The sequence below is a fragment of the Mesorhizobium sp. M0140 genome, from assembly GCF_040322475.1.
Taxonomy (GTDB): Bacteria; Pseudomonadota; Alphaproteobacteria; order Rhizobiales; family Rhizobiaceae; genus Mesorhizobium.
Genome location: NZ_JAMYTM010000015.1, coordinates 1 through 53,010, shown reverse-complemented (window position 1 = coordinate 53,010; position 53,010 = coordinate 1). Strand labels below are relative to the sequence as shown.

65 protein-coding genes (1 of these 65 only partly in view) are annotated in these 53,010 nt (G+C 63.4%); 39 read left to right on the top strand and 26 right to left on the bottom strand.

Features of this window, described 5'->3' with window-relative positions; translation table 11 throughout:
* From msrA to NKJ37_RS16880, 3 genes are all read left to right on the top strand, one after another.
* On the top strand, window positions 1-16 hold the 3' portion of the coding sequence (msrA, locus tag NKJ37_RS16890; protein WP_352722317.1) for a peptide-methionine (S)-S-oxide reductase MsrA. Its footprint begins 650 nt before the window's first position; 16 of the gene's 666 nt are visible here — the last part of the coding sequence; its start codon lies beyond the left edge, outside the window; it ends in the stop codon at window positions 14-16.
* Window positions 17-224: 208 nt separating this feature from the next.
* Window positions 225-1,214 (top strand): BMP family lipoprotein, encoded by a 990-nt coding sequence (locus NKJ37_RS16885; protein WP_352774416.1) that lies wholly within the window; start codon window positions 225-227, stop codon window positions 1,212-1,214.
* 115 nt (window positions 1,215-1,329) lie between these two features.
* Window positions 1,330-1,791 (top strand): GNAT family N-acetyltransferase, encoded by a 462-nt coding sequence (locus NKJ37_RS16880; RefSeq protein WP_352760607.1) that lies wholly within the window; start codon window positions 1,330-1,332, stop codon window positions 1,789-1,791.
* Here the strand turns inward: NKJ37_RS16880 and NKJ37_RS16875 are convergent.
* Both NKJ37_RS16875 and NKJ37_RS16870 read right to left on the bottom strand, forming a co-directional pair.
* A complete protein-coding gene (locus NKJ37_RS16875; protein WP_352728355.1) occupies window positions 1,786-2,193 on the bottom strand; it encodes a hypothetical protein in 408 nt (135 codons plus the stop codon). The genes NKJ37_RS16880 and NKJ37_RS16875 overlap by 6 nt on opposite strands.
* A gap of 22 nt (window positions 2,194-2,215) precedes the next feature.
* Window positions 2,216-2,422, bottom strand: coding sequence for a SlyX family protein (locus NKJ37_RS16870; protein ID WP_206517192.1), 207 nt, complete (start codon window positions 2,420-2,422; stop codon window positions 2,216-2,218).
* Window positions 2,423-2,651: 229 nt separating this feature from the next.
* On the opposite strand from NKJ37_RS16870, the gene NKJ37_RS16865 reads away from it, so the two are divergent.
* Genes NKJ37_RS16865 through deoA form a run of 6 tightly spaced genes read left to right on the top strand, consistent with a single transcriptional unit; the run spans window position 2,652 to window position 8,901 of the window.
* Complete coding sequence (locus tag NKJ37_RS16865) at window positions 2,652-4,184, top strand: ABC transporter ATP-binding protein (RefSeq protein ID WP_352774414.1); 1,533 nt, start codon at window positions 2,652-2,654, stop codon at window positions 4,182-4,184.
* Window positions 4,181-5,320 (top strand): ABC transporter permease, encoded by a 1,140-nt coding sequence (locus NKJ37_RS16860; protein WP_352774413.1) that lies wholly within the window; start codon window positions 4,181-4,183, stop codon window positions 5,318-5,320. The genes NKJ37_RS16865 and NKJ37_RS16860 overlap by 4 nt, the downstream gene beginning before the upstream one ends.
* Window position 5,321: 1 nt before the next feature.
* Window positions 5,322-6,293 carry an ABC transporter permease gene (locus tag NKJ37_RS16855; RefSeq protein ID WP_352774411.1) on the top strand — a complete coding sequence of 324 codons (972 nt, stop codon included), beginning with the start codon at window positions 5,322-5,324 and terminating at the stop codon, window positions 6,291-6,293.
* Between the two features lie 56 nt (window positions 6,294-6,349).
* On the top strand, window positions 6,350-6,742 hold the full coding sequence (gene cdd / locus NKJ37_RS16850; protein ID WP_023812575.1) for a cytidine deaminase: 393 nt from the start codon (window positions 6,350-6,352) through the stop codon (window positions 6,740-6,742).
* A 30-nt stretch (window positions 6,743-6,772) separates the two neighbouring features.
* Complete coding sequence (locus NKJ37_RS16845; protein WP_127259901.1) at window positions 6,773-7,582, top strand: purine-nucleoside phosphorylase; 810 nt, start codon at window positions 6,773-6,775, stop codon at window positions 7,580-7,582.
* Window positions 7,582-8,901: a thymidine phosphorylase gene (gene deoA, locus NKJ37_RS16840; RefSeq protein ID WP_352774409.1), complete on the top strand. Its 1,320-nt coding sequence runs from the start codon at window positions 7,582-7,584 to the stop codon at window positions 8,899-8,901. Before NKJ37_RS16845 ends, deoA begins: the two co-directional genes overlap by 1 nt.
* An 83-nt stretch (window positions 8,902-8,984) precedes the next feature.
* On the opposite strand, the gene NKJ37_RS16835 is transcribed toward deoA, so the two are convergent.
* The 3 genes from NKJ37_RS16835 to NKJ37_RS16825 all read right to left on the bottom strand — a co-directional run bounded on the left by NKJ37_RS16835 (window position 8,985) and on the right by NKJ37_RS16825 (window position 11,523).
* A complete protein-coding gene (locus NKJ37_RS16835) occupies window positions 8,985-9,548 on the bottom strand; it encodes a TIGR02281 family clan AA aspartic protease (RefSeq protein ID WP_352774407.1) in 564 nt (187 codons plus the stop codon).
* A gap of 224 nt (window positions 9,549-9,772) precedes the next feature.
* A complete protein-coding gene (gene upp, locus NKJ37_RS16830) occupies window positions 9,773-10,402 on the bottom strand; it encodes a uracil phosphoribosyltransferase (RefSeq protein ID WP_023812571.1) in 630 nt (209 codons plus the stop codon).
* 146 nt (window positions 10,403-10,548) lie between these two features.
* Entirely contained in the window at window positions 10,549-11,523 is a 975-nt protein-coding gene (locus NKJ37_RS16825) for an adenosine deaminase (RefSeq protein WP_352774405.1), read from the bottom strand.
* A gap of 134 nt (window positions 11,524-11,657) precedes the next feature.
* Between NKJ37_RS16825 and ubiE the strand changes: the two genes are divergently transcribed.
* From ubiE to coaBC, 5 genes are all read left to right on the top strand, one after another.
* Entirely contained in the window at window positions 11,658-12,434 is a 777-nt protein-coding gene (gene ubiE, locus NKJ37_RS16820) for a bifunctional demethylmenaquinone methyltransferase/2-methoxy-6-polyprenyl-1,4-benzoquinol methylase UbiE (RefSeq protein WP_352774404.1), read from the top strand.
* 70 nt (window positions 12,435-12,504) lie between these two features.
* Window positions 12,505-14,079: a 2-polyprenylphenol 6-hydroxylase gene (gene ubiB / locus NKJ37_RS16815; RefSeq protein ID WP_352722324.1), complete on the top strand. Its 1,575-nt coding sequence runs from the start codon at window positions 12,505-12,507 to the stop codon at window positions 14,077-14,079.
* A 76-nt stretch (window positions 14,080-14,155) separates the two neighbouring features.
* Window positions 14,156-14,416: a FitA-like ribbon-helix-helix domain-containing protein gene (locus NKJ37_RS16810; protein WP_023812567.1), complete on the top strand. Its 261-nt coding sequence runs from the start codon at window positions 14,156-14,158 to the stop codon at window positions 14,414-14,416.
* The gene (locus NKJ37_RS16805) at window positions 14,413-14,820 is read left to right on the top strand and encodes a type II toxin-antitoxin system VapC family toxin (RefSeq protein WP_127290735.1); all 408 of its coding nucleotides are present in this window, start codon (window positions 14,413-14,415) and stop codon (window positions 14,818-14,820) included. The genes NKJ37_RS16810 and NKJ37_RS16805 overlap by 4 nt, the downstream gene beginning before the upstream one ends.
* Window positions 14,821-14,845: 25 nt before the next feature.
* Window positions 14,846-16,078 (top strand): bifunctional phosphopantothenoylcysteine decarboxylase/phosphopantothenate--cysteine ligase CoaBC, encoded by a 1,233-nt coding sequence (coaBC, locus tag NKJ37_RS16800; RefSeq protein WP_128303195.1) that lies wholly within the window; start codon window positions 14,846-14,848, stop codon window positions 16,076-16,078.
* Window positions 16,079-16,163: 85 nt separating this feature from the next.
* Here coaBC and NKJ37_RS16795 read toward each other — a convergent pair whose 3' ends face one another.
* The 3 genes from NKJ37_RS16795 to NKJ37_RS16785 form a co-directional block, all read right to left on the bottom strand.
* Window positions 16,164-16,742, bottom strand: coding sequence for an invasion associated locus B family protein (locus NKJ37_RS16795; protein ID WP_128303196.1), 579 nt, complete (start codon window positions 16,740-16,742; stop codon window positions 16,164-16,166).
* 35 nt (window positions 16,743-16,777) lie between these two features.
* Window positions 16,778-16,939 carry a hypothetical protein gene (locus NKJ37_RS16790; RefSeq protein ID WP_352774401.1) on the bottom strand — a complete coding sequence of 54 codons (162 nt, stop codon included), beginning with the start codon at window positions 16,937-16,939 and terminating at the stop codon, window positions 16,778-16,780.
* A 164-nt stretch (window positions 16,940-17,103) separates the two neighbouring features.
* On the bottom strand, window positions 17,104-17,412 hold the full coding sequence (locus NKJ37_RS16785) for a hypothetical protein (RefSeq protein WP_164892879.1): 309 nt from the start codon (window positions 17,410-17,412) through the stop codon (window positions 17,104-17,106).
* 130 nt (window positions 17,413-17,542) lie between these two features.
* Here NKJ37_RS16785 and NKJ37_RS16780 point away from each other — a divergent pair, with 130 nt between their 5' ends.
* Window positions 17,543-18,019, top strand: a complete 477-nt coding sequence (locus NKJ37_RS16780) for an NUDIX hydrolase (protein WP_352774399.1) — start codon at window positions 17,543-17,545, stop codon at window positions 18,017-18,019.
* A gap of 4 nt (window positions 18,020-18,023) precedes the next feature.
* Here NKJ37_RS16780 and NKJ37_RS16775 read toward each other — a convergent pair whose 3' ends face one another.
* From NKJ37_RS16775 to NKJ37_RS16755, 5 genes are all read right to left on the bottom strand, one after another.
* Window positions 18,024-18,875, bottom strand: a complete 852-nt coding sequence (locus tag NKJ37_RS16775; RefSeq protein WP_352610207.1) for a citryl-CoA lyase — start codon at window positions 18,873-18,875, stop codon at window positions 18,024-18,026.
* On the bottom strand, window positions 18,872-20,056 hold the full coding sequence (locus tag NKJ37_RS16770) for a CaiB/BaiF CoA transferase family protein (RefSeq protein ID WP_352774398.1): 1,185 nt from the start codon (window positions 20,054-20,056) through the stop codon (window positions 18,872-18,874). The genes NKJ37_RS16775 and NKJ37_RS16770 overlap by 4 nt, the downstream gene beginning before the upstream one ends.
* Window positions 20,057-20,071: 15 nt before the next feature.
* Window positions 20,072-21,595, bottom strand: coding sequence for a tripartite tricarboxylate transporter permease (locus NKJ37_RS16765; RefSeq protein ID WP_023812558.1), 1,524 nt, complete (start codon window positions 21,593-21,595; stop codon window positions 20,072-20,074).
* 4 nt (window positions 21,596-21,599) lie between these two features.
* Complete coding sequence (locus NKJ37_RS16760) at window positions 21,600-22,136, bottom strand: tripartite tricarboxylate transporter TctB family protein (RefSeq protein ID WP_127290747.1); 537 nt, start codon at window positions 22,134-22,136, stop codon at window positions 21,600-21,602.
* A gap of 122 nt (window positions 22,137-22,258) precedes the next feature.
* Window positions 22,259-23,233, bottom strand: coding sequence for a Bug family tripartite tricarboxylate transporter substrate binding protein (locus tag NKJ37_RS16755; protein WP_128303197.1), 975 nt, complete (start codon window positions 23,231-23,233; stop codon window positions 22,259-22,261).
* Between the two features lie 182 nt (window positions 23,234-23,415).
* Between NKJ37_RS16755 and NKJ37_RS16750 the strand changes: the two genes are divergently transcribed.
* A complete protein-coding gene (locus tag NKJ37_RS16750) occupies window positions 23,416-24,186 on the top strand; it encodes an IclR family transcriptional regulator (protein ID WP_352554948.1) in 771 nt (256 codons plus the stop codon).
* 141 nt (window positions 24,187-24,327) lie between these two features.
* On the opposite strand, the gene NKJ37_RS16745 is transcribed toward NKJ37_RS16750, so the two are convergent.
* On the bottom strand, window positions 24,328-24,861 hold the full coding sequence (locus tag NKJ37_RS16745) for a GNAT family N-acetyltransferase (RefSeq protein ID WP_352440876.1): 534 nt from the start codon (window positions 24,859-24,861) through the stop codon (window positions 24,328-24,330).
* Between the two features lie 201 nt (window positions 24,862-25,062).
* Here NKJ37_RS16745 and NKJ37_RS16740 point away from each other — a divergent pair, with 201 nt between their 5' ends.
* The 4 genes from NKJ37_RS16740 (at window position 25,063) to NKJ37_RS16725 (ending at window position 28,704) form a co-directional block, all read left to right on the top strand.
* A complete protein-coding gene (locus NKJ37_RS16740) occupies window positions 25,063-25,518 on the top strand; it encodes a DUF2214 family protein (protein WP_352440874.1) in 456 nt (151 codons plus the stop codon).
* 138 nt (window positions 25,519-25,656) lie between these two features.
* A complete protein-coding gene (locus NKJ37_RS16735) occupies window positions 25,657-26,634 on the top strand; it encodes a tripartite tricarboxylate transporter substrate-binding protein (RefSeq protein ID WP_352440873.1) in 978 nt (325 codons plus the stop codon).
* A gap of 77 nt (window positions 26,635-26,711) precedes the next feature.
* Entirely contained in the window at window positions 26,712-27,185 is a 474-nt protein-coding gene (locus NKJ37_RS16730; RefSeq protein ID WP_352774395.1) for a tripartite tricarboxylate transporter TctB family protein, read from the top strand.
* A 10-nt stretch (window positions 27,186-27,195) separates the two neighbouring features.
* Window positions 27,196-28,704, top strand: coding sequence for a tripartite tricarboxylate transporter permease (locus NKJ37_RS16725; RefSeq protein WP_023812550.1), 1,509 nt, complete (start codon window positions 27,196-27,198; stop codon window positions 28,702-28,704).
* 1 nt (window position 28,705) lies between these two features.
* Here the strand turns inward: NKJ37_RS16725 and nth are convergent, their stop codons facing one another.
* Complete coding sequence (nth, locus tag NKJ37_RS16720) at window positions 28,706-29,530, bottom strand: endonuclease III (protein WP_128303201.1); 825 nt, start codon at window positions 29,528-29,530, stop codon at window positions 28,706-28,708.
* A gap of 22 nt (window positions 29,531-29,552) precedes the next feature.
* Here nth and NKJ37_RS16715 point away from each other — a divergent pair, with 22 nt between their 5' ends.
* From NKJ37_RS16715 to NKJ37_RS16675, 9 genes are all read left to right on the top strand, one after another.
* The gene (locus NKJ37_RS16715; RefSeq protein WP_352774393.1) at window positions 29,553-30,047 is read left to right on the top strand and encodes a DUF2244 domain-containing protein; all 495 of its coding nucleotides are present in this window, start codon (window positions 29,553-29,555) and stop codon (window positions 30,045-30,047) included.
* A 124-nt stretch (window positions 30,048-30,171) separates the two neighbouring features.
* Entirely contained in the window at window positions 30,172-31,047 is an 876-nt protein-coding gene (locus tag NKJ37_RS16710; RefSeq protein ID WP_352774391.1) for a methylated-DNA--[protein]-cysteine S-methyltransferase, read from the top strand.
* Between the two features lie 221 nt (window positions 31,048-31,268).
* Window positions 31,269-31,739, top strand: coding sequence for a hypothetical protein (locus NKJ37_RS16705; protein ID WP_352774389.1), 471 nt, complete (start codon window positions 31,269-31,271; stop codon window positions 31,737-31,739).
* Between the two features lie 20 nt (window positions 31,740-31,759).
* Window positions 31,760-32,152: a hypothetical protein gene (locus NKJ37_RS16700; protein WP_023812545.1), complete on the top strand. Its 393-nt coding sequence runs from the start codon at window positions 31,760-31,762 to the stop codon at window positions 32,150-32,152.
* A complete protein-coding gene (locus NKJ37_RS16695; RefSeq protein ID WP_023812544.1) occupies window positions 32,119-32,631 on the top strand; it encodes a hypothetical protein in 513 nt (170 codons plus the stop codon). The genes NKJ37_RS16700 and NKJ37_RS16695 overlap by 34 nt, the downstream gene beginning before the upstream one ends.
* Window positions 32,606-33,088 (top strand): hypothetical protein, encoded by a 483-nt coding sequence (locus tag NKJ37_RS16690; protein ID WP_164892880.1) that lies wholly within the window; start codon window positions 32,606-32,608, stop codon window positions 33,086-33,088. Before NKJ37_RS16695 ends, NKJ37_RS16690 begins: the two co-directional genes overlap by 26 nt.
* A gap of 152 nt (window positions 33,089-33,240) precedes the next feature.
* Window positions 33,241-34,146, top strand: coding sequence for a ribokinase (locus tag NKJ37_RS16685; protein WP_128303205.1), 906 nt, complete (start codon window positions 33,241-33,243; stop codon window positions 34,144-34,146).
* A gap of 1 nt (window position 34,147) precedes the next feature.
* Complete coding sequence (locus NKJ37_RS16680) at window positions 34,148-35,596, top strand: amidase (RefSeq protein WP_128303206.1); 1,449 nt, start codon at window positions 34,148-34,150, stop codon at window positions 35,594-35,596.
* A gap of 113 nt (window positions 35,597-35,709) precedes the next feature.
* Complete coding sequence (locus NKJ37_RS16675) at window positions 35,710-36,324, top strand: LysE family translocator (RefSeq protein ID WP_352554956.1); 615 nt, start codon at window positions 35,710-35,712, stop codon at window positions 36,322-36,324.
* Between the two features lie 158 nt (window positions 36,325-36,482).
* Here the strand turns inward: NKJ37_RS16675 and NKJ37_RS16670 are convergent, their stop codons facing one another.
* Window positions 36,483-37,424 (bottom strand): nucleoside hydrolase, encoded by a 942-nt coding sequence (locus tag NKJ37_RS16670; protein WP_352554957.1) that lies wholly within the window; start codon window positions 37,422-37,424, stop codon window positions 36,483-36,485.
* 315 nt (window positions 37,425-37,739) lie between these two features.
* Between NKJ37_RS16670 and NKJ37_RS16665 the strand changes: the two genes are divergently transcribed.
* Entirely contained in the window at window positions 37,740-38,165 is a 426-nt protein-coding gene (locus NKJ37_RS16665) for an Hsp20 family protein (protein WP_352774459.1), read from the top strand.
* A 121-nt stretch (window positions 38,166-38,286) separates the two neighbouring features.
* Window positions 38,287-38,541: a BQ00720 family protein gene (locus NKJ37_RS16660; RefSeq protein WP_023760740.1), complete on the top strand. Its 255-nt coding sequence runs from the start codon at window positions 38,287-38,289 to the stop codon at window positions 38,539-38,541.
* Between the two features lie 67 nt (window positions 38,542-38,608).
* On the opposite strand, the gene ptsN is transcribed toward NKJ37_RS16660, so the two are convergent.
* From ptsN to NKJ37_RS16625, 7 genes are all read right to left on the bottom strand, one after another.
* On the bottom strand, window positions 38,609-39,073 hold the full coding sequence (ptsN, locus tag NKJ37_RS16655) for a PTS IIA-like nitrogen regulatory protein PtsN (protein WP_013529589.1): 465 nt from the start codon (window positions 39,071-39,073) through the stop codon (window positions 38,609-38,611).
* A gap of 105 nt (window positions 39,074-39,178) precedes the next feature.
* Window positions 39,179-39,763 (bottom strand): ribosome hibernation-promoting factor, HPF/YfiA family, encoded by a 585-nt coding sequence (gene hpf, locus NKJ37_RS16650; RefSeq protein WP_013529588.1) that lies wholly within the window; start codon window positions 39,761-39,763, stop codon window positions 39,179-39,181.
* Between the two features lie 263 nt (window positions 39,764-40,026).
* Window positions 40,027-41,553 carry an RNA polymerase factor sigma-54 gene (gene rpoN, locus NKJ37_RS16645; protein WP_352674935.1) on the bottom strand — a complete coding sequence of 509 codons (1,527 nt, stop codon included), beginning with the start codon at window positions 41,551-41,553 and terminating at the stop codon, window positions 40,027-40,029.
* 319 nt (window positions 41,554-41,872) lie between these two features.
* Window positions 41,873-42,691 (bottom strand): LPS export ABC transporter ATP-binding protein, encoded by an 819-nt coding sequence (gene lptB, locus NKJ37_RS16640; protein WP_013529586.1) that lies wholly within the window; start codon window positions 42,689-42,691, stop codon window positions 41,873-41,875.
* Window positions 42,691-43,272: an LptA/OstA family protein gene (locus NKJ37_RS16635; protein ID WP_023812537.1), complete on the bottom strand. Its 582-nt coding sequence runs from the start codon at window positions 43,270-43,272 to the stop codon at window positions 42,691-42,693. The genes lptB and NKJ37_RS16635 overlap by 1 nt, the downstream gene beginning before the upstream one ends.
* The gene (lptC, locus tag NKJ37_RS16630; RefSeq protein ID WP_352440862.1) at window positions 43,259-43,972 is read right to left on the bottom strand and encodes an LPS export ABC transporter periplasmic protein LptC; all 714 of its coding nucleotides are present in this window, start codon (window positions 43,970-43,972) and stop codon (window positions 43,259-43,261) included. Before lptC ends, NKJ37_RS16635 begins: the two co-directional genes overlap by 14 nt.
* A gap of 336 nt (window positions 43,973-44,308) precedes the next feature.
* On the bottom strand, window positions 44,309-44,503 hold the full coding sequence (locus NKJ37_RS16625; RefSeq protein WP_127296383.1) for a hypothetical protein: 195 nt from the start codon (window positions 44,501-44,503) through the stop codon (window positions 44,309-44,311).
* 167 nt (window positions 44,504-44,670) lie between these two features.
* Between NKJ37_RS16625 and sppA the strand changes: the two genes are divergently transcribed.
* The 4 genes from sppA (at window position 44,671) to lhpI (ending at window position 47,423) form a co-directional block, all read left to right on the top strand.
* Window positions 44,671-45,627: a signal peptide peptidase SppA gene (sppA, locus tag NKJ37_RS16620; RefSeq protein ID WP_352440861.1), complete on the top strand. Its 957-nt coding sequence runs from the start codon at window positions 44,671-44,673 to the stop codon at window positions 45,625-45,627.
* Window positions 45,628-45,709: 82 nt separating this feature from the next.
* On the top strand, window positions 45,710-45,994 hold the full coding sequence (locus tag NKJ37_RS16615) for an integration host factor subunit beta (RefSeq protein ID WP_006200394.1): 285 nt from the start codon (window positions 45,710-45,712) through the stop codon (window positions 45,992-45,994).
* Between the two features lie 57 nt (window positions 45,995-46,051).
* Window positions 46,052-46,420, top strand: a complete 369-nt coding sequence (locus NKJ37_RS16610; protein WP_352440860.1) for a DUF1049 domain-containing protein — start codon at window positions 46,052-46,054, stop codon at window positions 46,418-46,420.
* 37 nt (window positions 46,421-46,457) lie between these two features.
* Window positions 46,458-47,423, top strand: a complete 966-nt coding sequence (gene lhpI / locus NKJ37_RS16605) for a bifunctional Delta(1)-pyrroline-2-carboxylate/Delta(1)-piperideine-2-carboxylate reductase (protein ID WP_352440859.1) — start codon at window positions 46,458-46,460, stop codon at window positions 47,421-47,423.
* On the opposite strand, the gene NKJ37_RS16600 is transcribed toward lhpI, so the two are convergent.
* From NKJ37_RS16600 to NKJ37_RS16590, 3 genes are all read right to left on the bottom strand, one after another.
* Window positions 47,413-47,856, bottom strand: a complete 444-nt coding sequence (locus tag NKJ37_RS16600; RefSeq protein WP_352440858.1) for an EVE domain-containing protein — start codon at window positions 47,854-47,856, stop codon at window positions 47,413-47,415. The two genes, lhpI and NKJ37_RS16600, sit on opposite strands and share 11 nt — an antisense overlap.
* Window positions 47,853-48,248 carry a VOC family protein gene (locus NKJ37_RS16595; protein ID WP_352674940.1) on the bottom strand — a complete coding sequence of 132 codons (396 nt, stop codon included), beginning with the start codon at window positions 48,246-48,248 and terminating at the stop codon, window positions 47,853-47,855. The genes NKJ37_RS16600 and NKJ37_RS16595 overlap by 4 nt, the downstream gene beginning before the upstream one ends.
* Window positions 48,249-48,319: 71 nt before the next feature.
* Window positions 48,320-49,012: a helix-turn-helix transcriptional regulator gene (locus NKJ37_RS16590; RefSeq protein ID WP_352440856.1), complete on the bottom strand. Its 693-nt coding sequence runs from the start codon at window positions 49,010-49,012 to the stop codon at window positions 48,320-48,322.
* A 135-nt stretch (window positions 49,013-49,147) separates the two neighbouring features.
* On the opposite strand from NKJ37_RS16590, the gene NKJ37_RS16585 reads away from it, so the two are divergent.
* Genes NKJ37_RS16585 through acuI form a run of 4 tightly spaced genes read left to right on the top strand, consistent with a single transcriptional unit; the run spans window position 49,148 to window position 52,699 of the window.
* Window positions 49,148-50,242, top strand: coding sequence for an RsmD family RNA methyltransferase (locus NKJ37_RS16585; RefSeq protein WP_352774386.1), 1,095 nt, complete (start codon window positions 49,148-49,150; stop codon window positions 50,240-50,242).
* Window positions 50,239-51,096, top strand: coding sequence for a TrmH family RNA methyltransferase (locus NKJ37_RS16580; protein WP_013529576.1), 858 nt, complete (start codon window positions 50,239-50,241; stop codon window positions 51,094-51,096). The genes NKJ37_RS16585 and NKJ37_RS16580 overlap by 4 nt, the downstream gene beginning before the upstream one ends.
* 13 nt (window positions 51,097-51,109) lie before the next feature.
* Complete coding sequence (gene lspA / locus NKJ37_RS16575) at window positions 51,110-51,652, top strand: signal peptidase II (RefSeq protein ID WP_023812529.1); 543 nt, start codon at window positions 51,110-51,112, stop codon at window positions 51,650-51,652.
* 57 nt (window positions 51,653-51,709) lie between these two features.
* Window positions 51,710-52,699, top strand: a complete 990-nt coding sequence (gene acuI, locus NKJ37_RS16570; protein ID WP_352674949.1) for an acrylyl-CoA reductase (NADPH) — start codon at window positions 51,710-51,712, stop codon at window positions 52,697-52,699.
* Window positions 52,700-53,010 lie beyond the last annotated feature (311 nt).

Sequence of the window (53,010 nt, the reverse complement as noted above, 5' to 3'; positions counted from 1 at the left end):
CGCCGCCTCCGCCTGACACTTGGCGCAAGGACAAGCTGCGGTGCGGCTTGCCCGCACCAAGCTTTTCCAAAAGGTCAAAATTCCGCGTGAATTTTGTTTCGGGCCATGCCAGATTGCCGCCGAGCGGGAGGGAGTACACTCCTGGCTGACGTCGTATGCCTGCCGGAGAACCGGGCCGGCATGCGGCGCGTAACGGAAAAAATAACCGACAGGGTGTGGATCACATGAAACGTATCGTTCTCGGCCTCCTGGCCGCAACCGCAATGGTTCTTCCGGCTTTCGCCGCGGATGTCCAGCCGGCCATCCTCTATGATCTCGGCGGCAAGTTCGACAAATCCTTCAACGAGGCTGCCTACAACGGCGCCGAAAAATTCAAGACGGAAACCGGTACGGCCTACGTCGAATTCGAGGTCTCCAATGCCTCGCAGCGTGAGCAGGCGCTGCGCCGCTTCGCCGAGGACGGCCGCAACCCGATCGTCATGGCCGGCTTTGCCTGGACGGACGCGCTGGCCAAGGTCGCCGCCGAATATCCCGACCTGAACTTCGCCATCATCGACGACCAGGTCGATCTGCCGAACGTGCGGTCGCTGAAGTTCAAGGAACAGGAGGGCTCCTACCTCGTCGGCATCCTGGCGGCGATGGCCTCTAAGTCCAAGAAGGTCTCCTTCGTTGGCGGCATGGATATCCCGCTGATCCGCAAGTTCGAATGCGGCTATGTCGGCGGCGCCAAGTCGGCTGGTGCGACTGATGTCATCCAGAACATGACCGGCGACACGCCAGCTGCCTGGAACGATCCGGCCAAGGGCGGCGAGATCGCCAAGACGCAGATCGACCAGGGCTCCGACGTGATCTACGCCGCGGCAGGCGGCACCGGCGTCGGCGTGTTGCAGGCGGCGGCAGATGCCGGCAAGCTCGGCATCGGCGTCGATTCCAACCAGAACGGCCTGCAGCCGGGCAAGGTGCTGACCTCGATGCTGAAGCGCGTCGACGTCGCCGTCTACACCGCCTTCATGGACGGCAAGAACGGCACCTTCAAGGGCGGAGTCGAGAATCTGGGCCTCAAGGAAGGCGGCGTCGACTACGCCATGGACGACAACAACAAGGCGCTGGTGACGGACGAGATGAAGGCGGCCGTCGAAAAGGCCAAGGCCGACATCATTGCCGGCAAGGTCGAAGTACACGATTATACGGCTGACAACGCTTGCCCCTATTGAGCGGCACGAACACACAGCCATGATCTGCAAACCGCCGGGCGCCAGCGCGGCGGTTTTGTCTTTACCGGATCGAGCGAAACGTTCGCTCCGTGCCGGACACCGTTTGGGGATACAGATGCAGCCGAAGATCGGACCCATGGGCGAGCACGACGTAGCAGCGGTAGCCCAACTGCGCCTGGCTGCCTTTTTCGAGGGAACCGGAAGGACCCTCGGGGAAGATGCGGCAGGGCTTCGTGGCTTGATCGCCGGTGACGGCTTCGAGGCGGCATTCGTGGCCCGGATCGGCGACACCCCGGTCGGGACATGCCTGCTGGTCCGCCACGAGCTGGAGCCCGCACATGATCTGACGCCATGGCTGGCCGGGTTGGTTGTCGATGCAAGATATCGACGCCGAGGCATCGCCACCGCGCTGGTCAAGGCAACGGAAGCCCATGCGGCGTCACGCGGCGTCGAGACGCTCTATCTCTACTCATGGGATGCGCGTGATTTCTACGCGGCCCTCGGCTGGAATACCGTTGAGATAAGCGGCTCGGACGGCGAGACGATGGCGCTGATGTCGCGCCGGCCTCGCCTATAGCAGCTTCGCGACGACACAGCCCAGCGCGAACGCCACCATCAGCCCGGCGGCAACGACAACTCCGCGCCGGCCGCCAAGCGCGTGCACGCCAATGCCGTATGGTGGCCGGGACAGGCTTCGGATCACCGTGCGCGGTTTGACCTCATTGCCGCCGAGCTCGACGCTGCGCATCTGAGGTAACTCGGCTAGGCGTTGGGTAACCAGTTCCCAATGCCTGCCAGGCAGCAGGCCGCGTTTTCCGTAACGGTCGAAGAAATACATCTGCTCGGCAAGTCGCACGACCGCGTCGCGGAAGGCGGGATCGACCTCCAGGTCACGTTCGGCCCGTTCGCGGTCTTTGTCGTTCATAAGACCGAGCACATATTCGCCGGCCCGCGCGATGCGATCGTTTTCACTGACCACGGCGTGCACCTTCCCTTTTTCCTCACCAGTGCGGCGGCTTGGTTACCGGCACTTCATCTCCTGTCTGCTCCTCCAGCGCCAGGAAGCGATCCGTCAGCGCGTCGAGCTTGCGCTGCATGCGCTCGATCACTTTCCACTGCTCGGCGATCTGGCCGGACAGTTCCTCGATGATCTTCTCCTGCTCGGCGGCGCGTATTTCCAGCGTCGTCAGCCGGTCAGCGGGCGTGATCATGTGAATTCCCCAGTCTCATCGCGATGTCGTTGACCGCGATGTCTTGCGCCGTAATGCGAATTCCGGCGCCGTCATACTAGCGAATGTGAAGGCCCCGGCCACGTTGCAAATTGACAAGCGCACCGGGATTTGTCGAGAGTGAACCGGCTCCGGCAATTGGCACGGGCGGAGCGTCATGCTAGGCGTTTTGACCAAGCGATAAAAAAATAAGAGTGGGACAGGCTGCATGGCGCAAGCCGCAATCGAGTTGATCGGCATCAACAAGAGTTTTGGTGCGGTGCGCGCCAACCGGGACATCAATCTTGAGATCGGTCGCGGCACGATCCACGGCATTGTCGGCGAGAACGGAGCTGGCAAGTCGACGCTGATGTCGATCCTCTACGGCTTCTACCAGGCCGACAGCGGCGAGATCCGCGTTGGCGGCCAGCCGGCCTCGATCAAAACCCCCAATGACGCCATCGCGCTCGGCATCGGCATGGTGCATCAGCACTTTATGCTGGTCGACAATTTCACGGTGCTGGAGAACGTCATCCTCGGCGCCGAAAGCGATGCGCTGCTGAAGAAGAGCATCGCCAAGGCGCGCTCCGAACTGGAGCGGCTGGAGCGTGAATACGGGCTGGAAGTCGATCCGGATGCAATCATCGAGGAACTGCCGGTCGGCCTGCAGCAGCGGGTGGAGATCCTGAAAGCACTCTATCGCGGCGCCGAGATCCTGATCCTCGACGAGCCTACGGGCGTGCTGACACCGGCCGAGGCCGACCATCTGTTCCGCATCCTCGGGCAGTTGAAAGACCAGGGCAAGACGGTGGTGCTGATCACCCACAAATTGCGCGAGATCATGGCCATCACCGACACCGTGTCGGTGATGCGCCAGGGCACGATGGTGGCGACGCGCGAGACCAGGAAGACCACGGTCGAGGAACTGGCCGAGCTGATGGTCGGGCGGCGCGTGCTCTTGCGGGTCGAGAAGGGCGAGGCCGAGGCCGGCGCCGTCAAGCTCGCGGTCAAGAACCTGACGGTGAAGGATACGCGCGGCGTCACCATGGTCGACGACATCTCCTTCGATATCAGGGCCGGCGAGATCGTGGGCATCGCCGGTGTCGCCGGCAACGGACAATCCGAACTGCTCGAGGCGATTTCCGGCATCAGGCGCGCAGTGTCCGGCTCGGTCATGCTCGACGGCAAGCCGATCGACCTGACCGGCGCCGCCGACCCCGGCGAACTGCGCGACCGCGGGCTGGCGCATGTGCCGGAGGACCGCCATCACGTCGGGCTGGTGCTGGCCTTCGAGGAGAACGAGAATTCGATCCTCGGCTATCACGGTGATCCCCGGTATTTAAAGGGGCCGTTCCTCAACATCGATGCCATCCGCAACGATGCCAGGGACAAGATCGCCAAATACGACATCCGCCCGGCCGACTGCCGGCTGAAGACCGCCAATTTTTCCGGCGGCAACCAGCAGAAGATCGTGCTGGCGCGGGAGATGGAACAGGACCCTGGTGTTCTGATCGTTGGCCAGCCGACACGCGGCGTCGATGTCGGCGCCATCGAATTCATCCACAAGCGCCTGATCGCCATGCGCGACCAGGGCAAGGCGGTGCTGGTGGTGTCGGTCGAGCTTGACGAGATCCGTTCGCTGTCCGACCGTATCCTGGTGATGTTTGCGGGCCGCATCGTCGGCGAACGCGGCCCCGAAGCGACCGAGGGCGAGCTCGGCCTGCTGATGGCCGGCATCGAGCACCAGGAGGCCGCCGAATGAGCGCGCCTTACGCCAAACTGCCGGCCTGGGCCGACTATGGCCTGATCCCGCTGATCAATCTGTTCGTCGCCTTCGTCGTCGCCGGCTTCGTCGTGCTTCTGGTCGGCGAGAATCCGTTGCGCGCAGCCGTCATCCTGGTCGAAGGCGCCTTCGGCAAAGGCACCGGCATCGCCTTCACCCTCTTTTATGCCACCACCTTCATCTTCACCGGGCTTTCGGTGGCGGTGGCCGCGCATTGCGGCCTGTTCAACATCGGCACTGAAGGGCAGGCCTACATCGCCGGCCTCGGCATCGCCATCGTCTGCCTGAGCTTCGACAGCACACTGCCATGGTGGCTGACCTTCCCGCTGGCGATCATTGCTGCGGCGACGGTCGGCGCATTGTGGGCGCTCATCCCGGCCTATCTGCAGGCCAAGCGTGGTTCGCACATCGTCATCACCACCATCATGTTCAACTTCATCGCCGCCTCGATCATGGTTTACGTGCTGGTCGGCCCGTTGAAGCCAGCCGCCTCGCAAGCGCCGCAGACGCGTAACTTCCTCGCCGGCGCGGAATTGCCCAAGCTCAACTGGATCATCGAGCTGTTCGGCGCCAAGATCCGTTCGGCGCCGCTCAACGTCACCTTCCTCCTGGCGCTGGTCATGGCCTTCCTGGTCTGGCTGCTGATCTGGCGCACCAAGCTCGGCTATGAAATGCGCACCTACGGTCACAGCCCGAAAGCGGCACGCTATGCCGGCATTTCCGAAACCCGCATCATCATCACCGCCATGATGATCTCGGGCGGGCTGGCCGGCATGATGGCGCTCAATCCGGTGATGGGCGATCAGCACAATGTCGCCATCGACTTCGTTTCCGGCGCCGGCTTCGTCGGCATCGCCGTGGCGCTGATGGGCCGCCTGCACCCTGTCGGCATCGTGCTGGCGGCGATCCTGTTCGGCATGCTCTACCAGGGCGGCGCCGAGCTCGCCTTCGAGATGCCGGCAATCAGCCGCGATATGATCGTCATCATTCAAGGCTTGGTGATCCTGTTTGCCGGTGCCCTCGAGCACATGTTCCGACCCTACATCCAGGCGCTGTTCGCCTCGTTCAGTCCGCGATCGGTGGGCATGGAAGCGGTCAAGGGGAAAGGTGCCTGAGATGGATGTGTTCAACGCGATCATCCAGACATTGGACTCCACCATCCGCCTCTCGGTGCCGCTGCTGCTTGCCTGCCTCGCCGGCCTCTATTCGGAACGCGCCGGCATCTTCGACATCGGCCTCGAAGGCAAGATGCTGGTCGGCGCCTTCGCCGGCGCGGCGGCCGCTTCCGTGTTCCATTCGGCCTTTCTCGGCCTCGGCATGGCCATCCTGATCTCGGTCGCCTTCGCCATGATCCACGGCTTTGCCTCGATCACCCATCGCGGCAACCAGATCGTCTCCGGCGTGGCGATCAATTTCATCGCCGCCGGTTCGACCATCATCCTGGGCCAGGCCTGGTTCCAGCAGGGTGGACGCACGCCGGCGCTGCAACCGGGCGAGCGCTTCGAGGCCATCACCTTGCCGGGTGCCGCGGCCATCCGCGACGTGCCGATCATCGGACCGATCTATGCCGAGCTCCTGTCAGGCCACTCGATCCTGGTCTATCTTGCCTTCCTGATGGTGCCGTTCACCTGGTGGGTGCTGTTTCGCACCCGTTTTGGCCTCAGGCTGCGCGCCGTAGGCGAGAACCCGGCCGCCGTCGATACTGCCGGCATATCGGTCGCCTGGCTTCGCTACAGGGCGCTGATCTGCACCGGCATCCTCACCGGCATTGCCGGCGCCTACCTGTCGATGGTGCAAAATGGCGGCTTCGTGAAGGACATGACCGCCGGCAAGGGCTATATCGCGCTGGCAGCCCTGATCTTCGCCAAGTGGAAGCCGGTCAACGCCATGTTCGCCTGCCTTCTGTTCGGCTTCCTGGACGCGGCGTCGATCCGCCTGCAGGGATCACCGCTGCCCATCATCGGCAAGGTGCCGGCGCAGTTCATGCAGGCGCTGCCCTACATCCTCACCGTCATCCTGCTCGCCGGCTTCATCGGCAAGGCAATCCCGCCACGCGCCGGCGGCGTGCCTTATGTCAAGGAACGTTGAGCGGCAGGTCGGCTTTGCGCCGGGTTTTGAACACGATCATCGGAGAGAACACCTGAATGTCGCATGATCTGTTCGAGGCCGCCAAGGCCGCCATGGCCAGGGCCTACGCGCCCTATTCGAAGTTTCCGGTCGGCGCTGCCTTGCGAACCGAAGACGGGCGCGTCTTTACCGGCGCCAACATCGAAGTCGCCTCTTATCCGGAAGGCTGGTGCGCCGAGACCACGGCGCTCGGCCACTACATTATGGGCGGCGGCGGCAAGATCGTCGAAATCGCCGTCATCGCCGAACGCATGGCGAAATGCTCGCCTTGCGGCGGCTGCCGGCAGCGGCTGGCCGAATTCTGCCGGCCGGAAACAAAGCTCTATCTCTGCGACAATGCAGGTGTGGCCGAGACCGTGACCATGGGCGACATGCTGCCTTACGGCTTCCGTGGCGATATTTTGAAATGAACAACGGGCTCAAATGAACAGCTGGCAGCGATGACGGAAAAAGCCCTGGATCATCTCGTCGAAAGGCTGGACGGCCTGGCGCCGGCCACGGCACTGGTGCTCGGTTCGGGCCTCGGCGGTCTGGTCGACCAGATCGAGGACCCGATCCGCATCTCCTATGCCGACCTGCCCGGTTTTCCCAGAAGCGGTGTCACCGGGCACGCCGGCGAAGTGGTGGCAGGGCTGTTTGCCGGCGTGCCGGTGCTGATGCTTTCGGGCCGCGCCCATTACTACGAGCACGGCGTTGCCGCGGCGATGCGGCCGGTGCTGGAAGTGCTTGCCGGCATCGGCATCACGAAGCTGATCCTCACCAATGCCGCCGGCTCGGTCGATCCGGACATGCCGCCGGGCTCGGTGATGCTGATATCGGACCACATCAATTTCTCGGGCACCAATCCGCTGATCGGCGAACCAAGCGACCGGCGTTTCGTCGGCCTGACTGAAGCCTATGATGCCGGCATCCGCCAGGCCATCGAACGGGCGGCAAATGCGACCGGCACCACCCTGCACAAGGGCGTCTATATGTGGTTCTCCGGCCCATGCTTCGAAACGCCGGCCGAGATCCGCATGGCGCGCATCATGGGCGCCAATGCAGTCGGCATGTCGACCGTACCGGAGGTCATTCTCGCCCGCTTCCTCGGACTGCGCGTCGCCGCCTGTTCGGTCATCACCAATTTGGCGGCCGGCATGACCGGGGCCGAGCTTTCGCACCAGGAGACCAAGGACATGGCACCGGTAGGCGGCGCGCGGCTGGCGACGATCCTGCAGCGCGTGTTTCGCGACGGACTGCTGGAGATCTGATGCTTCCCCAGGAAATCATCCGCCGCAAGCGCGATGGCCTCAGGCTGTCGGAAGAGGAGATCGCCGGCTTCGTCGAGGGCGTGACGTCAGGCGCCGTTACCGATGGCCAGGCTGGCGCCTTCGCCATGGCGGTGTTCTTCAACGGCATGAGCCGCGACGAGGCCGTGGCGCTCACGCTGGCGATGCGCGATTCCGGCGACGTGCTCGACTGGTCGGACCTGCCCGGCCCGGTCACCGACAAGCATTCGACCGGCGGCGTTGGCGACAATGTCTCGCTGATGCTGGCGCCGATCGTCGCCGCCTGCGGCGCCTATGTGCCGATGATCTCGGGCCGTGGCCTTGGCCACACCGGCGGCACGCTGGACAAGATGGATGCCATCCCCGGCTACATCAGCCAGCCCGACGTCGCGCTGTTTCGCAAGGCGGTGCTCGAAACAGGCTGTGCCATCATCGGCCAGACCGCCGACCTCGCGCCCGCCGATCGACGGCTCTATGCGATCCGCGACGTCTCCGGCACGGTCGAATCGGTGCCGCTGATCACCGCTTCGATCCTGTCGAAGAAGCTGGCGGCCGGGCTGCAATCGCTGGTGCTCGACGTCAAGGTCGGCAACGGCGCCTTCATGGAAAAATCGCGCGACGCCACCGCACTCGCCAACAGCCTGGTTGAGATCGCCAACGGCGCCGGACTGAAGGCTTCGGCGTTGATCACCGGCATGAACGAGCCGCTGGCGTCGGTCGCCGGCAACGCCGTCGAGGTGCGCAACGCCGTTGATTTCCTCACCGGTCGGTTTCGCGACCGGAGGCTTGAGGATGTGACGCTGGCGCTGGCTGCCGAAATGCTGCAGTCGGCCGGGCTGGTGTCGTCCAACCAGGATGGCATGCGGCGCGCCACCGAAACGCTCGCCAGCGGCCGCGCCGCCGCCACTTTCGCACGCATGGTGGCCGCGCTTGGCGGCCCCGCCGATTTCATCGAGAAACCGGAAAAGTATCTGCCGGCGGCGGCGATCGAATTGGCCGTCAAGGCAACCGCAAACGGCTTCGTCACCGGCATCGCCACCCGCGATATCGGGCTCGCCGTGGTCGGCCTGGGAGGTGGACGCACGCGGCCGGACGACAAGATCGACCCCGCGGTCGGCATCACCAGGCTGTTGCCGGTCGGTGCGGAGGTTGGGATCGGCGAGCCGCTGGCGCTGGTCCATGCCCGCTCATCGGCCGATGCTGAGGCCGCCGCGGCAACCGTGCTTTCGGCCTATACGGTCGGCGCCTCGAAGCCGCCCACCGACAAGTCGGTCATCCGGCGGATTCTGCCGCGCGGCTAAAGCAATTCCAGGAAAAGTGTGAAACGGTTTTCCCGGGAAAAGCGCATAGCGCTTTCCCTTGGGAATTGCGGAAACGAACAGCCTTACTGGACGAGCAGCAGCGTGCCGTTCTCGACCTGGTATTTGTCGAGCCGGTTGAGGAAGCTCATGCCGATCAGATTGGTGCGCAGCGCCCTGTCGTCGAGCACGATGGTCTGGACGTCATTGACCGTGACGTTGCCGATCTGCAGGCGGTCGATCATGGCCACGGCCGCCTTGATGGTGCCGTTGGCGGTGTTGACCTCGTGGCTGAAGTCCGAAGCGTTCAGCGACAAGCCGATCCTGCGCGCCGTCGAAATGTTGATGGCGACCAATGTCGCGCCGGTGTCGATCATGCCGTCGATCTGACGTCCGTTGAACTTGAAAGCCGATGAGAAATGTCCGCGCTCGTCAGCCGCGACGACCACCTTGCGGCCCATCGGCAGCGGTGCCGCGGGCTTGTTGGGCATCGATGCCAGATTGACGTCTGGTTGGGCTTCGACCGCTTGTTTGCCCGGCACCGCCGACCTCAGCAGGTTTTCGACGAGTTGCGGATTGGACTGATACACAATCGGTATCGATGCCGATGAACCGGCGAAAACGGCAAGGATGAGAAGTTTGCGCAGCATGGATCGGCCTCGCCGCATGACCCCGAAAATCGGGATCGATTTTCGGAAAGGCTCATGCGCAAAATCAAAGTGCTACAGCGCCCTTTGCGCGTCCGAAATGGACGCGCGGCGCCGTAGTGACAGCCGATCGTTAGACCCGGATGGTGTTTGCCGCTTTAACGCGCGCCAAAACCGCGCCTTTGCGTAAACATTTGGTAAATCGGACCAGGCGACTTCGCCTGATATTACTTGGTCCCGTACATGCGGTCGCCGGCGTCGCCAAGGCCGGGCATGATGTAGCCCTTCTCGTTGAGCTGGCGGTCGATCGAAGCGGTGAAGACGGGAACGTCCGGATGCGCCTTGATGAAGCGCTCGATGCCTTCGGGCGCCGCCAGCAGGCAAAGGAAACGGATGTTGGTGGCGCCACGCTCTTTCAGCTTGTCGATCGCCGCGATCGCCGAATTGGCGGTCGCCAGCATCGGATCGACGACGATCACCAGCCGGTCGGCGAGGTCGCTCGGCGCCTTGAAGAAATATTCGACCGCTTCCAGCGTTTCGTGATCGCGGTAGAGACCGACATGGGCGACGCGGGCCGCCGGAACCAGGTCGAGCAGGCCTTCCAGCAAGCCGTTGCCGGCGCGCAGCACCGAGGCGAAGACCAGCTTCTTGCCCTCAAGCGTCGGCGCTTCCATGGTTTCCATCGGCGTCTCGATGGTCGTCGTCGTCAGTTCGAGGTTGCGGGTGACCTCGTAGCCGAGCAGCAGCGAGATTTCGCGCAGCAGCCGGCGAAAGCCGGCCGTCGAGGTTTCCTTCTTGCGCATGATGGTCAGCTTGTGCTGGACAAGCGGGTGGTCGACGACGGTGACGCCCTTCATGGTGTTCTCCTGATGCCTGCGCCCGAAAGTGCGCGCATAGTCCTTTCGGACGCGCCGCGCTTCAAGCTGCCTGGGCGAACCCTAGCGACAATGCGCCGGCCAAGGAACCGCTTGGCCCGCACCGACCACAGCTTTGTCGGCAGAAATCAGCGTGCCGCGCTGTTCAACCGGGCAAGAAGCGCGGTCTTGGTCTTTTTGTCGACGAAAGCGGCCTCGATGGCGGTGCGGGTAACGGCGGCCAGCGCCTTTTCGTTCATCGAGAAATGCTCGGCGGCAATGTCGTATTCGCGCTTCAGCGAGGTCCAGAAATACGGCGGATCATCGGAATTGAGCGTCACCTTGCAGCCTGCCGCCTGCAGGGACGGAAACGGATGGTCGGCAAAACTGTCGAACACCTTGAGCGCGATGTTGGAGCCGGGGCAGCATTCCAGCACGACGCCCTCGTCGGCGATGCGCCGGACGAGGTCCGGGTTCTCGATGGCGCGCACGCCATGGCCGATGCGGGACGGACGGATATGATCGAGCGCCGCCTGGACGGTCTCCCAGCCCGTCAGTTCGCCGGCATGGATGGTGATGCCGAGCCCGGCTTCGCGGGCGATCTCGAAAGCCCTGACATAGTCCTCCATATCGCCGATGCGCTCATCGCCGGCAACGCCGAAACCGGTGACCAGCGGATGCCCGCAGCGCGCCGCGAAGCGCGCCGCCTGCTCGATCGACTCGACGCCGACATGGCGCACGCCGGTAACGATCATGCGGCCCTCGATGCCGGTCTTGGCCTTGGCGCGGGCCATGCCTTCGCCGAGCGCATCGGTATAGGCTTTCGGCGACAGCCCGGCCTTTTTCGCGTGGTCCGGCGAGGTGAACACTTCGGAATAGATGGCGCCATCGCGAGCGAGACTGGTCAGATAGTGGTCGGCCAGCCGCGCATAGTCCTCCTCGGTCCGGAACAGATCGGCGGAAAAATCATAAGCCGCCAGGAAGGAGGTGAAATCGTGCCAGACGAAGGAACCGTTCTGGATATAGGGCGAGGTGTCCTTGCCGTATTTCTGCGCCTGGCGGACGACGAGTTCGGGCGCCGCTGCCCCTTCGATGTGGCAGTGCAGTTCCGCTTTCAAAGGCATTCAATCATCCCGTCGGTCCGTCCAGGTCTCGAAAACCCGCCACCTGGAAGCGCGGCTGAACACCGCGCCTTAAACAATAGCGCCCGCACCATCGATCGGCTATGGTCCCGCCGGTTTTATGACGGATCAAAAAAATGTCAGTTGAGAGAACCACGGCCGCGGGCGGCATGGAAACCTCCTATGGTTTCAAGCGTGTAGGGGCTGGCGACAAGCAGTCCCTGGTCAACGATGTTTTCCACAAGGTCGCCAACCGCTACGACCTGATGAACGATCTGATGTCGGCCGGCCTGCACCGGCTGTGGAAGGACGCCATGGTCACCTGGCTCAATCCTCCCAAAAGGATTGGTTGGCGCGTGCTGGACGTTGCCGGCGGCACCGGCGACATCGCCTTCCGCATCGTCGATGCCAGCCACGGCAATGCCCATGCCACCGTGCTCGACATCAATGGCTCGATGCTGGCTGTCGGCCGCGACCGGGCCGGAAAGAAAGGCCTGTCCGGCAACACCGATTTCGTCGGGGCCAATGCCGAGGAACTGCCCTTCCCTGATGCCACATTCGATGCCTACACTATCGCTTTCGGCATCCGCAACGTACCGCGCATAGAGGCGGCCTTGGGCGAAGCGTTTCGCGTGCTGAAGCCCGGCGGGCGCTTCCTGTGCCTGGAATTTTCCGAGGTCGAGATGCCGCTGCTCGACAAGGCCTATGAAGCCTGGTCGTTCAACGCCATCCCCAAGATCGGCAAGATGGTCACTGGCGACGGCGAGCCCTATTCCTATCTGGTCGAATCGATCGCCAGGTTTCCCAATCAGCAGAATTTCGCGACGATGATTTCCCGCGCCGGCTTCGACCGCGTTTCCTTCCGCAACTATTCCGGCGGTATTGCAGCACTTCATTCGGGCTGGAAGCTTTGAGGCCGGACCGCATTTCTCATAATCGACGCGTGCTATGCCGGTTCAAAGAGCCGGCAGGATTGGCGCTGCCATGAGCAATGTCAGTGCAGGATTCCGGCTCGTAAGGGCCGGCTGGGTGCTGGTCCGCGAGGGTGTCGTCGCCGCTCTGCCGGGTGAGGAACTGTCCGGCCTGCCGAAGTTCGGATGGCGGATGGCGCGGCTGCTCACCCGCCGCCGCGCGCTGGCCTATGAGCGCAGCGACCGGCTGGCCAAGGCGGTCGTCCGGCTCGGTCCATCTTATGTAAAGCTCGGCCAGTTCCTGGCGACGCGGCCCGACGTCGTCGGCAACGACATGGCGCTCGATCTCGCCACGTTGCAGGACAAGATGCACACCTTCCCCCGGGCCGAGGCCATCGCGGCGGTCGAGGCTTCGCTCGGGCGCAAGATCGGCGCCCTCTATACGCAATTCGGCGACCCGGTCGCCGCCGCCTCCATCGCCCAGGTCCATGCCGCCGACGCTCTCCATGACGGCATTGCCACCAAGGTGGCGGTCAAGGTGATCCGGCCAGGCGTGCGCCGCCGTTTTTTCCAGGATCTCGAAAGCTATTTCCTCGCCGCTCGCCTGCAGGAGAAATACATCCCCTCGTCACGCCGGCTGCGGCCGGTCGAGGTCACCCAGACGCTGGCACAGACCACCAAGATCGAGATGGATCTTCGCCTCGAGGCGGCGGCTCTCTCGGAGCTCGGCGAAAGCACCAGGGACGACCCCGGCTTTCGCGTGCCGTCCGTCGACTGGGAGCGCACCGGCCGCGACGTCTTGACCATGGAATGGGTCGACGGTGTCAAGATGAACGACATTGCCGGCCTGGAGGCCGCCGGCCATGAACTGAAGGCGATCGCAGCAAACCTCATCCAGTCGTTCCTGCGCCACACGCTGCGCGACGGGTTCTTCCATGCCGACATGCATCCGGGCAATTTGTTCGTCGAGGCAAACGGCACCATCGTTGCCGTCGATCTCGGCATTGCCGGCAGGCTCGGCAAGAAGGAGCGCCGCTTCCTCGCCGAAATTCTCTATGGCTTCATCACGCGCGACTATCTGCGTGTCGCCGAGGTCCATTTCGAGGCCGGCTATGTGCCGCGCCAGCACAATGTTGCAGCCTTCGCGCAGGCGATCCGGGCCATCGGCGAGCCGATCCATGGCCAGCCGGCCGAGACCATCTCGATGGCCAAGCTTCTGACGCTGCTGTTCGAGGTCACCGAACTCTTCGACATGGCGACGCGGCCCGAATTGATCCTGTTGCAGAAGACCATGGTGGTGGTCGAGGGCGTGGCGCGCACGCTCGACCCGGCCTTCAACATGTGGAAGACGGCCGAGCCGGTGGTCGGCGACTGGATATCAGGCAATCTTGGGCCGCGTGGCATGATGATCGATGCGCGTGACGGCGCCAGGGCGCTGCTCACGCTGGCCCGCCAGATTCCCGAGCTTGCGGCGCGCACCGACCGGCTGTCGCGCGAGATCGACCTGATGGCCGAGCACGGCCTGCGCTTCGACGAAACCACCGCCCACGCCATTGGCAAGGCCGAGGCGCGCTACAGCCGCTCCGGCCGCTGGGCACTGTGGGTCATCGCGCTGACGCTCGTCTATATCGCCTGGAAGATCATCTGAGTGCATGCAATGACAGCAATGCTGTCATTGCATGCACGCTGCTTGTTGCCTATATTAAGCGGCATGGAGCAAGACCATGAGCACGATAACAGTCCGCAACCTTGACGACAACGTGAAGCAGGTGCTCCGCGAGCGCGCCGCCGCGCGCGGCGTTTCGATGGAGCAGGAAGTGCGGGATGCCTTGCGTGAGGCGGCAATCCCAAAAACCAGGCTTGAGAATGGGGCGTGGCGACTGAAGGCTTCCCGTGACGAAATCTTGGCGCTCGGGCGGAAGCTGGAACGCCCTTTTGATCTCAAAGCGATTACTGACCATATGTGGGACGAGGGACTTCTGTGACAGTCGCGGTCGATACCTCGGCGTTGATCGCAATCCTTGGCGCGGAGCCGGATGCCGCTGCATTCGTCGACGTTTTCGGTACCTCATCTGTTGCACTGGTAAGCGCAGCGACGCTGCTGGAGGCGCATTGTGTCGCGAGCCGGTCGAGTGATGGCGTTAACGTCAACGAACTCAAACTGCTAATCGATCTTCTCGAGTTGACGGTAGTTCCTTTTGATTTAGCGCAGCTTGAAGTCGCACGGCTTGCCTACTCTCTCTATGGCCGTGGATCTCATCATCGTGCTGATCTCAACATGGGCGACTGTTTCGCTTACGCCTTGGCCAAGACGCGAAACCTGCCGCTGCTTTTCAAGGGTAATGATTTCATCCATACCGATATCGAACCGGCGCTGAAGCCGGCATGACACTGGACAGGAACTGGTCTCAGGCATGAGCCTCTCCGGCAAGCGCATCCTGCTCATCATTGGCGGCGGCATCGCCGCCTACAAGGCGCTCGATCTGATCCGCCGGCTGCGCGAGCGTGGTGCGGCGGTGCGGGTGATCATGACATCGGCGGCACAGGAATTCATCACCACGCTGTCGGCCGGCGCGCTCTCCGCCGACCATGTCTTTACCGAACTGTTCGACCGCCAGGACGAGCACGATGTCGGCCACATCAGGCTGTCGCGCGAGGCCGATCTGCTGGTGGTGGCGCCCGCCACCGCCGACCTGATGGCCAAGCTCGCAAACGGCCACGCCAACGATCTGGCCTCCACGGTGCTCATCGCCACGGACAAGCCGGTGTTGATGGCGCCGGCCATGAACACCAGAATGTGGGCGCATCCGGCCACCCGCCGCAATCGCGCGACGCTGCAGAAGGACCGCGTCACCTTCGTCGGTCCGGCCAGGGGTGAGATGGCCGAAAGCAATGAAGCCGGCGAAGGCCGCATGGCCGAGCCGCTGGAGATCGTCGCCGCCATCGAGGCACTGCTCGACGTCGGCCCGAAGTCGCTGTCGGGGCGCAAGATCATCGTCACCTCCGGCCCGACGCATGAGCCGATCGACCCGGTGCGCTACATCGCCAACCGTTCGTCCGGCAAGCAGGGCCATGCCATAGCGGCAGCGCTGGCCAGGCTCGGCGCCGATGTGCACCTCGTCTCCGGCCCTGTCGGCATTGCCGATCCGGCTGGCGTGAAGACCATCCATGTCGAACGTGCGCAAGAGATGCGGGACGCGGTGGAACAGCTCCTGCCCGCAGACGCGGCGGTGTTCGTCGCCGCCGTGGCCGACTGGCGAACCGAGAATTCAGCCGGTGAGAAGATCAAGAAGGTCGCCGGCGAAGGGCCGCCGGTGCTGCGCATGGTCGAGAATCCCGACATTCTCGCCGGCGTCGGCCATCACAGCCAGCGACCCGGCCTGGTTATCGGCTTCGCCGCCGAGACGCAGGATCTCCTGCGCAACGCCGAGGCCAAACTCAAGAAAAAAGGCGCCGATCTCATCGTCGCCAACGACGTGTCGCAGGGAAGCGGCGTCGGTTCTTCGGGCGTGATGGGCGGCGATCGCAACCGGGTGCGGATCGTGTCAAAGGCTGGCGTCGAGGAATGGCCGGAGATGAGCAAGGATGATGTGGCGGCGCGGCTCGCCGCCCTGATCGCCGAAAGGCTTAAAACGATCGTCGTTTGAGCTGAAAGACGTTCTGCTGCAGTGACGCACCGCCCTGCCGCGAGACGGCATTCAGGCGGCGCGCTTTAAGTCCTGCGGCTCTACATCAATTGGTCAAAAGCTCGGCGGTCCGGGCAAGCGCGCCGGCGAAGCCGTTGAGCGGAATGGAAAAGCTCACCGCTTGTCCGGTGTCTGCCGCGAAAGCGTCGATCTTCAGTGTGGTGCCTGATTTCAGCAGTGGCGTGACAGTCGCATCGAACACCACCGGCACCAGACAGCCGACGACCTGGCAGGTGTTGAACGCCAGGCTGCCGTCCAGCTTCTGATCGTCGATGGTCAGGCTGACCCCCTTGGCCAGCGCCAGGCCGAACGGCAACGCAAGCGTGCCCGTGGCATCCTCGCCGGTCTTGCTCGACAGCTCTATCGCCAGCAGCCGCTGATTGCTTTGCTTGTTGAATTGCTGATGCGACAGGCTGCAGGTCTTGGCCGTGCCCGATATCTGGCAATTGACCGTCCAGTCGCCGTGGGTTTCAGACAGTGCCGACGCGCCGCCGGGCAACTGCGGCGCATCCGCGGCAGCGGGTGCCGCGACCGCCCTGTCGCTCTTGGTTTGTGCCGCCACGGCCGCCACGCCGACGGTGCAGGCAACACCCAGCATCGCCACGAAATGCGCGTACTTCCTCATCAAGATCCCTCCCGCCCGGCTCCGCCTCGGGCCAGCTAGAAACTGACCTTGAGAGACGCGCTGATCGCGTTCTGTTTAACCGTTTCGCCGAAGGCGCCATTATACCTGACGGACATGCCGACGCCATTGACGCCATTCAGCTCAAGGCCGGCGCCGACCCGATAGAGCGGCGAATCGACGGCCTCCGTCAAGTGCAATGCGGGGTTGCCAGGCAGATTCTCCGCCGCCGCGAAGCGACCTTCGGGGGTGACAAGCAGATTTGGTCGCTCGACCCGCTGGCCATGGCATCGCCGCGCAAACGTCCTATATCAGTGGGCAGAGTTTTTTGCGCGGGAATGAGCGAATGTCGGCACTTCGGCCATCAACGATCTTCACAGTGGCAATGCTGGCCACGGCAGTGCTGGCGGGCGTTTGCCTGCCGGCTTCCGCACAAGCGCTCAATTCCGCTACCGGCAACAATGCGCTGATCCGGCAGAACGACCTGCAAATCCTGCAAAACAGGATACAGCGGCAGCAATATCAGCAGCAACAGCGGCAGTACCGCGCCCAGGACCGCCAGATCGTTCAGCAACCGCCCCCGGTCGTGCAGCAGCTCAAGCCAAGCTGCCAGACCCAGATAATCGGCACCACCGCCGTGAGCAATTGCCGCTGACAACAAGGCCTTTTTCATTTATTTAGCCGACTTAGGTATTTCGAGTGTCTTTCGGCATATGCGAAAGTTTTGGCGGCACATGCGAAAGTTTTGGTTTTGCAACGACGCCTTGTCGCGCTATGCGGCATTGCATCGACTGGATTGACGAATGGCAGCCACCAAGAAGAAAGCCGTACGCAAGGCAAAAAAGGGCGAAAGAATCCGCCAGGTGGCGGCTGTTCCCTTTCGGCTGATCGCGCGCGGCGACATCGAGGTCATGCTGGTTACGTCGCGCACCACCAGGCGCTTCATCGTACCCAAGGGCTGGCCGATGAAGGGCAAGAGCGGGCGCAAGGCGGCCACCATCGAGGCGCAGGAGGAAGCCGGCGTACTCGGCAAGACGCTGAAGCAGCCGGCAGGCACCTATTCCTACTGGAAGCGGCTGGCCAATCGCTTTGTCCGCGTCGACGTCATCGTCTATCTGCTCGAGGTAACGGAGGAACTGGCCGATTGGCAGGAAGCCAAACGACGCCAGCGGGCCTGGCTGGCGCCGGCCGACGCGGCCATGCTCATCGACGAGCCGGATCTTTCAACGTTGGTGAAAACGCTGAAGCTTCCTCAGCCTATGCAGGTGGACCAGGCGTAAAGCCTCACTCGCCAGGCTCATCGCTTTCGGGAAACGGCCGCACCGGCGTGCCGGTATAGGCCCACAGCCACTCGCGCGGCAGCGGCCCTTTGTTTCGCTCGGCCTGCTGCGACTGCTCCCAGGCATGCGCCAGGATGCCGACCGAACGCGACAGCACGAAAAGCCCGCGCGTCAGCGGCGGTGGAAAGCCGAGTTCGCCATAGATGACGGCGGTGGCGCCATCGATGTTGAGCGGTATCTTTTTCCCCTTGCGCCGCGCGACGTCCGCCTCGATCGCTTCTGCAATATCGGCGAAACGTCCATTGACGGCACCGCGTGCGGCAAATTCGCGGGTCAGTTCCAGCAAGCGCGGCGCGCGCGGGTCGACGGGATGGAAGCGATGTCCGAGCCCCGGCACATAGCCCTTCTCCTCGGCGAAGAACCGGTCGAGCCGCGCGGAGACTGCTTCATTCAGCGTCATCCCGGCATCGATCGCCCCAGCAATGTCACCATAGAAGGAAAGCGCCTGCTCGCCGGCGCCACCGTGCACGTCGCCGAGAACGTTGATGGCCGAGGCCATGGCGCTGTTGATACCGACGCCGCAGGTTGCAGCCATGCGCGCGATGGCGATCGATGGCGCCTGCGGTCCGTGGTCGACGGCGGCAGCCAAGCCAATGCCGAGCAACTCTGCCTGGTCCTCGCTGGGCAGTTCGCCGCGCAGCATCAGCCAGATGACAGCCGGGAAGCTGACGCGGCCGATCAGATCCTGGATCTCGTAGCCGCGCAGCCGGATGACACCAGGCCGCATCTCGATGATGTCGGTCTGCCACCATTCCTCGCCGCGCTCACGGCCTGTCTTCTTCTCCGTGCCGCTCATGCGCTTGCCTTTGTCTTGGCGCGCGGTGGCAGGTCGGCGAACACCTCGCCCATATGTTCGCCGAGCGCCGGCGGCGGCTTTGTCGGCAAGGGCGCCTCGCCATCGACCATGAAGCCGCCGCGCAGAACGGTCAGCGGCTTGTCCATGCCAGCCACATCGTCGAAATTCGCGGTCACCTGGCGTTCGAGGACTTGCGGCTCGGCCAGCACTTGCGGGATCGTCAGCACCCTGCCGGCAGGCACGCCGGCGCGATTGAGCATCTCTTCCCAGGCCGCAGCCGGCGCGCCCGCCAGGGCGTGCTCGATCTCGACTTTAAGCGCCGCACGGTTGCGCTTGCGCGTCTCGCGCTCGGCAAAGCGGGCATCCAAGGCCAGTTCCGGCCGGCCGATCAGCCGGCACAGCGTCACGAACTGTTCCTGCTTGTTGGCGGCGATATTGATGAGCCCGTCGCCGGTGCGAAACGCACCGGAGGGTGCCGCCGTCATGTTCTCATTGCCCATCGGCTTGGGGTCGATGCCTGCGGTCAGATAGTTGGAAACCGGCCAGCCAAGCGCGGAAAGTGTGCATTCGAGCATCGAGACGTCGAGAAAGGCACCCTCGCCGCTCGTCTTCTGCCGCACCAGCGCCGAGGTAATGGCGAACGCGCCGACCAGTCCGCCAAGCGTGTCGGCGACGGGATAACCGACCCGCAGCGGCGCCGTTTCCGGTGTGCCGGTGATGCTCATGATCCCCGACAGGCCCTGGATGATCTGGTCATAGGCGGGATTGTCGCGCATCGGCCCGGTCTGGCCGAAACCCGTTATCGCGCAGTAGACGAGGCCCGGACGGACCGTCTTCAGCGCCTCGTAGCCAAGCCCCAGCCGATCCATCACACCGGGGCGGAAATTCTCCACCAGTGCGTCGGCGCTGGCCACCAGATCGAAAAAGCGCTCGCGATCGGCTTGCTTCTTGAGGTCGAGCACAACCGACCGTTTGCCGGCGTTCTGCGCCAGGAACGATGCGCCCATGCCGGCGCTGTTCAGCTTTGGCGAGCCGCCGAGCTGGCGGGCCAGGTCGCCGCCTTGCGGCGCCTCGACCTTGATCACGTCGGCGCCGAGCAGCGCCAGCTGATAGGCGCAGTAGGGACCGGCCAGCACATTGGTCAGGTCGAGGACGCGGATACCGGAAAGCAGTTCTGTCATGGCACCATGGATCGATCAGGCATCGCCGGGCACATGCTCCGGTCCGCGCCGACGCCGATGCTCGATGAAGGCCCAAATATGCGGGCCGGCGAGGCCGATGAAGGCGAGCGTCAGCAGCGTCAGCGACAGCTTGTGGGTGTAGAACACCGACCAGTCGCCATTCGAGATGGTCATCGCCCGGCGGAACTGGGTTTCGGCGAGCGGCCCAAGGATCATACCGATAATGACAGGCGCGGTCGGGAAATCGAACCGCCGCATCAGGAAACCGGCCGCTCCCAGCAGATAGAGGATGACGAGGTCGATGGGCGACTGCGAAATACCATAGGTGCCGACCGTCGCGAACACCAGGATGCCGGCATAAAGCTGCGGCGCCGGGATTTTCAGCAACCGCACCCACAGGCCGATCAGCGGCAGGTTGAGGATGACCAGGATGACGTTGGCGATGAACAGGCTGGCGATCAGCCCCCAGACGAGATCGCCCTGGGTCGTGAGAAGCAGCGGTCCGGGATTGATGCCGTAGCTCTGGAAGGCCGACAGCATGATCGCCGCCGTCGCCGACGTTGGCAGGCCGAGCGTCAGCATCGGCACCAGCACGCCGGCTGCCGAGGCATTGTTGGCGGCCTCGGGGCCGGCAACGCCTTCGATGGCGCCGACCGTGCCGAACTCCTCCTTGTGCTTCGACAGCTTCTTTTCGATAGCGTAGGACAGGAATGTCGGGATCTCGGCGCCGCCGGCCGGCATGGCGCCGATCGGGAAGCCGATCGCAGCGCCGCGCAGCCAGGGTTTCCACGAACGCCCCCATTCGGCTGCCGTCATGTAGAGCGAGCCCTTCAGCGGCACGATCTCGTCCTTGCCGGCATAGCGGCGCGAGGCCATGTAGAGTGTCTCGCCGACGGCAAATAGGCCAACGGCGGCGATGATGACATCGACGCCATCGAGCAGTTCGTTCGTGCCGAAGGTGAAGCGCGGCTGGCCGGTCTGCAGGTCGACGCCGATCATGCCGATGACGAAGCCGGCGAACAGGCTGGTCAGGCCGCGCACCGACGACGAGCCGAGCACCGCCGAAACGGTGATGAAGGCCAGCACCATCAGCGAGAAATATTCGGCCGGACCGAAGGCCAGCGCGAATTTGACCACCACCGGCGCCAGGAAGGCAACGCCCATCGTGCCGATCGTGCCAGCGACGAACGAGCCGATCGCCGACGTGGCGAGCGCCGCACCGCCACGGCCGGAACGCGCCATCCTGTTGCCTTCCAACGCAGTGACGATGGTGGCGCTTTCGCCGGGCGTGTTGAGCAGGATCGACGTCGTCGAACCGCCATACATGGCGCCGTAGTAGATGCCGGCGAACAGGATGAAGGATGCCTCCGGCGCCACCTGATAGGTGATCGGCAAAAGCAGCGCGATGGTCAGCGCCGGCCCAAGACCGGGCAGCACGCCGATGGCGGTGCCAAGCGTGGTGCCAAGCAGGCACCACAGAAGGTTGACCGGGGTGAAGGCGACCGAGAAGCCATGTGCGAGATGTCCGAGCGTTTCCATGGCGTCAGCCCCTCAACACGGTGATGAACGCATCGATGACCGTGTTCAGCTGGTTCTCGATGAAACCGGCACCGATGTTGACGCCAAGCGCCCTGGCGAAGCCGAAATAGGCGGCCAGCGCCAGGATCAGGCCGAGCACTGCGTCACGCAGTGTGCGCTTGCTGCCGAAGCCGTAGCAGACCAGAACGAACATAATGACCGAGGCGGCGGTAAAGCCGAGCGGCTGGATCAGCACCAGGTTTGCCACCAGCCCGATAACGACGATGCCCATCGCCTTCCAGTCGGTCGGCGTTTCCTTTTCTTCCTCCGGCTGCCAGCCGCCGCGCAGCGCTGCGAGGATGAGCAGCAGCGAAAGCACGATCATGCCGGTCATGGTGATATAGGGAAAGACGGTCGGCCCGACCTTGGAATAGAGCGGCGACACCGGGATCGCCAAGGTCTGCCAGGCTACGGCCCCGGCGCAGGCGAGAAGCCCGACGCCGATCAACAATTCGGGCATGGCAAGGCGCGGGGGCGCCGCCTGAGGGTCGCTGGTGCTCATCGGTGTCCTCCCAAGGTGGCCGGCATCCTCCAGCCGACCGCATCCGCAGTTTCGCCGCATCATATGTCCATGCGGCAGGCGAGATGGGAAGGGGGCGGCACTCTAACCGCCCCCTGAAGACATCAGGCGAGGCCGAGATCCTTGAGGATCGCGGTGATGCGGGCCGTGTCCTCGGTGAGGAATTTTGCGTAGTCGTCGCCAGTCAAAAGGATGGGCGTCCAGTTGCGGTTTTTGCACTCGGTTGCCCATGCATCGCTCTTGGCCATGGTCTCGATCATTGTGACCATCGCCGCCTTGTCGGCGTCGGAAATGCCCGGCGGTGCGAAGACGCCGCGCCAGTTGAACAGCTCGACATCGATGCCGGCCTCCTTCAGCGTCGGCGCATCGATGCCGTCCTGGCGCTTGTCTGCCGAGATGGCGAGCAGCCGCAGCGCGCCCGCCTTGACCTGCTCGGAGAACTCGCCAAAGCCGGAGATGCCGGCCGCGACCTGGTTGCCGAGCAGCGCCGACAATGCCTCACCGCCGCCGGCGAACGGCACGTAGGACAGGTTTGTAGCCGGCACGCCGACCGTCTTGGCAATCAAGCCGAACAGGATGTGATCCGAACCGCCGGCGGAGCCGCCGGCGACGGGAACTTTTGTCGGATCGGCCTTGAGCGCGGCGACGAAATCAGCGGCCGTCTTGAACGGCGATTCCGCCGGCACGACCAAGGCCTCGAACTCGCCGGTGAGGCGGGCGATCGGGGTGACTTGCGTCAGATTGTTCGCGGCCTTGTTGGCAATGATGGCGCCAACCATGACCATGCCGGCAACCATCAGGGAATTGCCTTTGCCGTTCCACTGGCTGATGAATTGCGGCAGCCCGACAGTGCCGCCGGCGCCGCCGACATTGGTGATCTGCGAACCCGAGATGAGCTTTTCACTGCGCAGCACCTGGTCGATCGTGCGCGCCGTCTGGTCCCAGCCACCACCGGGTGCGGCAGGCACGAAGAGCTGTATCTGGGGCGCGCCTTCGGCGAAAGCGGGAGAAAGATGCGACGTCATCAGCCCGGCACCCACGGCTGCGGTGCTCATCAAAAATCTGCGTCTGTTCAGCATGGGGATTCCTCCAAATCACGACACCTCCTCCGGTGCCCGCCAAACGCGCCTGCATCCAGACCCGTCATCGATTTCAAGCAGATGTTACGGAGTTCTGTCAACGGAAACGATATTCTACTGGACAGAACGATTTGGCGGCGCGACAGAGTCGCGTGCTCGGCTTTCTTCAAACTGGAACCGCCATGGACTCGCCAAGCAAATCGGCAAATGGGGAAATAGATCGCACCTCGGCGGACGGTGTTGCCGCGCTTGATCGGGCCATTGCCATCCTCGATGCCTTCACCACGGATGACCGGTCGCTCAGCCTGGCCGAAATCGCGGCGCGCACCGGCCTCTACAAGAGCACCATCCTGCGGCTTGCGAATTCCCTTTTGCGCGGACGATTGCTCGAGCGCCTCGACAACGGGCGCTACCGCGTCGGACCCGCGACCTTTCGGCTCGGTGCGCTCTACCAGCGTTCGGTCGTGGCGGTCGATATCCTGCTGCCGATCATGCGCGATCTTTCCGAGCGAAGCTGGGAGAGCGTTGCCTTCTATGTTCGCTCGGGCGATGTCCGCACCTGTCTCTACCGCGTCGAATCCAAGCACCCGATCCGCTACACGATACGCGAAGGCGACGTATTGCCTTTGCTGCTCGGCTCGGGCGGCCGCGTGCTCGCAGCGTTTTCGGGCCAGCAGGGCGACCCCTACGAGACCATCCGCAAGACCTGCAACTGTCTCGCCGTCGGCGACCGCGATCCCGATACGGGGGGCGTGTCGGCGCCGGTGTTCGGCCCGGGAGGCGTCCTGCTCGGCGCCTTGACCCTGGCTGGGCCCAGCACGCGCGTCGACGCGGCATTTCTGCAGCGCATGAAGCGTCCGCTGCTCGAGGCGGCGGCCCGCGCCACCCGCGCCTTCGGCGAGGACGCCTCCATGCTGGAGCGGGCAAGCCTGGCAGCGGACGCCATGCCGTAGAATGCGTCCCGGTTGGAAGGCTCGCTTCGATCAATTTGACCAGAACCACACGGCGGTTCTTGGCGGGGCCCGCCTCGTCATCATTGCTGGCGACAGGCGCCATCATGCCGGCGCCGGCAGCAGGCAGCCTCGCCGCTCAGGTCACCGCGCCAGCAGGATTGTCGGAGTGTCATGATAGGTGGTCTTCACCACTTCCCGGTAACCGCACTTGGCAGCCACCCTCAGCGAAGCGCCGTTTTCCGGATCGATGATGCAGACGGTCTTCTCGCGCCCGAAAATCACTTCGCCCCACGCCAGGACGCGGGCAACCACCTCGGTGGCGAAGCCCGCCCCGTGCACGGCCGGAACCAGCGCCCACCCGGCCTCGGGAATGCCTTCGATCGATGGTTCCATGTCGCGCTTCAGATCGTGAAACCCGGCCTCGCCGATGAAGCGCCCGGTCGCCTTCTCCTCGATCGCCCAGAAGCCATAGCCGAGCAACGACCACAGGCCGGCGTGACGCAGGAAGCGCATCCAACTCTCTTCGCGCGTGCGCGGCTTGCCGCCGATGAAGCGGGTGACGACGGGATCGGTCCACATCGCGGCATACGCGTCGAAATCGTCCAGCCGGTGTGCCCGCAGGATGGTGCGCTTCGTTTCGATGACAGGGGCGCTGGTCGCTTGTGGATTGTTCATGGGATCTGCCTCGCACGGATCGCCAGCGCTTAGCAAATCGCCGGTGCGGCGCAAGGGGCCAGGGCAACACGGCCCATCATCCAGGCGCCGCTATGGGAATTTTGTGAGACGGTGTTATTTTTCACGGCAGGCTGATTCAACACCCTGCCAGCGCGACTTTTTTCAGGCGCGCATTGGCGCCGTCAAACCCAGGGAAAGAGCATGGATACCACCGATCTTGTGCTTGCGACCTTCCATCATCTGCTGGTGTTTTCGCTGGCGGGAATCATCGGCGCCGAATTCGCCCTGATCCGCGGCGACCTGGGCGTTGCGACACTCAAGAGGCTCGCCGGCATCGACCGCCATTACGGCGTCATCGCCGCGCTGATCATCGTCGTCGGCATCGGCCGCGTCTTCTATGGCCTCAAGGGCTGGGAATTCTACGTCTACAACTGGGTGTTCTGGGCCAAGATAGCGGCGTTCGGCGCTGTCGGCCTGCTGTCGATCATCCCAACCGTCCGCTTCATATCCTGGAACAGGCAGGCGAGCGGCAATGCCTCGTTCCAGGTGCCGGCGGCCGAGCTTGCGTCCGTGAAGACCTACATCCGAGCCGAAGCTTTCATCTTCCTGCTCATCCCGGTCTTCGCGGCGGCGATGGCGCGCGGCTACGGCTACTAGGATAGGGCTGATCAGCAGTTTGCCGTTTGCCTCCGGTTGCAATCTGCTAGCTTGCGCTAGTTGTTGCTTCATCCGCAGGCGGTGCTGAGAGGGACCCCGCGCAGCGGTTGGAGATTGATACACTGGGAGGAGATCACGATGAGAAGATTTGTCGCCACTCTGGCTGCTGCCGCGGCCGTCACGCTTTATGGGTTCACTGCCGGCGCGCAGACCTATCCCGAACGCACCATCACCGTTGTGGTGCCGTTTGCGGCCGGCGGCCCGACCGACACGGTCACGCGCCTCGTCGCCGAAGCGATGTCGAAGGATCTCGGCCAGCAGGTCATCGTCGAAAATGTCGGCGGTGCCGGCGGCACGCTGGGTGCCGGCCGCGTCGCCAACGCCGAGCCTGACGGCTATACGCTGCTGCTCCATCATATCGGCATGGCGACAAGTGCGACACTGTACAGAAAGCTCGCCTACGACACGCTGAACGCCTTCGAATATGTCGGCCTCGTCACCGAGGTGCCGATGACCATCGTCGGCCGCAAGGACCTGGAGCCGACCGACCTCAAGGGGTTGGTGGAGTACGCCAAGGCCAACAAGGATTCCATAACCGTCGCCAATGCAGGCATCGGTGCGGCCTCGCATCTATGCGGCATGCTGTTCATGAGCGCCATCAAGACGCCGCTGGTCACCGTACCCTACAAGGGCACCGGCCCGGCCATGACCGATCTCCTCGGCGGCCAGGTCGACATCATGTGCGACCAGACGACCAACACCACCAAGCAGATCCAGGGCGGCACCATCAAGGCCTATGCCGTCACCTCGCCGGAGCGCCTCGATGTGCTGAAAGACGTGCCCACGACGGTGGAAGGCGGCCTTCCCGAAGTGCAGGTCGGCATCTGGCACGGTCTCTATGCACCCAAGGGCACGCCGGCCGGGATCACCGAACGCCTGTCGAAATCGCTGCAGGTCGCGCTGAAGGACCAGAACGTCGCGGCCCGCTTCGCCGAACTCGGCACCAAGCCGTCGCCCGAGGCCGATGCGACGCCCGCCGCACTGAAGGCCAAGCTGGAAAGCGAGATCGCGCGCTGGAAGCCGATCATCGAAGCCGCCGGCCAGTACGCCGACTGAGGTTTGAACAGGGGCGCCACCAGCGCGCCCCTGTTCGCTCGGCATCCGCTAGCCACTGCGGGCTTGGGAGAACCATCATGAAACCTTTCGCGATCGACAGGGCCAACGGCCTGTGCGCCGCCCTGTTCATCGGTTTCGGCGCATGGTTCGCGCTGCAATCGCTCGGCCTCGAAATCGGCACCGCCTTGCGCATGGGTCCAGGCTATTTTCCGCTGGTCCTGGCGATCGTGCTGATCCTGCTTGGCGCCGTCATTCTCGTCCAGGCCGTACGCGTCGGGGGCGAAGCAATCGGGTATATTGCGTGGCGCGGCATGCTGCTCATCCTGCCTGCTCCGATCTTCTTCGGCCTGACGGTGCGCGGCCTCGGCTTCATCCCGTCGATCTTCCTGACGGCGTTGATCGCGTCGTTTGCCAGCCGCCGCATGAAGCCGTTGACCGCGCTCGTGCTGTCGGCCGGCCTGACATTGTTTGCGTACCTCGTCTTCAGCTACGCGCTCGGCCTGCCGTTCCGCCGCTTCGGCCCGTGGCTGGCCCCCTGGTTGGTGTCGTGAGGCGATGAGCATGGATCTGCTCGACAACCTCGCGCTCGGTTTTTCGACGGCGACGTCGCTGACCAACCTCGGTTTCTGCCTGATCGGCGTCCTTCTCGGCACGCTGATCGGCGTCCTGCCCGGCATCGGCGCCACCGCGACCATCGCCATGCTTTTGCCGATCACCTTCCAGATCGGCGACCCGGTTTCCTCCCTCATCATGCTCGCCGGCATCTATTACGGTGCCCAATATGGCGGCTCGACCACCGCCATTCTCATCAACATGCCGGGCGAATCCTCGTCCGCCGTCACCGCGATCGACGGCTACCAGATGGCCAGGAACGGCCGCGCCGGAGCGGCCCTCGCGATCGCGGCCATCGGCTCGTTCTTTGCCGGCACGGTGTCGACGTTCCTCGTCGCCATCTTTGCCCCGCCGCTGACGGCGATCGCGCTGAAATTCGGCGCGGCCGAGTATTTTTCGCTGATGATCGTCGGCTTGGTTTCGTCCGTCGCGCTCGCCCACGGCTCTATCGTCAAGGCGCTGGCCATGGTCGTGCTCGGCCTGCTGCTCGGCATTGTCGGCACCGACATCTACACCGGCACGCCGCGCTTCACGCTTGGAATCCGGGAATATGCCGACGGATTGAATTTCGTTGCGGTGGCGGTCGGCGTCTTTGGCGTCGCCGAGATCCTGCGCAACCTCGAAAACGAGGATGAGCGTTCCGTGATGATCCGCAAGGTCACCGGCCTTATGCCGACCCGCGAGGACTTTCGGCGCATGGCAGCGCCCATCGTGCGCGGAACAATCATCGGTTCGGCGCTCGGCATCCTGCCGGGAGGCGGCGCGATCCTGGCAGCTTTTGCGTCCTACACGGTCGAAAAACGCGTCTCGAAAAACCCGCAGGAGTTCGGCAAGGGCGCCATCGAAGGCGTCGCCGGACCGGAATCGGCCAACAATGCCGGTGCGCAGACCTCCTTCATCCCGATGCTGACGCTCGGCATTCCAGCCAACCCGGTCATGGCGCTGATGATCGGCGCCATGATCATCCAGGGCATCGTGCCCGGCCCCAATGTCGCGACCGAACAGCCGGCGCTGTTCTGGGGCATCATCGCCTCGATGTGGATCGGCAATCTGATGCTGATCATCCTCAACCTGCCGCTGATCGGGCTTTGGGTGAAGCTGCTGACGATCCCCTACTACGTGCTTTTCCCGATCATCATGGCGTTCTGCTCGATCGGCGTCTACAGCGTCAACAGCAACGTCTACGACCTCTACGCCGTCGCCTTCTTCGGCTTCCTCGGCTACCTCCTGACCAAGCTGCGCTGCGAACCGGCACCGCTGCTGCTCGGCTTCGTGCTCGGCCCGCTGCTCGAGGAAAACCTGCGCCGCGCCATGATCCTCTCGCGCGGCGACCCAAGCACCTTCGTGACGAGACCGATCAGCGCCGGCCTGCTGCTCATCGCGCTCGCCGTGCTCGTCATCGTCTTCCTGCCGGCGGTCAAGAAAAAGCGCGAAGAGGTGTTTGTGGAGGAGAGTTGAACTACGTCGTCGTTCCGCTTCGGTCCTGGATCTCTTCGACAGGATCGAGCGGTGCGATCGGCACCAGCGGTGCTGGCACATCGGTCGTCTTGACCTCGGCCTTGCAGATGTCGGCGATGACGCAGGCCGGGCAATCCGGCTTGCGCGCCTTGCAGACGTAGCGGCCATGCAGGATCAGCCAGTGATGTGCATGGCGCATATATTCGTCCGGAATGATCTTCAACAATCCCTGCTCGACCTGTTCCGGTGTCTTGCCGGGCGCCAGCCCGAGCCGGTTGCCTATGCGGAGAATGTGCGTGTCGACCGCCATCGTGTGCTGGCCGAAGGCCATGTTGAGCACGACATTGGCGGTCTTGCGCCCGACCCCGGGCAGCTTGACCAATTCATCGCGACTGTCGGGTACCTCGCCGCCATGGTCGCGGATCAGCGCCTGCGACAGCGCAATCACATTCTTCGCCTTGTTGCGCCACAGCCCGATGGTGCGGATATATTCGCCGACCCTTGCCTCCCCCAGCGCCAGCATCTTGTGCGGCGTATCGGCGGCCTTGAACAGCGCCCGCGTCGCCTTGTTGACGCCGGCATCCGTCGCTTGCGCCGACAGCACCACCGCGACCAGCAGCGTGAAGGCGTTGACATGTTCGAGCTCCCCCTTCGGCTCGGGCCGCTGGACGGAAAAGCGCCGGAATATCTCGTTCACTTCGGCCGGGCTGTAGCGTGACGCGCTTCGCACCGGCCGCGGACGCGGCTTGGCGTTCGACCCATCGCGTCGTGCGGGCAACAGCTCTTTTTTGGACAGGGAAGAATCTTTGGACTTGGGACTTGCCATTTCCCTCCTATAATATCCCCTCATGAGCGACACAAACGCCTCGTTCCAGGCCGACGAGCCATTCTTTCAGGCGCTACTCACCCCGCACCGGTCTCTCGGCCGGACAGGCTTCTTCATCCTGATGGGCGCGCTGCTGTTCGGCTGGCTGGTGACAGGCGCGTTTTTCCTGTCGCGCGGCGCCTGGCCGGTGTTCGGCTTCTTCGGCCTCGACGTGGCCGCCGTCTACATCGCCTTTCGCATCAACTATCGTGCCGCTCGTGCCCGCGAAGAAGTCTCGGTCTCGCGCACCAGCCTCGACATCCGCAAGACAGCCCCCTCGGGGAAATCGGAAGCGCATCGCTTCAATCCGTTCTGGGCCCGGCTTTCGGTGGCCCGTCACGCCGAGATCGGCATCACAGGGATGACGGTGGAAGGCCAAGGGCGGAACGTGCCGATCGGATCGTTCCTGGACCCCGATTCCCGCGAGAGTTTTGCCACCGCCTTTTCGCGGGCGCTGGCGACCGCCAAGGCACGCTGAGCCAGCCACGAGCGACTCCAGGGCTCGAATCCCGTGTCCATCTGTGTATACGCCGCAAGAAGGCAAGTTTCGGGTGGCGATCGACGCCCCGAGGGGCGATATTCCGGCTCAAGGAGACAGTTCCATGAGCACCCACACAGCAGTCCTCAAGAAGGACATCACGCCGCAAGGCAACGACTATGAAATCGTGCGCCGTGCCATCGAGAAGATCAGCCTCGACTACCGCGATCAGCCATCCCTCGAAGAGTTGGCCGAGGAGGTCGGCGAAACGCCGACCGGATTGCAAAAGCTCTTCACCCGCTGGGCCGGCCTGTCGCCCAAGGCGTTCCTGCAGGCGGTAACACTGGACCATGCGCGCAAGCTGCTCGATTCCGGCATGCCGTTGCTCGAAACATCCTTCGAACTGGGCATGTCCGGCCCCGGTCGGCTGCACGACCTGTTCGTCACGCATGAGGCGATGTCGCCGGGCGACTACAAGACGCGCGGCGCCGGACTCACCATCCGCTACGGCTACCATCCCTCGCCGTTCGGCACTGCCCTGATCATGGCCACCGACCGCGGGCTTGCAGGCCTCGCCTTCAATGATCCGGGCGAGGAGCGCGCCGCCTTTGCCGACATGTCCAGCCGCTGGCCGAACGCCATTTATGTCGAGGACATGACTGCTACAGGCCCCTATGCCGCGCGCATCTTCGATCCGACGCTGTGGCGCCCCGACCAGCCGCTGCATGTCGTCATGATCGGCACCGATTTCCAGGTTCGTGTCTGGGAGGCGCTGCTCAAGATCCCGATGGGCAAGGCCCGCACCTATGCCTCGATTGCAGCCAGCATTGGCGCGCCGTCAGCCAGCCGTGCCGTTGGTGCGGCCAACGGCGCCAACCCCCTCTCTTTCGTGGTTCCCTGCCACCGCGCCATCGGCAAATCAGGCGACCTCACCGGCTATCATTGGGGCCTGACCCGCAAGCGCGCCATTCTGGGCTGGGAAGCCGGGCAGGTATCGTAATATCGATTTTTCTCGATATTACGAGGAAAACCATGGGTATGTCGGCGTTAATAAGTATAAGCGCGATTTCCATTGTGGTTTTCACCTTTGCAACCGAGGGCAACCTCCGGTTCCTGTAATAGTTATTTTGAGCCATTATTTTAGGTAACTCTAAATTAACCACGATAAAGTGATGATGCCCTCATATTAATCCGGACGATCCGGCTTGATAGGAGGTCCCGATGACATTGTTTCGCGTCGCCTGCGGCGCAGCTCTGCTGGTTGCCAGCATCGACGAGGCCGCGTTGGCCGCGACGCAAAATGTCATCTTCAATGGCACGATCGCGCCCACCTGCACACTTGTCGTTGCCACCAACGGCACGATGACGGCCAGCCCCGATCTCCAGTCCCTCAGTTCGCACAACAGCGGCGGCTCGGCTGGAACCGTGACGCTGACGACGACCGGAGGTGTGTCGCTGAGTGTCGACCCGGTCACCACCATGACGGTGCCATCGGCAGACAGCACGTCGACGACCTGGACGCCCACCTACTCAGCCGCCGGCGCGCATGCCATCGGTGAGACCGGCTCGGCAAGCAGCATCACCACCCCCGGCGCCGACCTCGTTTCGGTCCACCTCGCCGGCACCAAGGGCGGCAGCAATCGCTTCGCCAACGGCAATTATCAGGCAACGGTAACGCTGCGCTGCGAATGACGCGAGCGAAGGAGGGGGTCGTGAAACATGCTCGAATCCTGGCGACGGCACTGGCCGTCGGATTGGCGCCCATTGCCGCCAAGGCCCAGTCGATGTCGCCGATGCGTGGCGAGATCAACAGCTTCACCGACGTCTTCGCGGTTCGCGTCTTCCCCGCCAATCCCTACGACCGGAAGATCCGGGTCGAAATCCATGTCTACGATCAGGATTTTCAGCCGGTAGATGCCAGAATCTCTCCAGATATATTCCAGCTGGCTTCGCAGGCCTCCCGTTCTGTCCTTGTGGTTGTGCCTTTTGACGGCGCTGCCGAGCGTAAAGTGCGTATCTGTACCGAAAGCATCCCCTTTCCCAATCAACAGACGCAGATAAGGGCACAGATATGCGGAAAGTTTTTTGGGCGCCGCAAGTCCTGACACTGGCGCTCGCGGCTGCTTGGGCGGGTGCGTCGCCGGCCGGGGCCGAGGACGTCTACAACCTTAACCAGAATGAGAGCGGCTTCAACCTGCCCGGCGTCACCTTGCCCCAGGGCCAGGACGAGGTCCATGCCGCGGACGGTACCACTTGCCGTTCCGCCGTCTCCGGTTCCGGCGCTTATGTCGATCTCGGCGTTATCAGAGGCAACAGCCAGTCGGACAACAGCGTTGCCACCTATGGTCGGGTGGTGATCCCGATCGGGCGCACGCCGAAGCGCGTCGATTGCAGCCGTCTCTATGAGCTTGAGGTCGAGCGCCTGCAGTTGGAACTGAAGCTCCTCAAAATGGGCCTCGGCGCCGACGGCCAGACGGCGAGCGTGGCTGCCAGCACTTCCACGGCCGCGTCACCGGGGTGGGCCAACGAAGGCTGGAGCATCAGGACCGGAAGTGGTGATGGCAAGAAAAAGAAGAAGCAGTAGTCGCGCGCTGCTTGCGATGGCAGCACTTGCCGGTTCCTGCCTTCCGGTGCAGGCGGCGATCATCGGCACCTGCACCATCATGGTCGGGGCGTCCGGAACGATGAAGGCCAATCCCGCCATCAGCATACTGGGCTCCAAACAGGCAGGCGGATCGAGCGCCAGCGCCACCGTGGTGGCAAGCTCCCTGTTGTGCTCGATACTTAATTTGCTTGACTGCTATTCGGTTTCGGCGCCGGCGCCTGCCGCATTCTCGTCCGCGCCGAGCGGCGGCGGCACCAACGTGACCTTCGCTTCGGTCTTCCGCCTCGATGGCTCGGGGGCAGATGTCAACGGAAGTGTGCCGCAGAGGGTTGCCAACGGCACCCACACGATGCAGGTCGACCTCACCGCCACCAGGTCGAGCGGTATCTTTCCCGCCGGCAACTATCAGGGCACGGTCACCGTGCGCTGCGAATAAGGCCACGACACCCCAAATCGGGCTGGACCATGCGCGTGGTCTGGCAAGCCGCGGCCTTACAGGTTAGCTTCCGCGCAATCGGAACGACCTGCGTTCGCTTGGACGCACAAGGATGCTCCGACATTTGAATTTGCGTTGCCAGGAGGCCTTGCTTGATTATCGTCATCGGTTCGATCAACCTCGACCTTATTGCCAAGGTCGACCGCTTGCCTAGCCCCGGCGAGACGGTAGGCGGCTCGGCCTTCACCACCGCGCCTGGGGGCAAGGGCGCCAACCAGGCACTGGCCGCCGCACGCGCCGGCGCCTCGGTGCGCATGGTCGGCGCCGTCGGCAGGGACAGCTTCGCAGCCGAAGCACTGGCATTGCTGCGCGACGGCAAGGTCGACCTGTCCGGCGTTGCCGAGACTCACGCCTCGACCGGCACGGCACTGATCATGGTCGCCGACGACGGCGAGAACATCATCGCCGTGGTGCCGGGCGCCAACGCTTCCGTGGTGCCCGGCGATCTCTCCAAGGCCTTTCTGAAAAAAGGCGACGTCGTGCTGCTGCAAAATGAGATTCCGCTGGCCACCGTCGATGCCGCCCTCGACCAGGCAAGGGCGGCCGGCGCCATCACCGTGCTCAACACGGCGCCGTTCCAGGGGCAAGCAGCCGGCTTTCTCGGCAAGGCCGACTATGTCGTCGCCAACGAAACCGAGTTCGACCTCTATGGCGAAGCGCTGTCGCTGCAAGGCCGCGACCGGGCGGCCCGCATGCGCGACTTTGCCGGAAAGACCGGCCGCACCGTCGTCGTCACACTCGGCGGCGACGGCGTGATGGCGGCGACACCGACCGAGTACCTGGCCGTTCCTGCGCGCAAGATAACGCCTGTCGACACGGTCGGCGCCGGCGATACGTTCTGCGGCTATTTCGCCGCCAGCCTGTCGTCGGGCCTCACGCTCGAACAGGCGCTGGCGCGCGCCGGCGCAGCCGGCTCGCTGGCCTGCCTGAAGCCTGGCGCCCAACCGGCGATCCCGCTCGCCAAAGACGTCGATCAGGCGCTGCAGGAAACCCGTTAAAATGCTGCGTCCTCAAACGAAGCATGCCGTGCCGCCGGCAAGCGACATCTGCCGCCTTTCCGCGGTCGAACTCGCCGGCGCGATCCGGGAGAGAGAGCTTTCCGTGCGTGAGGTGGTGGCGGCATTCCTCGATCGCATCGAGGCGGTCAATCCGCTGGTCAACGCCATCGTCTCCTTGCGCGATCGCGGCGACATCCTGCGCGAAGCCGATGCGGCCGATGCCAGTCCGGCGCGAGCCGAAGCCGGCCCGCTCTTCGGCCTGCCGATGGCCATCAAGGACCTCGCCTCGACCACGGGCCTCAGGACCTCGTTCGGCTCGCCGATCTTCGCCGATTTCGTGCCGCAGGAAGACGACTTCTTCGTCGAGCGCATCCGCAATGCCGGCGCCATCATCATCGGCAAGACCAACGTCCCCGAATTCGGGCTTGGTTCCAACACCTATAATGCCGTGTTCGGGCCGACGCTGAACGCCTTCGATCCGGCCCTGACCGCCGGCGGCTCGAGCGGCGGCGCGGCGGTGGCCCTGGCGCTCGACATGGTGCCCGTCGCCGATGGCAGCGACTTCGGCGGCTCGCTGCGCAACCCGGCCGCCTGGAACAATGTTTTTGGCTTCCGCCCGTCGCAAGGACTTGTTCCCGGCGGACCCGATTTCGAAGTCTTCCATGCGCAGATGGGCGTCGACGGGCCGATGGGCCGCAACGTCCGTGACATGGCGCTGCTGCTCGATGTGCAGGCCGGTTACCACCCGCACGCGCCATTGTCCTACGAGAAACCCGGCTCGTTCCTCGAAGGGCTTGGAATACCGGCAACTGGTGGCCGCATCGCCTGGCTCGGTGACCTCCACGGTCATCTGCCGGTTGAAACAGGCATTCTCGGCCTGTGCGAGGCGGCACTTGGCCGCTTTACGGAAGCGTCCTTCGCGACCGAGCCCCTGCTGCCGGATTTCGATTTCGAAGCGCTGTGGCAGGCCTTCGTGACGCTGCGCCAGGCCAGCAGCGGCTGCGCGCTCAAAACCCACTATGACGATCCCGCGAAGCGCCGGCTGCTCAAGCCGGAAGCCATCTGGGAAGTGGAGAACGCCATGCGGCTGACGGCGCCGCAGATCCGCGCCGCCTCCGTGACCCGTACATCCTGGCATCGCAAGCTGCTGTCGCTCTTCGACCGCTATGACCTGATTGCGCTGCCGACGGCGCAGGTCTTCCCCTTCGACATAGGCACGCATTGGCCCCGTGAGGTCGCCGGACGCGCAATGGACAGCTACCACCGCTGGATGCAGGTTTCCGCCTTCGCGACCCTAGGCGGCTGCCCGGCGGTCAACGTGCCGGTCGGCTTCGACGACCGGGGCCGGCCGATGGGCATGCAGCTGATCGGGCGGCCGCGCGGCGACCTCGCCGTACTCAAGGCGGCGGCGGCCTATGAGGCTACACTGCCCTGGCAGGCCGGCGCCTGAACCGGGCGGACTGGCGTGTCGCAGGGCGCTAGGTAGCGGCTTGCACCGGCTGCGCTGCTATGCATTGATTACCCTCAACCGCGCCGCCTCGGCGGTATTCCTGGGGAAAAATCATGTCGTTCGAACTCTACGCTGCCTATGTCCTCGCTTGCATCGTTATCATCCTGGTGCCCGGTCCGACGGTCACGCTGATCATCGCCAACAGCATTCGCCATGGCTCGCGCGCCGGCCTCGCCAATGTCGCCGGCACGCAGGCCGGGCTTGCCGTGATGATCGCCATCGTCGGCATCGGCCTCAACACGCTGATCGCAGGCATGGGCCACTGGTTCGAGTGGGTCAGGCTGATCGGCGCCGCCTATCTGATCTGGATGGGTGTGCAGATGTTCCGTTCCAAAGGCACGCTGAATGCCGATGGAACAGCGAGAAAGCCACGCGGCGGCTTCTTCCTGCAGGGCTTGCTGGTGGCGCTCAGCAATCCCAAGACGCTGATTTTTTTCGGCGCCTTCTTTCCGCAGTTCATTTCGCCGCAAGGCAACTACTCGCTGCAGATCGCCATCATGGGCCTGACCGCCATGATCTTCGCCGCCTTCTCGGATTCGACCTATGCGCTGGCCGCCGGCCGCGCCGGGCGCCTGTTGTCGGCCGGCCGCATAAAACTTTTGTCGAGGATCAGCGGCAGCTTCATGGTCGGCGGCGGCCTGTGGTTGGCGTTTTCAAAGGCGAAGTAAGGTGCGCCTCTTCCCTCGCCCCGTTTACGGGGAGAGCGTGGTCGCGAAGCGATCGGGTGAGGGGCAACGCCGGGTCTGCAGACAAAATATTAACGTTTGTGCCGCCCCTCATCCCCCTGCCGGGACCTTCTCCCCTTAAACGGGGAGAAGGGAAGCTTTTAAAGCCGCCCCAGCCTCTCCACCAGCAACGCGAAAAACCCATCATGGTCGATGTCGCGCATCACCATGGCGTTCTTCGGCCGCTTGGTGACGCCCCACCAGTCGATCACGGTCATCCCCATGGTCAGTTCCGAGGCGGTTTCCACGCTGACGTTGCAGTTGCGGCCCTTGAACAGGTCCGGCTTCAACAGATAGGCGATGACGCAAGGGTCGTGCAGCGGGCCGCCGTCGGTGCCGTATTTCTCCTCGTCGAAGCGCTCGAAGAACTCCAGCATCTCGGCGGTGGCGGTGCCGACCTTGGTGCCGAGCGCGCGGAAGGTTTGCGTGCGCTTGGCAGTGGTCAGCGCCTTATGGGTGACATCGAGCGGCATCATCACGATCGGGATGCCGGATTTGAGCACGACATCGGCGGCCTGCGGATCGACATAGATGTTAAATTCGGCGGTCGGGGTGACGTTGCCGCCTTCGAAGAAGCCGCCGCCCATCAGCACGATTTCCTTGATGCGTGGTGCGATGCGCGGCTCGCGGATCAGCGCCAGCGCAATGTTGGTGAGCGGGCCGAGCGCGCAAAGCGTGATCGTGCCGCTTTCTTCGCTCATCAGCGTCTGGACGATGAAATCGACCGCGTACTGGTCCTGCAGCTTCATCGTCGGTTCGGGCAGTTGCGGTCCGTTGAGACCGGTCTTGCCATGCACTTCCTCGGCGGTGACCAATTCGCGCATCAGGGGCCGGATGGCGCCGGCATAGACCTTGATGTCCGGACGGCCAGCCAACTCGCAGATCTTGCGGGCATTCTTTTCGGTAAGCTTCAGCGGCACGTTTCCGGCAACGGCTGATATGCCGACGATCTCCAGTTCGGAGCTGCCGAGCGCCAGCAATATGGCGACGGCATCATCCTGACCGGGATCCGTGTCGATGATGATCTTGCGTGACTGGGGCATTTCAATTCCTTGTTTGGCGAGGTCGTGGGCTTGAACCGATCCGATCGAAGCATCCAAATGACGCCGAAGCGGCCGCGAGCTGCCACGCCGAACCGCTCGACCGGGGAAGACAATCCCCGACCTGCGCGCTTCTCCTTGCATCTGCTCGCCGTTTCAAGCGCCATGTCGGTCATTCCTGTGAGTCCACGCCTGGTCTTTTTGGGCGGGTCTGTTGACGGCTTGAACTTGGTCGCGGGGCGGACCATATCAAGGCCATCGGGAAAAATGCCATCTGGGTTTTTCCACTTTATGTCGCTCTTGAGAGGACAGTGTAACATGAGCCGAATGACGCCCTTTTCCAGCCCGCTTCTCCTTGGTTTCGACGCCATGGAAAAGACCCTGGAACGCTTGGCGAAATCCGGCGACAGCTACCCTCCCTACAACATCGAACGCCTCAGCGGCGCCGACGGCAAGACCGAAAGGTTGCGCATTACATTGGCGGTCGCCGGTTTCGCCGAAAGCGATCTCGATGTCACCACGGAGGAAAACCAGCTGGTCGTGCGCGGCCGTCAGACCGACGACCCCGAGCGCGAATTTCTTCATCGCGGCATCGCCGCGCGCCAGTTCCAGCGCTGTTTCGTGCTGGCCGACGGCATGCGGGTGATCGCGGCGGAGTTGAAGAACGGTCTTTTGTCGATCGACCTCGATCGGCCGGAGTCCGAACGGCTGGTACGGAAAATAAACATATCGGTGAAAGACTGATCGTTACCACTGCATCGGCCGGAAAATCGGCACCGATTTTTCGAAAGCACGATGCAGCAAATTGAATGGCTCTCATGCGGGATGGCCTTGAGCGGCGTCCTCGCGCCAAGGAGGCTTTGAAATGACCAGAACTGAAAACATCACCATGACCAATGGCGAATTCGCTCATCTCGGCGAAGGCTCGGTCGCTTATCTCAGAAAGGTCTCGAGCGACGAATTGCTCGGCCGTTTCCCCAATCTCGGCGAAATCGCCCCCGGCATGGAACTGTGGGCGCTGTTTGCCGCCAATGGTCAGCCGATCCTGCTTTCCGATGCGCGTGACCGCGCTCTGGCCGGCGCCATGGAAAACGACCTGACCACCGTCGCCATTCACTGACAGCGATTCCGGCTGAAACGGAAAAGGGCCGCCCATGGCGGCCCTGTGGCGATATCATTCTCGAAATTCAGGCCGCGTGCGAAGCCTGGGTGTCCGACAAAAGCGCGTGGATAGCGGCGGCGTCGCGCGTACCCCTGATCTTGGCCACCGTGTCGGCATCGCGCAGCACCCGCGCGATGCGCGACAGTGCCTTGAGGTGGTCGGCGCCCGCCCCTTCCGGCGCCAATAGCAGAAACACGAGATCGACGGGCTGATCATCCAGCGATTCGAAATCGACAGGCGTCTCCAGCCGGGCGAAAACACCTGCGATGCGCTTCACGCCGGCCAGCTTGCCGTGCGGAATGGCGATGCCGTTGCCGACGCCGGTCGAACCCAGCCGCTCACGCTGCAGGATGGTGTCGAACACCTCCCGCTCCGGAATGCCGGAAATCGCCGCTGCCCGTTCGGACAGCAATTGCAGCAGCTGCTTCTTGGAGTTCGCCTTCAACGCCGGCAGTATCGCCGGAACGTTGATAAGATCGCTCAGATCCATGCTTGAAAATCCCTTGTTCGCCTGCCGTCACCAGTCCCCACCCCTCGTGCGGCCGGCTCTTATCCCAGTGCGACCGTGGTCGTCACGTCCGTGCGACCTTTGTCGTCACGCTTGCGCGACCTTGGTCGTCGACGGGTCGATCCAGCCGATATTTCCATCGGGTCGGCGATAGACGATGTTGAGATGGTCGGTTCCCGCATTGCGGAAGACAAAGACCGGGCTGTCCTTGGTGTCGAGCTCGATGACCGCCGACGCCACCGACATGGTCTTCAGCGTCATGGTTGATTCGGCGACGATGGCCGGCGCGAAATTCTCCGGAATGTCCTCGTCGTCATCGGCAAGCGGCGCCATCACCGTGTAGGCTATGTCGGTCGGCTGGCCGTTGGCGGCGCCCGAATTGTGCGATTTCAGCCGGCGCTTGTAGCGCCTCAGGCGGGTTTCCAGACGATCCGCCGCGGCCTCGAAGGCCAATGTCGGATCCTGGGCATCGCCGGTGGCCTGCAGCGAAGCGCCGGAATCCAGCCGGATCATGCAGTCCGCCGAATAGCGCGAGCCCGATTTGATGACCGTGACATGTCCGGCAAAGCCGCGATCGAAATATTTGCCGATCGCTTCGCCGACGCGATCATTGATGCGTGTCCGAAACGCATCGCCGATGTCCATGTGTTTTCCCGATATGCGCAGATTCATCTGAAAACTGACCTTCCTGCTCAGGCTTCAAACTGGCCCGAGTTTATACTCGTGATCCGTGCGCACAAGCTTTGCGGCGTCACTTGCGCCGATTTTAAATCCAAACTTTCCGGTTGATCACAAGCCGCCCTTTGACCGTCCCGAGGCCAACGTCGTGACGGACCATCCGCATGCGGGCATCTAGCCCGTCTCATGCGGGCGGGCTTCTAGCCACTTCACCGCGGCTTGTCAATGAAGTGCCGGCCTGTGGAAAATCGACCCGCTCAGCGCCCGGCGCTGGCCATCGCCCGTTTCTCGCGTCGGCGCTGCACCGAAGAGGGGATATTCATGCCTTCCCGGTACTTGGCGACCGTACGCCTTGCAATGTCGACGCCACTTTCACGCAACATGTCGACGATTGCGTCGTCGGAAAGCACGTCGACGGGTTTTTCCTCGTCGATCAACTGCTTGATGCGGTCACGCACGGCTTCCGAGGAATGCGCATCGCCGCCGCCCGAGGCGGCGATCGAGGCGGTGAAGAAATACCGGAGCTCGAACACGCCGCGCGGCGTCAGCATGTATTTGTTGGCTGTGACCCGGCTGACCGTCGATTCGTGCATGCCGATGGCGTCGGCCACCGTGCGCAGATTGAGCGGCTTCAGCTGCCGCACGCCATGGACGAGGAAGGCATCCTGCTGGCGAACGATTTCCGAGGCGACCTTGAGGATGGTCTTTGCCCGCTGGTCGAGGCTGCGCGTCAGCCAGTTTGCATTCTGCAGGCATTCGGCCAGAAAATCCTTTTCCGCCTGGTTCTTGGCCTGCGGTGAGACCTGGGCGAAATAGATATGGTCGACCAAAACCCGCGGCAGCGTTTCGGCATTGAGCTCGACCGTCCAGCTGCCGTCATTGGCCGCGCGCACCTCGACATCGGCGACGATCGCGTCGCTGGCGCCGCCCGAAAACGCCATGCCCGGCCGGGGATCGAGCGCCCGGATCTCCGCCAGCATGTCGAGCAGATCCTCCTCGTCGACACCGCAGATCCGTTTCAATGCGTGAAAATCACGCCGTGCCAGGAGTTCGAGATTGGCGACCAGCGCCTTCATCGCCGGATCGAGCCGGTTGCGCACCGCAAGTTGCAGCGACAGGCATTCGGCTAGGTCGCGGGCAAACAGGCCGGCCGGCTCGAAGGTCTGACACACCGCCAGCACCTTCGCGACGGCGGCGGCATCCGCACCGAGACGAACGGCGATCTCGGCCAGGTCGGCACGCAGATAGCCGCTCTCGTCAAGGCCGTCGGCGAGTTCGGCGGCGATCAGCCGTGCAGCCGGATCGGCGAAGGCTAGCGCCACCTGTTCACCGACATGGTCGCGCAGCGTGATCGTCGCGGCCGCCATATCGCCCGCATCAAACCACTCGGATGAGGAACCCGCGCCATTGCCCGAAGCCGACTTCCATTGTGCCGTCAGGTCGGGACCGAGCCGCTCGCTGGTGCCCGGGTCGTCGGGAAACAGGTTTTCCAGCGACGTGTCGAGCTTGTCCGAGATCGCCTCGGCGCTCCACTGCGTCTCGTTTTCGAACCAGTCGCCTTCGGCGGTGGCTTGCGGCTCCGCCTCGATCTTCTGCGCCTGGTCGCTGGCGGCATCGTCCTGCGGCTCGGCGCGTTCCAGCAGCGGATTGCGCTCGATTTCCTCGTCGATGAAATGCTCAAGCTCGACATGGGTGAACTGCAGCAGCCGAATCGACTGCATCAGCTGCGGCGTCATCACCAGCGACTGCGATTGTCGTAGCTGTAGTTTGGCCGCCAACGCCATGGTTCGGTTTCAAACGCCTCGTCTACGCATCCCGACTTCCGGGCAAGAATTTTGCAGCCGGCCATAAAAACTGGCCCGGCTTTTGCTTGTCAAGGCAATTGGTAGCAAAACGCGCTTACCGGAGCGTTATCCCGGAGCAAAATCGAGAAAAAAGCGCCGCGCGAACCGCACGTGTCAGGAAACAAATTTCACGCTCAGAGCAATTCCAGGAAAAGTGTGAAACGGTTTTCCCGGAAAAGCGCATAGCGCTTTCCCTTGGGAATTGCGTCAAGACGAAAAGACGGAGCGGATTGGCGTTTTCCGTGAAACGACGAACCGTTCAGAGCGTAAAACCCTCGCCGAGGTAAAGTCGCCGCACATCCGGGTTTGCCACCACTTCGTCGGCCCTGCCATGGGTCAGCACCTGGCCGGCATGGATGATGTAGGCGCGGTCGATCAGGCCGAGCGTTTCGCGCACATTATGATCTGTGATGAGGACGCCGATGCCGCGCGCTGTCAGGTGGCGCACCAGTTGCTGGATATCGGCGACAGCGATCGGATCGATGCCGGCGAAAGGCTCGTCGAGCAGCATGTAGGCCGGACGCGTCGCCAGCGCTCGCGCGATTTCCAGGCGTCGCCGCTCGCCGCCCGAAAGCGACATGGATGGCGCCTTGCGCAGATGGCTGATGTGGAATTCCTCGAGCAGTTCGTCGAGATTGCGCTCGCGCACCTTGCGGTCCTTTTCGACCACTTCCAGCACCGCGCGGATATTCTGCTCGACATTGAGCCCACGGAAAATCGACGCTTCCTGCGGCAGATAGCCGATGCCGAGGCGTGCGCGACGGTACATCGGCATCGACGTGACGTCGAAGCCGTCGATCTCGATCGTGCCTTCATCCACCGGCACGAGGCCGGTAACCATGTAGAAACAGGTCGTCTTGCCGGCGCCGTTGGGGCCGAGCAGTCCAACGGCCTCGCCGGCGCGCACGCCGATGGTGACGCCGCTGACGACCTTGCGGCCCTTGTAGCTCTTGGTCAGCCCCTTGGCGATCAGGGTTCCCTTGAACTTTCCCGCATCGACGGTCACCGTGGCCGGCGCCGAAAGCTTGCCGGCGGCCCGTCCCGGAAGACGCGCCGTCAACGACGACAGGCTGGCCATCAGGGGTTCGTCGCTCCCGATTTCGGCGGCGGCGTGATCGACATCTGGACGCGTTGCCCAGCACATGGATCCACCTGAGCCAGTCCGCTTTTCATCTGCACCGTAAGCTTGCAGCCCACCAGAACATTGTCGTTTTGCGACAAAACGACCTTTTTGCCCGAAAGCACCAGCACCTGGCTCTTCATATCGAAGCTGCCTTGATCGCCGGTCGCGACCTGCGCATCCGACTTGATGTAAACCTTGTCGGAGATCTCCAGGTGATCGATGTTGGCCGAGCCCGTCATCGCCGCACCCGCGGCCTCCGTGCCCTTGGCAGCGGCGTTGGGGTCCTTGACGTAGTAGACCGTCATCTTGCCGGCCTTCATCAATGTCGGCCCCTGGACGACGCTGACATTGCCCGTGAAGATGGCGACACTGTCGGCCTGGCGGACTTCCAGCTTGTCGCTCTCGATCTGGATCGGCTTGTCGCCGGACAGTTTGAGGCCTGATTGACTGGTCGTCTGCGCCCATGACGGCACGAGTCCGAGCAGCAGCAACGCTGAAGTTGCAGCCGCGAGCCGCGTCGAACTACTGAGCCGCATTGGTTTCTCCGCTGTTTCCCTGTGCCGCCTTCAAGGCGGCGGAATCGATGTTGACGCGCACTTTGTTCTCGAAAACCAGAACCTTGCCATTGTCCTGGACCGACATCGTATCCGCCGTGATCCGCGACCCGCCACGGCTGACATCGACGGGATCTCCCGTCTTCATAGTGCCTTTGCCCATGTCGAGGAAGACCGATTTGAACTTGGCCTGCATGCCGTCGGTCGTGGTGATCGTCACGTCGCTGGTCAGGTTCATCGTATTGCCGTCGCGATCGTAGGTGCCGTGCGAGGCCTTGACCGCCGCCACATTGTCGGGCGCGATCGGCACCTTGGCGTCGATGCCTTCCAACTCGATGATACCTTGCGTGCTGACATCCTGAATGGCACGCAGCGCCGTCATCGAATAAGGCTGCTTCTGCTTGGTGAAACCGTTGAGCTTGGGATTGGCCATCACCAGCTTGCCGTTGGAAAAGGCAGTGCCTTCCGCCTGAACCTTCACGGCGACGGGTGCGGCGAGATAGGAATAGACCGGGAAAGCGACCGCTATCAGTGCCGCGGCCACTGGCACGGCAAATTTGAGAACGCGCACGCGGCGCGAATGACGCTGTGCACGGTCGAAAGCATCGCCGCGCGTCCGACCGCCCGCCGGGGGAGCCAACACCGCCTCGGCGTTGGTTGGTTCAATAGGTCGCGCTAACATTCACTGCTTTCTTCTAACCCTGCCCGCCCTTGAGCACCGCCTATAGGTGGGACGCCGGCGCTTTCAAGCAAGCGCAAGCCCACGAAAACTGCAAAAGTGTGACAACCGCCTTTGTACAGACGAAAACGAAGTCCGCACAACTGCGTGTTCTCCATAGCAGAAACAGACACGCGGCGTAAAATTTATCAGCGCCTGTCTCGCCGCCCGACCTCGCGGTGATTGCTCAAAAACGTGAGGGGAGATGTCGGATGCCCCGCCTAGCCAGCCTGGTCGATCGTGTATGCGGCGTTGCCGATCACGTCGGCGGGACGCTTTTGGCTTTAGATCCGGTCGGCGTCAGGCCGCCTTCCGCTGTATGAGACCAACAAGAACGGTGCGCATTCCCGAATACGATGGGCTGCCAATTTTCACTTCCCAATCAGTGTTGCGTTTCCGAGGGTGCTTCACATTACGCAACGCTTGGCGGAATGTGTTCGGGTCGACGCCTACAGTTCGAGCCATATCTTCGGCGGTTGTGTGTTTGGCGATCATGAAATCTCCTATGCCTTTTGCCTGTATATAGGGCGTTTGCGCAACTCGGCCAAAGGATTAGCCGTTTGCGCAAACTTCAGACTGAGACAATGCCGGAAAGAGAACTGCTTCCCGATGAGAGGATCATGGTCTAAAAGCGTCCCCTTCCGCCGACTGAAAGGCTGACCATGGCACTGAGAGCCGACGACCTGATCGACCGCCGCCGTTTGCGGCGCAAGCTGACATTCTGGCGCGTTGTCGCCATAGGCATCGTGGCCCTTGGCGTGATTGCGCTTTCAACCTGGTTCTATGGCGACGATTTCGGCGGCTCGACGGTCGACCATATTGCCAAGGTCAAGATCGAAGGCACGATCACCGAGGACGAGGAACTGATCAAGCGCCTGGAAACCATCCGTCTTTCATCGAAGGTGAAAGGGGTGATCCTGTCGATCGATTCGCCTGGCGGCACCACCGTTGGCGGTGAATCGATCTATGAAGAAGTGCGCAAGCTGGCCGCCGACAAGCCGGTGGTGGCGGAAGTCGGCACGCTCGCCGCATCGGCGGGCTATATGATCGCCAGTGCCGCCGATCACATCGTTGCCCGCAAGACCTCGATCGTCGGCTCGATCGGCGTGCTGATCCAGTATCCCGACGTCAGCGGCCTGATGGACAAGCTCGGCGTCAAGCTGGAGGAGGTGAAATCCTCGCCGCTGAAAGCCGCGCCCTCTCCCTTCAAGCCTACCAATGACGACGAGCGCGCCATGGTTCGCAAACTCATCCTCGACAGTTACAACTGGTTCGTCGACATCGTCGCCGAACGCCGCAAGATGACCCGCGAACAAGCGCTGATGCTTGCCGACGGCTCGATATTCACCGGGCGCCAAGGCGTTGCCAACGGGCTGATCGACGCTGTCGGCGGCGAGGCCGTAGCGGTCGACTGGCTGGCCACCAAGGGCGTCGATGCCAAGCTCAAGGTCGTCGAATGGAAGGATACCGAACGGCGCGGCGGCTTCCTGTTCTCGAAAGCGATGGCGCAAACCATCAGCAGTGCGCTCGGCCTGCCCGCCTACAGCGGCGACGTCATCCATGAACTCGGAGCCGACCGCTTGTTTCTTGACGGTCTCGTTTCCGTCTGGCACCCTTGATACGCCGTTTGGGGCAAGTGAAAAAAGCAAATAAAATCATCCTCATAATTTTGACCGCACTGCTTTCACGGGGACCCGTCTCATGATCAAGTCCGAACTTGTGCAGATTATTGCCACGCGCAATCCGCATCTTTTCCTGCGCGACGTCGAAAACATCGTCGGCGCCATCTTCGATGAAATCACCGATGCCCTTGCCGAAGGCAACCGGGTCGAGTTGCGTGGCTTCGGCGCTTTTTCGGTGAAAAATCGTCCCGCCCGCACCGGCCGCAATCCGCGCACCGGCGAATCCGTCGAGGTCGAGGAGAAATGGGTGCCGTTCTTCAAGACTGGTAAGGAACTGCGTGAAAGGCTGAACGGCGGCAAGTAGGCGCGACGTCAGCGCCTGACGGCCTTTCGGACAGGCCAGCTTCCGACGGAAAACATCATGTTCAATCGCTTCATGCTCATCGCGATCTTCGTGCCCCTGGCGATCATCCTGATCGCACTCGCCGTTGCCAACCGCGAACTGGTCGCCTTCACGCTGGATCCGTTCAACCCCGGCAATCCGAAGCTGACCCTGACTTTGCCGCTGTTCATCTTCCTGTTCCTGGCACTCGCCATCGGCATGATCGTCGGCAGCCTGGCAACCTGGGTCAAGCAGGGCCGCTATCGCAAGCTGGCGCGCCAGCGCGGCGTCGAGGCCGAGAACCTGCGCCAGGCGGTCAGCCGTGCGCCGGCGGTACCGCAAAGCCCGGCCCAGGGATCGGCCCAAGGGTCCGCCCAAGGATCGGCATTGCCGAAGCCGACCGCTTGAACCGCCCGCAGGCGGCTTTGTCCCTACGGAGTTTTTCATGCTGACCATTTCGGCCGCAGAGGTCGACCATGCGCTGACCTTTCCCGGATTGGTCGAGACGCTGCGCACGGCGTTTCGCGACGGTGCGGTGCAGCCGGTCAGGCACCATCATACGATCGAGCGGCCAGATGGTGCCGCCTCCACACTGCTTTTGATGCCGGCCTGGACCGATCTCAACGCGGCGGGCACATCGGCCGGCAGTCACGTCGGCGTCAAGATCGTCACCGTGTCCCCCGACAACAATGCCATCGGCAAGCCGGCGGTGATGGGGCTCTATCTCCTGCTCAATGGCGCCACCGGCGAACCCGAGGCCTTGATCGACGGCCAGCGGCTGACACAGTGGCGCACCGCCTGCGCTTCGGCGCTCGCGGCCTCCTATCTCGCCCGCGACGATGCCTCGCGGCTGCTGGTGGTCGGCGCCGGCGCGCTGTCGCCCTTCCTCGCCAAGGCGCACTCGGCCGTACGGCCGATCAAGACCATCCGCATCTGGAACCGCACTCCGGCCAATGCCGAGAAAGTCGCCGCCGACCTGCGCGCCGAGGGTTTTGCAGCCAGCGCGGCGAGCGATCTCGATGCCGAGCTTGGGCAGGCCGACATCGTCTCCTCGGCGACGATCACCACCACGCCGTTGATCAAGGGTGCGCTGTTGCAGCCGGGAACCCATGTCGACCTGGTCGGAGGCTTTACGCCGACGATGCGCGAGAGCGATGACGACGCGATCAGGCTTGCCCGCGTCTATGTCGACACCCGCGCCGGCGCCACCAAGGAAGCCGGCGACATCGTCCAGCCGCTGGCCTCCGGCGTGCTGAAGCCGGAAACCATTGTCGCCGATCTGCACGAATTGGCGCGCGGGCAGAAGAAGGGTCGCGAGAGCGCCGGTGAGATCACGCTGTTCAAGTCGGTCGGCGCGGCGCTCGAGGATCTTGCCGCCGGCATTGCCGTCTACAAGGCGCTCACGGCCTAGTTGCCGTTGCGCCCATCTCGGCGCCCATCGCCTCGGCTATAACACGAAAATCTTGATCCCCGATTTCGAAAAGGCCAAAGCGAAGCTGATAACCCCAGTTCGACTTGCCGACGGTGAATTCGAGCTTGTTGAGCAGCGGCTTGATCCGCGCTTCCTCGGCCTTGGCCCACGCCACATCGCGACGGAACGGCGTGAAGCCAGCGCCCATATCGCCCTGATAGGGCTCGCCTTCCCGCACCGTGCCGATCGCCGTGAAGGCCTGCAGGCCATCTTTCTCGCCCAAAACAGTGTTCGGCGAATAGTAGACGATGCCATCGCCTGGCTTGACGCGACGCAGCGGTGCCGCCTTGCCGTGGTTGACCTGCATGAAGCCGGCTGCGCGGCCCCGCCGGACATGTTCGGCCGACGCCACGGCGATCCAATACGCGCTCATTTATGGTTACCATTGGCCTGTTCGCCATCGGACAGCCAGTAGACGCGCAGGCGATGATTGTCGGGATCGAGCGCGACAAAAGTACGGCCGAAATCCATGTCGGTCGGCGTCTGCAGGATTGTCAGCCCGCGCCCGGACCAGTCGGCATGGGCGGCATCGACCGCATCGGGCGTATCCAGCGCAAACACGATTTCGGCGCCACCGCCTGACGTGGCGGCTGCCGGCTCCGCCGTGTGGCGCGACCACAGGCCGAACTTGAAGCCGGCATCGAGCACGAACAGCACGAAGGTCGGCGAACTTTCGACCGGCTCACGGCCGAGCAGCCCGCTGTAGAAGGCGCCGCTCTGCTGCGGCTGGTCGACATAGAGGATGACGAAATTCGGGGTGGCCATAACTGCTCTCCAAGGTTCGGTGCTTCGACTTGGCGACCATAAGATGGTCTACTGTCAGATTATGGCAGCAGTCATCTCGAACCACGCGGCGTGTCGAGCGTTGCCCGCCATTCCTTGAGCAGCGCCTGGCGACGACGCGGATAGCGCGTGTCTGTTGCATGGAGTTCGGTGATGCGATCGGTGCGAAAATGCCGGAAATCGTGCCGCATCTCGCACCACGCCACCACCACCCGCACCTTGTCGAAGAAGCCCAGCGCAAATGGCCAGACGACACGCTCGGACGCAGCGCCGCCCGCGTCGCGGTAAAGAAAGCCGAGCTTGCGCTCGTTGCGGATGGCCTGCCGTACGAGGCCAAGGTCGATGGTCTCGATGGCCATGGCGGGAGGGCCGACCAGCAGTGTGCTCGCGTCGAGATCCTCGCGCAGATCGTCCGGCAGGACAGCCGCGATCTTGGCCAACGCGTTGGCAGCGGCGGCCGAAAGACGCTGGTCCGGCTGCTTGGCGACCCAGCGCGAGCCGAGCACGATGGCTTCGATCTCCTCGTCGCTGAACATCAGCGGCGGCAGCATGAAGCCGGGCTTGAGCACATAACCGACACCCGCCTCGCCCTCGATCGGCGCGCCCTGGCCCTGCAGCGTGGCGATATCGCGGTAGAGCGTGCGGATCGAAATCCCGAGTTCATCGGCCAGCGCTTGCCCGCTCACCGGCCGGCGATGCCGGCGCAGGCACTGGATCAGGTCGAGCAGGCGTTCGGAGCGGGACATCCGGTAGATTTGCCTGTTTCTTTGACATTGGTCCATCGCGGCCAACCTGAACCGGAGAGGCCGACCTGTCGGACTTGGTTGCGAAGCCGGTTGCCCTATGTCAAAAGCGGCCACCCCGTTCGGAGTTGCCCCCGCTTGAAGTCTTTTCGCGACAAACGCCGCGACAACCGTCCACATCCATCCGCGAAGGGTGCGGCGGACGTGTCACGTCCGCGTCCCGGCCAGGCTCCCGCCAGACCGGAAGCGCCACCGCGCGAGCGCCATGAGGCGAAGACGGAAAGTCGTTCCGAACCGAACTCGGCGCCGCGCATCCTGGCCCGCCGCGAAGGCGCTCTGCCCGCCGAACATCTTCCCGTGATCCTGGAAGTGGCGCCCAATGCCGATTATGCGCTCCTCGACAGCGGCACCGGCCAAAAGCTCGAACAATATGGCCCCTACCGTATCGTACGGCCCGAGGGCCAGGCGATCTGGCAAAAGGCCTTGCCGGCAAAGGAATGGGAGCGCGCCGACGCCGTCTTCACCGGCGACACCGACGAGGAGGGTATCGGCCGCTGGCGTTTTCCCAAGCTGCCACTCGGCGAGACCTGGCCGATGAAGCATGACGGCATCGACTATCTCGGCCGTTTCACCTCGTTTCGTCATGTCGGCGTCTTTCCCGAGCAGGCCTCCCATTGGGATCACATGGCCGGGCTGATCGCGGCGGCGAAGCGGCCGGTCAAGGTGCTGAACCTGTTCGGCTATACCGGTCTCGCCTCATTGGTGGCGGCTCGCGCCGGCGCCGAGGTCACCCATGTCGATGCCTCGAAGAAGGCAATTGGCTGGGCCCGTGAAAACCAGGAGATGGCCGGCCTCGGCAGCAAGCCGATCCGCTGGATCGTCGACGACGCGGTCAAATTCGCCGAGCGCGAGGAGCGTCGCGGCAGCCGCTACGACATCATCCTGTTCGACCCGCCGGCCTATGGCCGTGGCCCCAAGGGCGAGGTCTGGCAATTGTTCGAGGACCTGCCTGATTTGACCGAACTTTGCCGGGCGATCCTGACGCCGAAGCCGCTTGCCGTGGTGCTGACCGCCTATTCCATCCGCGCCTCCTTCTTCGCCATCCACGCCTTGATGCGCGATACGTTTGCCGGCATGGGCGGCAAGATTGAATCGGGTGAGCTGATCATCCGTGAAAAGTCCGCCGGCCGGGCGCTCTCGACCTCATTGTTTTCGCGTTGGGTGGCTGAATGAACGAGCGGCATGCAGGCGCACCTGGCCAGGTGAAGGAGGTCACCAGCCTCGCCAATCCGCTGGTCAAGGACATCAAGGCGCTCGCTCAGAAGAAGTTCCGCGACCAGCAGAACGCCTTCATGGCCGAGGGGCTGAAGCTGGTCATCGATGCGCTCGATCTCGGCTGGCAGATCAGGACATTGGTTTTCGCCAAAGCCGGGCGCGGCAATGCGGCGGTGGAGAAGGTGGCCGCACGCACCGTTGCCGCAGGCGGCATGGTGCTAGAAGTGTCGGAAAAGGTGCTGGTCGCCATCACCCGCCGCGACAATCCGCAAATGGTGGTGGGCGTCTTTTCGCAGAAATTCCTCGCCTTGAAGGATGTGCGCGCCGACAATGGCGACGTCTGGGTGGCACTCGATCGGGTACGCGATCCCGGCAATCTCGGCACCGTCATCCGCACCGTCGATGCCGTCGGCGCCAAAGGCGTCATTCTGGTCGGCGATACCACTGATCCATTCTCCGTGGAGACGGTGCGCGCCACCATGGGTTCGATCTTTGCCGTGCCGGTAGCCAAGGCGACAACCGAGGCTTTCCTTGCCTGGCGGGGCGGCTTCTCAGGCCTCGTCGCCGGAACCCACCTGAAAGGCGCCGTCGACTACCGCTCGGTCGATTTTTCCCGCGGGCCCGTGCTGCTGATGATGGGCAACGAGCAGCAGGGGCTGCCCGAAAGCCTGGCTGCGAGCTGCGACAGGCTGCTCAGGATTCCGCAAGCGGGCCGTGCCGATTCGCTCAATCTGGCCGTCGCCACCGGCATCATGCTGTTCGAGATCCGGCGCGGCGCGCTGAAGCTCGAGCCAATCCTGGACCAGCAATGAAGGTTGCCTGCCCGTGAGATCATGGTCTCCCTACGCACTGCTCGTCGTCGCGGCCATCGCGCTCGACCAGTGGATAAAGTACCTGGTCGAGGCCGGTCTGCCTTTTCAGGAAAAGGTTGATCTGTTGCCCTTCCTGGCGCTGTTTCGCACCTACAATACCGGCATCGCCTTCTCGATGTTCTCATCCTTCGGCGACACCGGGCTGATCGTCATTTCGCTCGCCGTCGTTGCCTTCGTGCTGTTCCTGGCGACGCGGATCGCGCCGTCCCAGATCCTTGCCCGCACCGGCTTTGCGCTGATCGTCGGCGGCGCGCTCGGCAACCTGATCGACCGCGCCGTCTACGGCCACGTCATCGACTACATCCTGTTCCACACGACGGTCTGGTCGTTCGCCGTCTTCAACCTTGCCGACGCCTTCATCTCGGTGGGCGCGGCACTGGTCGTCTTCGACGAGCTGTTCGGCTGGCGGCGCGAGCCCGGGCCGTCCAACGCCAAGCCTTCCAAAGCCATGCCTTCCAAGGCCAAGTCTTCGAAGGCCAAGTCTTCGAAGGATTGACCCCGTGCCGCCATCGCCGCACAGTTCATGTCGCCAAACACGATCGCGGAGAAAGACATGTCCGAAACCTTCAAAGCCATCCTCGTTTCGCGTGACGCCGAGAAAAAGCAGTCGGTAACCGTGACCGATCTCACCGACGCCGACCTGATGGAAGGCGATGTCACCATCGCGGTCGAGGCAACGACGGTGAACTACAAGGATGGCCTGGCGATCACAGGCAAGGCGCCGGTGATCCGCCGCTGGCCGCTGGTGCCGGGCATCGATTTCGCCGGCACCGTCATCTCGTCTTCCCATCCCGACTGGCGCGCCGGTGACAAAGCCATCCTGAACGGCTGGGGCGTCGGCGAAACCCATTTCGGCGCCTATGCTGGCCGCGCCCGTGTCAAAGGCGACTGGCTGGTGCCGCTGCCGCAAGGCATCAGCCCGCATGACGCGATGGCCGTCGGCACCGCAGGCTATACCGCCATGCTCTGCGTCATGGCCCTGGAGCGGCACGGCATCCTGCCCGATCGCGGCCCGGTGGTGGTGACGGGGGCGGCCGGCGGTGTCGGCTCGGTCGCGGTCTCGATCCTGTCCAGCCTCGGCTACCATGTCATTGCTTCCACCGGCCGCAATGCCGAAAGCCCCTATCTGATCGACCTTGGCGCCGCCGAAGTGATATCGCGCGACGAGCTTGCCCAGCCGGCCAAGCCGCTGGCCAAGGAGCGCTGGGCCGGCGGCATCGACGCAGTTGGCAGCCACACGCTGGCCAATGTGCTCTCGATGACCTCCTATGGCGGCGCGGTCGCCGCCTGCGGCCTGGCCGGCGGCATGGACCTGCCGACCAGCGTCGCGCCCTTCATCCTGCGCGGCGTCTCATTGCTCGGCATCGATTCAGTGATGGCGCCGAAAGCAGTCCGCCTCGAGGCATGGCGCCGCATCGGCACCGACCTCGATCTTCAGAAGCTCGCCAGCCTGTCCAGCACCATCGGGTTCGACGGCATCGTCGATGCCGCGCGCGACATCGTCGACGGCAAGATCCGCGGCCGCGTCGTCGTGGGTATGTGACTCCGCCCAACTGCCGGAAGGATGGAATCGCCAGATCTGCGGCAAACCCGCCGCGCCTCGGCAAAAAGCGCTCATCCGCTAAAATTCGAACGATCCGCCGCAATTTTCCATAATCTCTGTCTGGCAAGGATTTCGCATGATCGCGGAATCCGGCAGCCAACAGGCGGACACTGGCGACGACGTCGATGCGGTGCTCCCGCCGGGGGGGGGGGGGGGGGGGGGGGGGGGGGGGGGGGGGCCGGGAGCGGCGGCCGCCCCGGGGGGCCCCCCGGGCCGGGGGACCGCCGGGCTGGGAGAGTTCGGGGGGGGGG

Coding starts and splice junctions, on each gene's coding strand:
- NKJ37_RS16660 (WP_023760740.1), top strand. CDS start 38,287: ATGACCAGAACTGAAAACATCACCATGACCAATGGCGAATTCGCTCAT.
- NKJ37_RS16710 (WP_352774391.1), top strand. CDS start 30,172: ATGAGCACCCACACAGCAGTCCTCAAGAAGGACATCACGCCGCAAGGC.
- NKJ37_RS16750 (WP_352554948.1), top strand. CDS start 23,416: ATGGACTCGCCAAGCAAATCGGCAAATGGGGAAATAGATCGCACCTCG.
- NKJ37_RS16725 (WP_023812550.1), top strand. CDS start 27,196: ATGGATCTGCTCGACAACCTCGCGCTCGGTTTTTCGACGGCGACGTCG.
- lhpI (WP_352440859.1), top strand. CDS start 46,458: ATGCTGACCATTTCGGCCGCAGAGGTCGACCATGCGCTGACCTTTCCC.
- NKJ37_RS16690 (WP_164892880.1), top strand. CDS start 32,606: ATGGCAAGAAAAAGAAGAAGCAGTAGTCGCGCGCTGCTTGCGATGGCA.
- NKJ37_RS16735 (WP_352440873.1), top strand. CDS start 25,657: ATGAGAAGATTTGTCGCCACTCTGGCTGCTGCCGCGGCCGTCACGCTT.
- ptsN (WP_013529589.1), bottom strand. CDS start 39,073: ATGGATCTGAGCGATCTTATCAACGTTCCGGCGATACTGCCGGCGTTG.
- upp (WP_023812571.1), bottom strand. CDS start 10,402: ATGAAGGGCGTCACCGTCGTCGACCACCCGCTTGTCCAGCACAAGCTG.
- NKJ37_RS16765 (WP_023812558.1), bottom strand. CDS start 21,595: ATGGAAACGCTCGGACATCTCGCACATGGCTTCTCGGTCGCCTTCACC.
- NKJ37_RS16665 (WP_352774459.1), top strand. CDS start 37,740: ATGAGCCGAATGACGCCCTTTTCCAGCCCGCTTCTCCTTGGTTTCGAC.
- NKJ37_RS16825 (WP_352774405.1), bottom strand. CDS start 11,523: ATGCCTTTGAAAGCGGAACTGCACTGCCACATCGAAGGGGCAGCGGCG.
- NKJ37_RS16775 (WP_352610207.1), bottom strand. CDS start 18,875: ATGAGCGGCACGGAGAAGAAGACAGGCCGTGAGCGCGGCGAGGAATGG.
- ubiE (WP_352774404.1), top strand. CDS start 11,658: ATGTCAGTTGAGAGAACCACGGCCGCGGGCGGCATGGAAACCTCCTAT.
- NKJ37_RS16705 (WP_352774389.1), top strand. CDS start 31,269: ATGACATTGTTTCGCGTCGCCTGCGGCGCAGCTCTGCTGGTTGCCAGC.
- lptB (WP_013529586.1), bottom strand. CDS start 42,691: ATGGCCAGCCTGTCGTCGTTGACGGCGCGTCTTCCGGGACGGGCCGCC.
- NKJ37_RS16835 (WP_352774407.1), bottom strand. CDS start 9,548: ATGCTGCGCAAACTTCTCATCCTTGCCGTTTTCGCCGGTTCATCGGCA.
- nth (WP_128303201.1), bottom strand. CDS start 29,530: ATGGCAAGTCCCAAGTCCAAAGATTCTTCCCTGTCCAAAAAAGAGCTG.
- NKJ37_RS16610 (WP_352440860.1), top strand. CDS start 46,052: ATGTTCAATCGCTTCATGCTCATCGCGATCTTCGTGCCCCTGGCGATC.
- NKJ37_RS16795 (WP_128303196.1), bottom strand. CDS start 16,742: ATGAGGAAGTACGCGCATTTCGTGGCGATGCTGGGTGTTGCCTGCACC.
- NKJ37_RS16590 (WP_352440856.1), bottom strand. CDS start 49,012: ATGTCCCGCTCCGAACGCCTGCTCGACCTGATCCAGTGCCTGCGCCGG.
- acuI (WP_352674949.1), top strand. CDS start 51,710: ATGTCCGAAACCTTCAAAGCCATCCTCGTTTCGCGTGACGCCGAGAAA.
- NKJ37_RS16695 (WP_023812544.1), top strand. CDS start 32,119: ATGCGGAAAGTTTTTTGGGCGCCGCAAGTCCTGACACTGGCGCTCGCG.
- NKJ37_RS16745 (WP_352440876.1), bottom strand. CDS start 24,861: ATGAACAATCCACAAGCGACCAGCGCCCCTGTCATCGAAACGAAGCGC.
- NKJ37_RS16635 (WP_023812537.1), bottom strand. CDS start 43,272: ATGCGGCTCAGTAGTTCGACGCGGCTCGCGGCTGCAACTTCAGCGTTG.
- NKJ37_RS16770 (WP_352774398.1), bottom strand. CDS start 20,056: ATGACAGAACTGCTTTCCGGTATCCGCGTCCTCGACCTGACCAATGTG.
- NKJ37_RS16755 (WP_128303197.1), bottom strand. CDS start 23,233: ATGCTGAACAGACGCAGATTTTTGATGAGCACCGCAGCCGTGGGTGCC.
- NKJ37_RS16600 (WP_352440858.1), bottom strand. CDS start 47,856: ATGAGCGCGTATTGGATCGCCGTGGCGTCGGCCGAACATGTCCGGCGG.
- NKJ37_RS16855 (WP_352774411.1), top strand. CDS start 5,322: ATGGATGTGTTCAACGCGATCATCCAGACATTGGACTCCACCATCCGC.
- NKJ37_RS16675 (WP_352554956.1), top strand. CDS start 35,710: ATGTCGTTCGAACTCTACGCTGCCTATGTCCTCGCTTGCATCGTTATC.
- NKJ37_RS16670 (WP_352554957.1), bottom strand. CDS start 37,424: ATGCCCCAGTCACGCAAGATCATCATCGACACGGATCCCGGTCAGGAT.
- rpoN (WP_352674935.1), bottom strand. CDS start 41,553: ATGGCGTTGGCGGCCAAACTACAGCTACGACAATCGCAGTCGCTGGTG.
- NKJ37_RS16615 (WP_006200394.1), top strand. CDS start 45,710: ATGATCAAGTCCGAACTTGTGCAGATTATTGCCACGCGCAATCCGCAT.
- NKJ37_RS16810 (WP_023812567.1), top strand. CDS start 14,156: ATGAGCACGATAACAGTCCGCAACCTTGACGACAACGTGAAGCAGGTG.
- NKJ37_RS16580 (WP_013529576.1), top strand. CDS start 50,239: ATGAACGAGCGGCATGCAGGCGCACCTGGCCAGGTGAAGGAGGTCACC.
- NKJ37_RS16785 (WP_164892879.1), bottom strand. CDS start 17,412: ATGAAAAAGGCCTTGTTGTCAGCGGCAATTGCTCACGGCGGTGGTGCC.
- NKJ37_RS16730 (WP_352774395.1), top strand. CDS start 26,712: ATGAAACCTTTCGCGATCGACAGGGCCAACGGCCTGTGCGCCGCCCTG.
- lptC (WP_352440862.1), bottom strand. CDS start 43,972: ATGTTAGCGCGACCTATTGAACCAACCAACGCCGAGGCGGTGTTGGCT.
- NKJ37_RS16625 (WP_127296383.1), bottom strand. CDS start 44,503: ATGATCGCCAAACACACAACCGCCGAAGATATGGCTCGAACTGTAGGC.
- NKJ37_RS16860 (WP_352774413.1), top strand. CDS start 4,181: ATGAGCGCGCCTTACGCCAAACTGCCGGCCTGGGCCGACTATGGCCTG.
- NKJ37_RS16760 (WP_127290747.1), bottom strand. CDS start 22,136: ATGAGCACCAGCGACCCTCAGGCGGCGCCCCCGCGCCTTGCCATGCCC.
- deoA (WP_352774409.1), top strand. CDS start 7,582: ATGCTTCCCCAGGAAATCATCCGCCGCAAGCGCGATGGCCTCAGGCTG.
- NKJ37_RS16595 (WP_352674940.1), bottom strand. CDS start 48,248: ATGGCCACCCCGAATTTCGTCATCCTCTATGTCGACCAGCCGCAGCAG.
- NKJ37_RS16880 (WP_352760607.1), top strand. CDS start 1,330: ATGCAGCCGAAGATCGGACCCATGGGCGAGCACGACGTAGCAGCGGTA.
- cdd (WP_023812575.1), top strand. CDS start 6,350: ATGTCGCATGATCTGTTCGAGGCCGCCAAGGCCGCCATGGCCAGGGCC.
- NKJ37_RS16845 (WP_127259901.1), top strand. CDS start 6,773: ATGACGGAAAAAGCCCTGGATCATCTCGTCGAAAGGCTGGACGGCCTG.
- NKJ37_RS16680 (WP_128303206.1), top strand. CDS start 34,148: ATGCTGCGTCCTCAAACGAAGCATGCCGTGCCGCCGGCAAGCGACATC.
- sppA (WP_352440861.1), top strand. CDS start 44,671: ATGGCACTGAGAGCCGACGACCTGATCGACCGCCGCCGTTTGCGGCGC.
- ubiB (WP_352722324.1), top strand. CDS start 12,505: ATGAGCAATGTCAGTGCAGGATTCCGGCTCGTAAGGGCCGGCTGGGTG.
- NKJ37_RS16740 (WP_352440874.1), top strand. CDS start 25,063: ATGGATACCACCGATCTTGTGCTTGCGACCTTCCATCATCTGCTGGTG.
- NKJ37_RS16865 (WP_352774414.1), top strand. CDS start 2,652: ATGGCGCAAGCCGCAATCGAGTTGATCGGCATCAACAAGAGTTTTGGT.
- coaBC (WP_128303195.1), top strand. CDS start 14,846: ATGAGCCTCTCCGGCAAGCGCATCCTGCTCATCATTGGCGGCGGCATC.
- NKJ37_RS16780 (WP_352774399.1), top strand. CDS start 17,543: ATGGCAGCCACCAAGAAGAAAGCCGTACGCAAGGCAAAAAAGGGCGAA.
- NKJ37_RS16885 (WP_352774416.1), top strand. CDS start 225: ATGAAACGTATCGTTCTCGGCCTCCTGGCCGCAACCGCAATGGTTCTT.
- hpf (WP_013529588.1), bottom strand. CDS start 39,763: ATGAATCTGCGCATATCGGGAAAACACATGGACATCGGCGATGCGTTT.
- NKJ37_RS16715 (WP_352774393.1), top strand. CDS start 29,553: ATGAGCGACACAAACGCCTCGTTCCAGGCCGACGAGCCATTCTTTCAG.